At 45.4% G+C, this 57,671-nt stretch carries 52 protein-coding genes (2 of these 52 running past the window's edge); 22 read left to right on the top strand and 30 right to left on the bottom strand.

Annotated elements, in window-relative coordinates:
• From GVN20_RS12930 to GVN20_RS12915, 4 genes are all read left to right on the top strand, one after another.
• On the top strand, positions 1 to 959 hold the 3' portion of the coding sequence (locus GVN20_RS12930) for an NADH-quinone oxidoreductase subunit N (protein ID WP_166558716.1). 436 nt of this gene lie to the left of the window's left edge; only the last 959 of its 1,395 coding nucleotides appear in the window; the start codon falls outside the window, past its left edge; the stop codon is at positions 957 to 959.
• A gap of 189 nt (positions 960 to 1,148) precedes the next feature.
• Positions 1,149 to 1,328, top strand: coding sequence for a hypothetical protein (locus GVN20_RS12925; RefSeq protein ID WP_166558715.1), 180 nt, complete (start codon positions 1,149 to 1,151; stop codon positions 1,326 to 1,328).
• A 71-nt stretch (positions 1,329 to 1,399) separates the two neighbouring features.
• Positions 1,400 to 1,771 carry a helix-turn-helix domain-containing protein gene (locus GVN20_RS12920; RefSeq protein WP_166558714.1) on the top strand — a complete coding sequence of 124 codons (372 nt, stop codon included), beginning with the start codon at positions 1,400 to 1,402 and terminating at the stop codon, positions 1,769 to 1,771.
• 85 nt (positions 1,772 to 1,856) lie between these two features.
• Positions 1,857 to 3,815 (top strand): alpha-1,4-glucan--maltose-1-phosphate maltosyltransferase, encoded by a 1,959-nt coding sequence (locus GVN20_RS12915; RefSeq protein WP_166558713.1) that lies wholly within the window; start codon positions 1,857 to 1,859, stop codon positions 3,813 to 3,815.
• A gap of 52 nt (positions 3,816 to 3,867) precedes the next feature.
• Here GVN20_RS12915 and GVN20_RS12910 read toward each other — a convergent pair whose 3' ends face one another.
• Positions 3,868 to 4,209, bottom strand: a complete 342-nt coding sequence (locus tag GVN20_RS12910) for a DUF6249 domain-containing protein (RefSeq protein ID WP_166558712.1) — start codon at positions 4,207 to 4,209, stop codon at positions 3,868 to 3,870.
• Between the two features lie 148 nt (positions 4,210 to 4,357).
• Here GVN20_RS12910 and GVN20_RS12905 point away from each other — a divergent pair, with 148 nt between their 5' ends.
• Positions 4,358 to 4,924: an RNA polymerase sigma factor gene (locus GVN20_RS12905; RefSeq protein ID WP_166558711.1), complete on the top strand. Its 567-nt coding sequence runs from the start codon at positions 4,358 to 4,360 to the stop codon at positions 4,922 to 4,924.
• A 6-nt stretch (positions 4,925 to 4,930) separates the two neighbouring features.
• Positions 4,931 to 5,404, top strand: coding sequence for a hypothetical protein (locus GVN20_RS12900; protein ID WP_166558710.1), 474 nt, complete (start codon positions 4,931 to 4,933; stop codon positions 5,402 to 5,404).
• Between the two features lie 43 nt (positions 5,405 to 5,447).
• Here the strand turns inward: GVN20_RS12900 and GVN20_RS12895 are convergent, their stop codons facing one another.
• Together GVN20_RS12895 and GVN20_RS12890 are read right to left on the bottom strand one after the other, a co-directional pair.
• A complete protein-coding gene (locus GVN20_RS12895; protein WP_166558709.1) occupies positions 5,448 to 5,672 on the bottom strand; it encodes a hypothetical protein in 225 nt (74 codons plus the stop codon).
• Positions 5,673 to 5,744: 72 nt separating this feature from the next.
• Positions 5,745 to 6,647, bottom strand: coding sequence for a LysR family transcriptional regulator (locus GVN20_RS12890; RefSeq protein WP_166558708.1), 903 nt, complete (start codon positions 6,645 to 6,647; stop codon positions 5,745 to 5,747).
• A 101-nt stretch (positions 6,648 to 6,748) separates the two neighbouring features.
• Between GVN20_RS12890 and GVN20_RS12885 the strand changes: the two genes are divergently transcribed.
• Complete coding sequence (locus GVN20_RS12885) at positions 6,749 to 8,176, top strand: aminotransferase class I/II-fold pyridoxal phosphate-dependent enzyme (RefSeq protein ID WP_166558707.1); 1,428 nt, start codon at positions 6,749 to 6,751, stop codon at positions 8,174 to 8,176.
• A gap of 71 nt (positions 8,177 to 8,247) precedes the next feature.
• Here the strand turns inward: GVN20_RS12885 and GVN20_RS12880 are convergent, their stop codons facing one another.
• From GVN20_RS12880 to GVN20_RS12870, 3 genes are all read right to left on the bottom strand, one after another.
• Positions 8,248 to 10,353 (bottom strand): M3 family metallopeptidase, encoded by a 2,106-nt coding sequence (locus GVN20_RS12880; RefSeq protein ID WP_166558706.1) that lies wholly within the window; start codon positions 10,351 to 10,353, stop codon positions 8,248 to 8,250.
• Between the two features lie 130 nt (positions 10,354 to 10,483).
• Complete coding sequence (locus GVN20_RS12875) at positions 10,484 to 11,185, bottom strand: response regulator transcription factor (RefSeq protein WP_166558705.1); 702 nt, start codon at positions 11,183 to 11,185, stop codon at positions 10,484 to 10,486.
• A gap of 48 nt (positions 11,186 to 11,233) precedes the next feature.
• A complete protein-coding gene (locus GVN20_RS12870; RefSeq protein ID WP_166558704.1) occupies positions 11,234 to 11,845 on the bottom strand; it encodes a Uma2 family endonuclease in 612 nt (203 codons plus the stop codon).
• A gap of 84 nt (positions 11,846 to 11,929) precedes the next feature.
• Between GVN20_RS12870 and GVN20_RS12865 the strand changes: the two genes are divergently transcribed.
• Positions 11,930 to 12,775 carry an MBL fold metallo-hydrolase gene (locus GVN20_RS12865; protein WP_166558703.1) on the top strand — a complete coding sequence of 282 codons (846 nt, stop codon included), beginning with the start codon at positions 11,930 to 11,932 and terminating at the stop codon, positions 12,773 to 12,775.
• Between the two features lie 92 nt (positions 12,776 to 12,867).
• Here GVN20_RS12865 and GVN20_RS12860 read toward each other — a convergent pair whose 3' ends face one another.
• Complete coding sequence (locus GVN20_RS12860; protein ID WP_166558702.1) at positions 12,868 to 13,434, bottom strand: YceI family protein; 567 nt, start codon at positions 13,432 to 13,434, stop codon at positions 12,868 to 12,870.
• Between the two features lie 299 nt (positions 13,435 to 13,733).
• On the opposite strand from GVN20_RS12860, the gene GVN20_RS12855 reads away from it, so the two are divergent.
• Together GVN20_RS12855 and GVN20_RS12850 are read left to right on the top strand one after the other, a co-directional pair.
• Positions 13,734 to 14,777: a sensor histidine kinase gene (locus tag GVN20_RS12855; RefSeq protein ID WP_166558701.1), complete on the top strand. Its 1,044-nt coding sequence runs from the start codon at positions 13,734 to 13,736 to the stop codon at positions 14,775 to 14,777.
• Positions 14,774 to 15,499, top strand: coding sequence for a LytTR family DNA-binding domain-containing protein (locus GVN20_RS12850; protein ID WP_166558700.1), 726 nt, complete (start codon positions 14,774 to 14,776; stop codon positions 15,497 to 15,499). The genes GVN20_RS12855 and GVN20_RS12850 overlap by 4 nt, the downstream gene beginning before the upstream one ends.
• Here GVN20_RS12850 and hisF read toward each other — a convergent pair.
• The 3 genes from hisF to GVN20_RS12835 are packed head-to-tail and all read right to left on the bottom strand — an operon-like array spanning position 15,496 to position 17,494.
• Entirely contained in the window at positions 15,496 to 16,290 is a 795-nt protein-coding gene (hisF, locus tag GVN20_RS12845) for an imidazole glycerol phosphate synthase subunit HisF (protein ID WP_166558699.1), read from the bottom strand. The genes GVN20_RS12850 and hisF overlap by 4 nt on opposite strands.
• Positions 16,291 to 16,752, bottom strand: a complete 462-nt coding sequence (locus GVN20_RS12840; protein ID WP_166558698.1) for a GNAT family N-acetyltransferase — start codon at positions 16,750 to 16,752, stop codon at positions 16,291 to 16,293. It lies immediately after the preceding gene.
• Between the two features lie 55 nt (positions 16,753 to 16,807).
• Complete coding sequence (locus GVN20_RS12835; protein WP_166558697.1) at positions 16,808 to 17,494, bottom strand: CAP domain-containing protein; 687 nt, start codon at positions 17,492 to 17,494, stop codon at positions 16,808 to 16,810.
• 181 nt (positions 17,495 to 17,675) lie between these two features.
• On the opposite strand from GVN20_RS12835, the gene gltX reads away from it, so the two are divergent.
• Positions 17,676 to 19,193: a glutamate--tRNA ligase gene (gltX, locus tag GVN20_RS12830; protein WP_166558696.1), complete on the top strand. Its 1,518-nt coding sequence runs from the start codon at positions 17,676 to 17,678 to the stop codon at positions 19,191 to 19,193.
• A gap of 6 nt (positions 19,194 to 19,199) precedes the next feature.
• Complete coding sequence (locus tag GVN20_RS12825) at positions 19,200 to 20,024, top strand: histidinol-phosphatase (RefSeq protein WP_166558695.1); 825 nt, start codon at positions 19,200 to 19,202, stop codon at positions 20,022 to 20,024.
• Here the strand turns inward: GVN20_RS12825 and GVN20_RS12820 are convergent.
• The 4 genes from GVN20_RS12820 to GVN20_RS12805 form a co-directional block, all read right to left on the bottom strand.
• Positions 20,021 to 20,485 carry a hypothetical protein gene (locus tag GVN20_RS12820; RefSeq protein ID WP_166558694.1) on the bottom strand — a complete coding sequence of 155 codons (465 nt, stop codon included), beginning with the start codon at positions 20,483 to 20,485 and terminating at the stop codon, positions 20,021 to 20,023. The genes GVN20_RS12825 and GVN20_RS12820 overlap by 4 nt on opposite strands.
• Positions 20,486 to 20,686: 201 nt before the next feature.
• Positions 20,687 to 20,887 (bottom strand): helix-turn-helix transcriptional regulator, encoded by a 201-nt coding sequence (locus tag GVN20_RS12815; protein WP_013927914.1) that lies wholly within the window; start codon positions 20,885 to 20,887, stop codon positions 20,687 to 20,689.
• A complete protein-coding gene (locus GVN20_RS12810) occupies positions 20,884 to 21,384 on the bottom strand; it encodes a hypothetical protein (RefSeq protein ID WP_166558693.1) in 501 nt (166 codons plus the stop codon). Before GVN20_RS12810 ends, GVN20_RS12815 begins: the two co-directional genes overlap by 4 nt.
• A 169-nt stretch (positions 21,385 to 21,553) precedes the next feature.
• On the bottom strand, positions 21,554 to 22,096 hold the full coding sequence (locus tag GVN20_RS12805; RefSeq protein WP_166558692.1) for a ferritin: 543 nt from the start codon (positions 22,094 to 22,096) through the stop codon (positions 21,554 to 21,556).
• Positions 22,097 to 22,330: 234 nt separating this feature from the next.
• Between GVN20_RS12805 and GVN20_RS12800 the strand changes: the two genes are divergently transcribed.
• From GVN20_RS12800 to GVN20_RS12790, 3 genes are all read left to right on the top strand, one after another.
• Positions 22,331 to 24,910: a glycosyl hydrolase gene (locus GVN20_RS12800; protein ID WP_166558691.1), complete on the top strand. Its 2,580-nt coding sequence runs from the start codon at positions 22,331 to 22,333 to the stop codon at positions 24,908 to 24,910.
• Positions 24,911 to 25,197: 287 nt separating this feature from the next.
• Positions 25,198 to 26,316, top strand: coding sequence for an HNH endonuclease domain-containing protein (locus GVN20_RS12795; RefSeq protein ID WP_166558690.1), 1,119 nt, complete (start codon positions 25,198 to 25,200; stop codon positions 26,314 to 26,316).
• A complete protein-coding gene (locus GVN20_RS12790) occupies positions 26,298 to 27,146 on the top strand; it encodes an HIT family protein (RefSeq protein WP_166558689.1) in 849 nt (282 codons plus the stop codon). Before GVN20_RS12795 ends, GVN20_RS12790 begins: the two co-directional genes overlap by 19 nt.
• A 74-nt stretch (positions 27,147 to 27,220) precedes the next feature.
• Here GVN20_RS12790 and GVN20_RS12785 read toward each other — a convergent pair whose 3' ends face one another.
• Entirely contained in the window at positions 27,221 to 28,054 is an 834-nt protein-coding gene (locus GVN20_RS12785; RefSeq protein ID WP_166558688.1) for a hypothetical protein, read from the bottom strand.
• 168 nt (positions 28,055 to 28,222) lie between these two features.
• Here GVN20_RS12785 and recQ point away from each other — a divergent pair, with 168 nt between their 5' ends.
• Complete coding sequence (gene recQ, locus GVN20_RS12780; protein ID WP_166558687.1) at positions 28,223 to 30,370, top strand: DNA helicase RecQ; 2,148 nt, start codon at positions 28,223 to 28,225, stop codon at positions 30,368 to 30,370.
• A gap of 57 nt (positions 30,371 to 30,427) precedes the next feature.
• On the opposite strand, the gene GVN20_RS12775 is transcribed toward recQ, so the two are convergent.
• On the bottom strand, positions 30,428 to 32,503 hold the full coding sequence (locus GVN20_RS12775) for a S9 family peptidase (RefSeq protein WP_166558686.1): 2,076 nt from the start codon (positions 32,501 to 32,503) through the stop codon (positions 30,428 to 30,430).
• Positions 32,504 to 32,585: 82 nt separating this feature from the next.
• On the opposite strand from GVN20_RS12775, the gene GVN20_RS12770 reads away from it, so the two are divergent.
• Positions 32,586 to 33,167 (top strand): Uma2 family endonuclease, encoded by a 582-nt coding sequence (locus tag GVN20_RS12770; protein ID WP_166558685.1) that lies wholly within the window; start codon positions 32,586 to 32,588, stop codon positions 33,165 to 33,167.
• Here the strand turns inward: GVN20_RS12770 and GVN20_RS12765 are convergent.
• The gene (locus tag GVN20_RS12765; RefSeq protein WP_166558684.1) at positions 33,160 to 33,684 is read right to left on the bottom strand and encodes a gamma carbonic anhydrase family protein; all 525 of its coding nucleotides are present in this window, start codon (positions 33,682 to 33,684) and stop codon (positions 33,160 to 33,162) included. The two genes, GVN20_RS12770 and GVN20_RS12765, sit on opposite strands and share 8 nt — an antisense overlap.
• A gap of 204 nt (positions 33,685 to 33,888) precedes the next feature.
• On the opposite strand from GVN20_RS12765, the gene GVN20_RS12760 reads away from it, so the two are divergent.
• The 3 genes from GVN20_RS12760 (at position 33,889) to GVN20_RS12750 (ending at position 36,793) form a co-directional block, all read left to right on the top strand.
• Complete coding sequence (locus tag GVN20_RS12760; protein ID WP_229599053.1) at positions 33,889 to 34,920, top strand: sensor histidine kinase; 1,032 nt, start codon at positions 33,889 to 33,891, stop codon at positions 34,918 to 34,920.
• A gap of 99 nt (positions 34,921 to 35,019) precedes the next feature.
• A complete protein-coding gene (locus GVN20_RS12755) occupies positions 35,020 to 35,790 on the top strand; it encodes a LytTR family DNA-binding domain-containing protein (protein WP_166558683.1) in 771 nt (256 codons plus the stop codon).
• 61 nt (positions 35,791 to 35,851) lie between these two features.
• Positions 35,852 to 36,793: a GDP-L-fucose synthase gene (locus GVN20_RS12750; protein WP_166558682.1), complete on the top strand. Its 942-nt coding sequence runs from the start codon at positions 35,852 to 35,854 to the stop codon at positions 36,791 to 36,793.
• 80 nt (positions 36,794 to 36,873) lie between these two features.
• On the opposite strand, the gene GVN20_RS12745 is transcribed toward GVN20_RS12750, so the two are convergent.
• From GVN20_RS12745 to GVN20_RS12715, 7 genes are all read right to left on the bottom strand, one after another.
• Positions 36,874 to 38,100: a 4-hydroxy-3-methylbut-2-enyl diphosphate reductase gene (locus GVN20_RS12745; protein ID WP_166558681.1), complete on the bottom strand. Its 1,227-nt coding sequence runs from the start codon at positions 38,098 to 38,100 to the stop codon at positions 36,874 to 36,876.
• A 106-nt stretch (positions 38,101 to 38,206) separates the two neighbouring features.
• Positions 38,207 to 38,998, bottom strand: a complete 792-nt coding sequence (locus GVN20_RS12740; protein WP_166558680.1) for a metallophosphoesterase — start codon at positions 38,996 to 38,998, stop codon at positions 38,207 to 38,209.
• A gap of 16 nt (positions 38,999 to 39,014) precedes the next feature.
• Complete coding sequence (locus GVN20_RS12735) at positions 39,015 to 39,773, bottom strand: shikimate dehydrogenase (RefSeq protein WP_166558679.1); 759 nt, start codon at positions 39,771 to 39,773, stop codon at positions 39,015 to 39,017.
• Positions 39,773 to 43,600 (bottom strand): sialate O-acetylesterase, encoded by a 3,828-nt coding sequence (locus tag GVN20_RS12730; protein ID WP_166558678.1) that lies wholly within the window; start codon positions 43,598 to 43,600, stop codon positions 39,773 to 39,775. The genes GVN20_RS12735 and GVN20_RS12730 overlap by 1 nt, the downstream gene beginning before the upstream one ends.
• Positions 43,601 to 43,718: 118 nt before the next feature.
• The gene (obgE, locus tag GVN20_RS12725) at positions 43,719 to 44,711 is read right to left on the bottom strand and encodes a GTPase ObgE (protein ID WP_166558677.1); all 993 of its coding nucleotides are present in this window, start codon (positions 44,709 to 44,711) and stop codon (positions 43,719 to 43,721) included.
• 212 nt (positions 44,712 to 44,923) lie between these two features.
• Positions 44,924 to 45,493 (bottom strand): adenylate kinase, encoded by a 570-nt coding sequence (locus GVN20_RS12720; RefSeq protein WP_166558676.1) that lies wholly within the window; start codon positions 45,491 to 45,493, stop codon positions 44,924 to 44,926.
• Between the two features lie 267 nt (positions 45,494 to 45,760).
• Entirely contained in the window at positions 45,761 to 46,630 is an 870-nt protein-coding gene (locus GVN20_RS12715) for a T9SS type A sorting domain-containing protein (protein ID WP_166558675.1), read from the bottom strand.
• Between the two features lie 162 nt (positions 46,631 to 46,792).
• Here GVN20_RS12715 and GVN20_RS12710 point away from each other — a divergent pair, with 162 nt between their 5' ends.
• Together GVN20_RS12710 and GVN20_RS12705 are read left to right on the top strand one after the other, a co-directional pair.
• Positions 46,793 to 48,574 (top strand): sensor histidine kinase KdpD, encoded by a 1,782-nt coding sequence (locus tag GVN20_RS12710; protein WP_229599052.1) that lies wholly within the window; start codon positions 46,793 to 46,795, stop codon positions 48,572 to 48,574.
• Between the two features lie 13 nt (positions 48,575 to 48,587).
• Positions 48,588 to 49,298: a response regulator transcription factor gene (locus tag GVN20_RS12705; RefSeq protein WP_166558674.1), complete on the top strand. Its 711-nt coding sequence runs from the start codon at positions 48,588 to 48,590 to the stop codon at positions 49,296 to 49,298.
• A 1-nt stretch (position 49,299) separates the two neighbouring features.
• Here GVN20_RS12705 and GVN20_RS12700 read toward each other — a convergent pair whose 3' ends face one another.
• The 6 genes from GVN20_RS12700 to GVN20_RS12675 all read right to left on the bottom strand — a co-directional run.
• Positions 49,300 to 50,127 carry an FkbM family methyltransferase gene (locus GVN20_RS12700; protein WP_166558673.1) on the bottom strand — a complete coding sequence of 276 codons (828 nt, stop codon included), beginning with the start codon at positions 50,125 to 50,127 and terminating at the stop codon, positions 49,300 to 49,302.
• Between the two features lie 173 nt (positions 50,128 to 50,300).
• Positions 50,301 to 53,720: a family 16 glycoside hydrolase gene (locus tag GVN20_RS12695; RefSeq protein WP_166558672.1), complete on the bottom strand. Its 3,420-nt coding sequence runs from the start codon at positions 53,718 to 53,720 to the stop codon at positions 50,301 to 50,303.
• A 48-nt stretch (positions 53,721 to 53,768) separates the two neighbouring features.
• Positions 53,769 to 55,043: a Gfo/Idh/MocA family oxidoreductase gene (locus GVN20_RS12690; protein WP_166558671.1), complete on the bottom strand. Its 1,275-nt coding sequence runs from the start codon at positions 55,041 to 55,043 to the stop codon at positions 53,769 to 53,771.
• Positions 55,044 to 55,245: 202 nt separating this feature from the next.
• Positions 55,246 to 56,256, bottom strand: a complete 1,011-nt coding sequence (locus tag GVN20_RS12685; protein ID WP_166558670.1) for a dipeptide epimerase — start codon at positions 56,254 to 56,256, stop codon at positions 55,246 to 55,248.
• A 67-nt stretch (positions 56,257 to 56,323) separates the two neighbouring features.
• Complete coding sequence (locus tag GVN20_RS12680; protein ID WP_253528147.1) at positions 56,324 to 56,977, bottom strand: DUF6089 family protein; 654 nt, start codon at positions 56,975 to 56,977, stop codon at positions 56,324 to 56,326.
• Positions 56,978 to 57,048: 71 nt separating this feature from the next.
• Positions 57,049 to 57,671 carry the 3' portion of a hypothetical protein gene (locus GVN20_RS12675; RefSeq protein ID WP_166558668.1) on the bottom strand. The gene runs 361 nt beyond the window's last position, so the window shows 623 of its 984 coding nt (coding positions 362-984); its start codon lies beyond the right edge, outside the window; its stop codon occupies positions 57,049 to 57,051.

Genomic DNA, 57,671 nt, shown 5'->3' with positions numbered 1-57,671 from the left:
CACTCAAGTATTTTTTAATGGGGGCATTTGCCACGGGGATCATGCTCTTTGGAATGGCCTTATTGTACGGCGCAACGGGTTCGTTTAACCTTACCGCTATCAAAGTCTATGTAATGGTCAACAGTGCACCCTCCGCCATGCTTTATGTCGGGTTGTTGATGCTATTGATCGGAATGTTGTTTAAAGTATCTGCCGCACCGTTTCACTTCTGGACCCCTGACGTATACGATGGAGCTCCTACGATTTTCACGACGTATATGTCAACAATCGTCAAAACAGCAGGTTTTGCTGCCATTTATCGCTTATTATCGGGCTCTTTTTCGGGAATTTACAGTTTTTGGTGGATGACCCTCGCAGTTATTACCGTCTTGACCCTATTGGCAGGCAATATTACGGCGGTCTATCAAACAAGTTTCAAACGGATGATGGCCTACTCAAGTATCTCGCACGCAGGTTATTTGCTTTTGAGCTTAACCGCCCTCACCAGCCAGTCTCAAAGTGCCATTGTATTTTATTCACTGGCCTATTCTATCGCCACCATCAGCGCTTTTGGTGTACTCATGCTAGTATCCAAAGAAACAGGCGTTCATTCGTACGAAAATGCTGAGCGTTTTGAGGCTTTCAATGGCTTAGGCAAAAAGAATCCCTTATTGGCTTTTGTATTAACCGTATCTATGCTGTCGCTGGCAGGAATACCGCTAACGGCCGGTTTCTGGGGTAAGTTTTTTGTTTTTTCCAGCGCCGCCGACCGAGGCCTTACGTGGATGCTGGTCATTGCCATTTTGATGTCTACCGTGGGTATTTATTATTATTTCAAAGCCATCATTGCTTCCTACATGCGCGAAGGAGAGTTGAGCACCATCAAAGTGTCCCCTTTCTATCGTCTGATATTGATAGCCACCACAATCATTACGCTTGTGTTTGGGTTAATGCCTGATTTCTTGAAAGGATTAGTGTAAATTTTAAGTTTTTACCCGTGGCGCTCGGCAGAGAGTTGTAAAAAAAAGGGGTATTTGACAACATCTATTGAATTTTTTTAATAAAAAATTTTCTTTTTAAGTATTTTTTAATTTTTTTTTAAGAAAAGTATTGTTAATATTAAAAAAGGATTTACCTTTGTCAAGGAAACCTTAAAACATCACAAAATAATGAAAAAGGCATTTGCATTCTTGTTCGTAGCTGGTATGGTAACTCTTGCAGCTTGTGGCGGTAAAACTGAAGAAGCTGCTACTACAGATACTACAGCTGTTGCTGTTGATACTACTGTTACAGTTGATACTGCTGCTGTTGATACTACTGCTGCTGTTGATACTACTGCTGCGAAATAATTCGCCCCAACGAGTACGACAAATGAAAGCCACGCGAACCTTCGCGTGGCTTTTGTGGTTTTTAGGTCAAGATGAAAACTATTGCTGAAAAAATCCGTCTCTATCGCCTTGAACAGGGCCTCTCCCAAGAAAACATGGCCGATTCACTGGGCATTTCCACCACTGCTTACGGTGATATTGAACGAGGTAAAACTGATTTGACCCTTTCCCGATTTTATCAAATTGCGGAAGTGTTAAACATAAGTGTTGCGGTTTTAATGGGCCAAACTACCCCACTCCAGCAGGAATTACAACAACTCGAAGTTGAAAAACTCCAAATTGAAAACGATAAATTACGGCTTGAAAATCAATATCTACGCGAGAAAATAGCCGGAAGAATGATCATTGACCTCATACAGAAAGATGCTCCAACTACTTCTGAACGACAAAGAATAGGATTTTAGTTAAATAAAATAGCAATTGCTCTACCCCGACGCTTGTTCACGTCGGGGTATTTTTTTAGGTTTAAGGTTTAAAACCAAATAACCTATGATAAATCTCGCCGATATTCAAGGAAGAAACCGTGTAATAGTAGAGAGCGTTACTCCCGAATTGGAGGGTGGGCGCTTTTTTGTTAAATCGGTGCCCCAAGAAATCATTAAAGTCGAAGCTGATATCTACTGCGACGGGCACGATAAAATCGCCGCGCGCCTACTTTATAAACATGCTCTTGAAGATAAATGGAGCGAAGTTCCCATGCGATTTATTACCAATGACCGTTGGGGCGGCTCATTTGTGGTAGAAAAAGAAGGCTTTTATAGCTATACTATCCAAGCGTGGGTAGACAATTTGGCGTCGTGGGAGCACGAAATAAAACTCAAAATTCGTGACGCTCAACACGTAAACAGCGAACTTTTAGGAGGAGCTACCTTGCTCGAAAAAATAGTACCGCAAGCCTCCGACGAAGATAAGGTTGTTATTCTGGACACAATAAAGATTTTTAGAAATGAGCAGCAATATGATGAAGCCGTACTTTGGGCCATCAGTGAGACCCTCGTGGGGTGGATTGCGAAATATCCAGACCGTGAAAACGTTACGCACTACCATGAGTTGAAAATATGGGTAGACCGACCCAAAGCAGGCTTCTCTTCTTGGTACTCTTTGTTTCCTCGCTCAGCCTCAAAAGAACCCGGCAAACACGGAACTTTCCACGACGTGATTGACCTTTTGCCCCGCATCCAGCGTATGGGGTTTGATGTGCTGTACTTAACCCCTATTCATCCCATTGGCCATCAATTCAGAAAAGGGAAAAACAACAACGTAGTTTGCCAACCAGGTGAGCCTGGCGTTCCTTACGGGATAGGTTCAGAATTGGGCGGCCACGATGCCATTCACCCCGAACTCGGCACACTCGAAGACTTTAAAGCATTGGTAAAGGCCTGCAAAGCCCACGACATGGAGATTGCGATGGATTTGGCCATCCAATGTTCTCCCGACCATCCATGGGCCAAAAATCATCCCGAATGGTTTAAAATTCGCCCAGATGGCACCATTCAATACGCCGAAAATCCGCCCAAAAAATACCAAGATATTTATCCAATTAATTTCGAAACGGAAGCCTGGCCCAGCCTGTGGGAAGAACTTCGTCGGATTATATTTTTGTGGGCAGAATGGGGCGTTAGAATCATTCGGGTCGACAATCCACATACCAAAGCATTTGCCTTTTGGGAATGGATTATTGCCGAAACCAAGCAGAAATACCCCGATATGCTTTTTCTGGCGGAGGCATTTACGCGCCCTAAAGTCATGCAACAACTCGCTAAAGGAGGGTATTCGCAGTCGTATACGTATTATACCTGGCGAAATACCAAGCAGGAGCTCATTGAATACATGACGGAGTTGACCCAAACCGACTTACAATATTATTTTCGTCCAAATTTTTGGCCTAATACGCACGATATTAACCCACCGTTGTTACAACAAGGGCACGAGCCTAATTTCTTGATTCGCTATTTTATGGCGGCAACCTTGTCTTCCAACTATGGAATTTTCGGGCCCACCTTCGAATACATGGTCCACGAGGCATTTCCAGGCAAAGAAGAGTATTGGAACTCCGAAAAATACGAGATAAAACATTGGGATTGGGAGCTAACCAATAAGCTTACCTATGTCATTACGCTGGTCAATCGCGCTCGTAAAGAAAACCCTGCGTTGCAGTATACCAACAACATTACTTTTTGCGACATTAACGACGACCAACTGCTGGCCTATCTCAAAACCCACCCCGACGGCAATCGTATTTTGTGCGTAGTCAATTTAGACGGTTACAATCGACGAGCCAATATGGTGAAGATTCCACTCCAAAAAATCGGCAAAGCGGGTTGGGAAGATTTTATCGTGCATGACTTGATTACTGGTTCTAAATACGTGTGGAAAGGCGAATACAATTACATTGAGCTTGACCCGTATTTTCTGCCGTTCCATTTGTTCAGGATAGAAGATATCTAACATAAAAGCGGGTTGGCTCATCACCAACCCGCTTTTATAATATATCCTTTGATTACTCCTGAGCTTTCTTGTCATTCTTTATCTGAATTACATAAGAAAGCAACAAGCCTGCTCCACCAAAAATCATAACAAGCGCTACCTGAATACCTTCGCTTTGGGTATAAGGAGCTATAATAGCACCTATCAATAAACCTAGTCCCGCTCCTACAAGCAACAACCCAAATCGAAGGGTGTTGTCAGGACTGATACGGCTGCGTTTCAATGATTGATTATCAAAAGGATTTAGCCCTTTTTCAATCATCGACATTCGTTCCATATTTTGAAAATAACGGAGAAAAACAATCATAATCAGGCCAGCAATAACAGAGATAAGCGGAATAATAAGGGGATTCATAATGACTTATTTTTAAGTGTTGAACAAGTTTCTTTGGGCATAGGATGAAAAAGGTTGGCGGAAGGTTACGGTATACCTAAAAAACTTTTACCTGAAAAAATCCGAACCTAGCCGTAACCTTATTCGACCTTTTAGCATCCAATCCGTTGTGAATGAAAATCTGAAAGATATACAACTCATTGAGCGAATTTTGGCGGGCGAGACCTCGGCCTACCAGGCCTTGGTACAACGCCACAAAGATTTTGCTTTTACGATAGCGTATCGGATTCTCAATCACCGCGAAGAAGCCGAAGAAGCTGCCCAGGATGCCTTTTTACAGGCTTTTGGGGCGTTGAAAGAATTTAACCAAACCGCTAAATTTACGACTTGGTTTTACAGAATCGTTTTCAACGCCGCTTTGGGCGCCAAACGACGACAAAAACCGACGGAAAGAATCACCGAAATCAATGCCTTGGCGTATGCCGTGACAGATACCCCCCAAAACCTTCATAAGAAGGAGCGTATCAAAAATATTCAGCAGGCGATGAAGCAACTTTCGGCCGACGATGTAACCATGATTACGCTATTTTATTTGCGTGAACAATCGTTGGAAGAAATTGCGGAGATAACGGGAATATCGGCCGAAACGATAAAAGTAAAATTGCACCGCGCACGCAAACGTTTGGCCGACACCTTACGGAAGCAATTGGGAGAAGAAGTAAACAATTTGTACTAAAAACTCATGCAAAAACCCAACGACGACGAACTTTTTGAGGTACTCGATGGAACTGTAACCGAAGAATTGCGGCAACGGCACCAGTATTGGCTCAAAACAGATACCGCGTACTGCGAGTACTTTATCGAATTGTCGCAACTGCATAATGATTTAGAAACGATGCACCTTGAAAGTCCTTCGATGGCTTTTGAGAATAATGTGATACGCCAATGGGCATCCGAGAAATCTCGCTCTACACGCACCATGTTGGCCAAATGGGTACCTTTCGTATTTATTTCAATAATGCTTATACTCACATTGATTGGGGTGTCCATTTTAGGAGAAATACAATCCACAAGTTTATGGACTGAGCAATTACAAAGTTGGGACCAAACACTTAATCCCACCCTTGTACAACAGGTGCTCCTCCCCTTTAACGCCGTTTTGTTCCTATTGATTGCCGAACGAATTCTCAGAAAACGATTAAATCGACAACCCTAGGACATTCTTTATCAGAATATTATGTCTTTATTATAGCCGCGATTTACCATCCAAAAATCTCTACTCCTGCGTAGAGGACCATGATAATACCGATGCTGGTGAGCGTATACATCACGCCATTGAAGGAATGTCCCTGCATGTATAGAATGTATTGAATAAGAAATCCAAGGCCCAATATGGCCCCGCCAATGGCCCCGACGATAAGTCCGCGTTGGCGGCGTTTGGCATAATAGCTTTCTTTCTCAGCCGCAGAATTAAACTGTTTCATTCACATAAAGGTTTAGTAAAGTCAAAATAAATCTTTCAATAATACAAAAAAAATGATTTTAGTCAAATGATCTTATTCTATGTCAAATAAGGAATCAAAAACACTACTTTCGACGAGTTGTAATATTGACTTTAATTCTTCCGACCTTTCCTCCAACCACAGCATTTTCATATCCGCTTTTTGGGCAATGTCCGACAATTCCACCGACTTAATTTGGAGATTTTGACCACGAAGCGTGGATTTTGGCTCGATTGAGATACCAATCCCCGCTTCTACCAATCGAAGCACCGACGCAGAATAGGCCGACTCATGGACGATTTTGGGAATAAAACCCCCATAATCACGGCAAATCTGATGGATGGTTTCTACATAACCCATTCCGAGCCACAACGGCGGGATGATAAAATCTTCGTCCTTTAAAACCGACAAATCCGTAAAATGTTCTGGGTCAATTGCATGATTTTTGGGCAAAATAAGCACAAAATTTTCCTGATACACCAAACGCTGCGCAATACCCGAAGGGGGCAATATATTGGGCGCAAAGCCCAAATCCAAACGGTGGTTTTGAATTTCTTCAACCAAAAATAAATTGGCAGTTTCGGTTAAAACCGTGTGTAAATCGGGCATTTGGTGTCGCAAAATCACCAAAATTTGCGGCAAAATCGACTGCATCGCCGAGCTTGCGTGCCCAATCCTTACTTCCCCAGCTTCGCCTCGGTGAATCTGGGCGGTTTTTCGACAAGCCTCTTCCCACAAAAAAACAATTCGTTCTACTTCCTTTTGAAAGAATAACCCTGCGGGGGTCGGGCGTACATTACGCTTGTCGCGGTCAAAAAGCACCGCTCCAATCGTCTCTTCCAACTGTTGAATTTGCCGGCTTAAGGCAGGTTGAGCAATAAACACCTCTTCGGAAGTTTTACGAAAATTCAGGTTTTGGGTTAATCTCAGGTAATTTTTAAGGGTACGAATATCCATAACTGATACGTATTCAGCATTAATTAGTAAAAATTAAGTATTTTTTAGTATCAAATATAGTGATTTGTTTTGTAGCCAGAACCGCAACACGTACCCTCAACATGAATCTTACACAAGCCTATTCGCCTGAACATTTTCGCCAAGAAGCCCACCAATTGGTGGATATGCTGGCGGACTATCTTTCCAACGCCCAAAATCAGGCCCTAGAAACGGTGATTCCGTACCGTTTACCAGAAGAGAATCTGGAAGTTTGGCAACAAGACTTTGAGGAAGGAAAGGGCAATCCATTGACATTTTTTGAGAAAGTAATTCAGCAATCCACGCATTTGCATCATCCCCGCTACATGGGTCATCAAGTATCACCTCCCTTGCCCATTGCGGCATTGACGGGGCTTTTGACTGGAATGCTCAACAACGGCATGGCGGTTTATGAAATGGGACTGGTCTCCAACCCATTAGAACGAATTTTGGGTGATTTATTGGCCAATAAAATCGGCTTTACTACACACGCCTCTGGCTTGTTAACCTCTGGTGGTACCTTAGCCAACCTGACGGCTTTGTTGGCAGCCCGTGCGGCTAAAGCCCCCACCGATGTGTGGGAAGAAGGCCACAGCGGGCGCTTGGCCGTGATGGTTTCGGAAGAAGCCCACTACTGCATCGACAGGGCGGCACGCATCATGGGAATGGGCAGCGAAGGCATCATCAAAATTCCGACAAACGAGCGTTTTCAACTACGCACCGAACTCTTGGAGGAATATTACCAACAAGCGTCCAACGAGGGTTTAAGCGTTATTGCAGTTATCGGAAGCGCGTGCTCAACTTCCACTGGCTCGTACGACGATTTGAAGGCCATCGGCAAATTTTGCGCTCAACACAACCTTTGGTTTCACGTCGACGGGGCGCACGGCGGCGCGGTGGTATTCTCCGAAAAATACAAATCATTGGTCGCAGGCATCAACCTTGCCGATTCAGTCGTGATTGATTGGCACAAAATGCTCATGACACCTGCGCTAGCCACGGCGCTTATTTTCAAAAACGGAGACGATGCATTTAAAACCTTTCACCAAAAAGCGCAGTATTTGTGGGCTAATCAGGGCTCACAAGAATGGTTTAACTCGGGCAAACGCACCTTTGAATGTACCAAACTGATGATGAGCGTCAAAGTATATTCCATTTTGAAAGCCTACGGCGAAGAAATCTTTGCCGAAAATGTAGACACACTTCACGGCTTAGCGCATGATTTCGTCGAAATACTACAAGCAAATCCACGTTTTGAATTAGGCGTCGAGCCACAAAGCAATATCGTTTGTTTTCGGTTTGTGGGAGAGCGTCAAAACCCAGAAGCGTACAATTCAGTCAATACGGTCATTAGGCAACGATTATTGGAAAAGGGCAATTTTTACATTGTTCAAACCACCCTGCGCGAAAAATTATATTTACGGGTATCGTTGATGAATCCCCTCACAACAAAGGAAGATTTAGTAGCACTTTTGGCAGAGATTGAGAAAATCGCGACAACCATTGGGTAGTAAAATAAAACCCATAAATACAAAAAAGGCAGGCTTTTAGAAAACCTGCCTTTTTGCTGTATTTTAAGGAGTTACAAAGTCAAACCAGCGCGCTTTAGCATTGCTTCGGGTCTAGGTTCACGGCCACGGAAGCGCTTATAAAGCACCATTGGCTTTTCGCTGCCGCCTTTTGAGAGTACATTATCACGGAAAGATTGCGCCACTTCTTGATTGAAAATGCCTTTTTCTTTGAACAACTCAAACGCATCGGCATCCAATACTTCAGACCATTTGTAGCTATAATAACCAGACGAATAGCCCCCCGCAAAAATGTGACTAAATGCGGTGCTGACGCTCGTTCCTTCGGTTTTGGGGTATAGTTTAGCGCCCACGTCGGCCTTTTCTTCGATTTGAACTACGGTCTCACCGTTAGGAACGGTACTGTGCCAAGCCATATCAATCATGCCCAAACCTACCTGACGCATATTGGCGAGGCCCGCCATAAAATTAGAGCTGGCGCGAATTTTGTCGATGTATTCCTGCGGAATCACTTCGCCAGTTTGATAATGTCTTGCAAAAATCCGTAATACTTCTGGCTCTTCGGCAAAGTTTTCCATGATTTGACTCGGCAACTCTACAAAGTCCCAAGCCACGCTGGTACCAGAGGTAGTTTGGTATTTTCCGTTGGCCAGCATAGCGTGCAAGGCGTGTCCAAATTCATGGAAAAGCGTTGTTACTTCACTGAAAGACAACAAGGAAGGCTTGCTATCGGTTGGTCGCGAGAAGTTACACACATTGACCACGTGTGGCCTAAACTCTTTGCCATTTTCAACCCACTGGTCCTGAATGCTGTTATTCCACGCGCCAGCACGTTTGCCAGGACGGGGGAAATAATCTCCGTACCAAACCGCCAAAAATTTACCGTCTTTATCAAACACCTCATACGTTTTCACTTCTGGGTGCCAACCCGCGATTTCTTTATTTTCTTTGAATGTGATGCCGTACAGTTTATTGGTCAACGTAAAAATGCCATCCAATACGTTTTCGAGTTTGAAATAAGGCTTCAACAATTCGTCGTTGATGGCATATTTTTCTTTCTTCAGTTTTTCAGAATAAAACGACACGTCCCAACGCTGAAGTTTGTCTTCCGTAAAACCGTTTTTCTTCGCGTAGGCCGTCAATTCAGCCAATTCTTTGGCAGCGGCGGGTTCGGCGTATTTCTTCACGTCGTTCAGGAAGTCCGTAACAATTTGCTTGCTGTTGGCCATGCGCTCTTCCAACATATAGTCGGCCCAAGTTGCGTATCCCAGCAACTTGGCCTTGTCATAACGAAGTTTGACAATTTGGGCGATATTGGCTTGGTTGTCGTTTTTATCTCCGCCAAATCCGCGCGCGTTGAACGCCAAAAAGAGTTTTTTACGAAGGTCGCGATTTTCGGCGTATTGCATAAACGGCCCATAACTCGGGGCTTGCAACGTAAAGACCCAGCCTTCTTTATTCATTTTTTTAGCCGCCGCTTTGGCTCCTTCTTTCACAAAATCAGGCAAACCGGCCAAGTCTTTTTCGTCGTTGACCGTGAGAGCGTATTCGTTGGTTTCGGCCAAGTTATTTTCGGCAAATTTGATGGACAACTGCGACAGTTCTTTGTTGATTCCACGAAGTTTTTCTTTGTCGGCGTCGTTCAAATTGGCCCCGTTACGTGAAAAGCTTTTGTAGGTTTTTTCAAGCAGCATCGCGCTTTCAGTATCCAATTTTAGCTTATCGCGTTGGTCCCAAACGGCTTTAACCCGCGCAAAAAGCTTGTCATTGAGCGTAATGTCATTGCCATATTCGGTCAACATCGGCGAGGCTTCCCGAATGGTTTTCTGGATTTCGGGATTGGTTTCGGCACCGTTAAGGTGAAACAAAATACTGCTTACTTTCCCCACATTTCCGCCGCCCTGCTCAAGCGCGAGAATGGTGTTTTCGAAAGTAGGCTGGGCGGGGTTGTTGATAAGCGCATCGATTTCTTTGCGCCCTTCTGCCATGGATTCTTTGAGCGCTGGCAAAAAATGCTCGGGCTTAATTTTGTCATAGGGGGCCGTTTGGTGGGGGGTATTAAACGGCTGCAACAGAGGATTTGAACTCATACTACTCGGGTTTTGTGCAAAAGCAATGCTACTAAAGAGCAGGCTTGCCGCTAAAATATAGGTTTTCATGTGATGAACGATTGGTTTGATGCAAAAGTGCGGCAATTTAACGGTAAAGCAGGAGAAACAACTCCCCCAAAACAGGTGATTACACAGAAGGCATCATTGCGTGAGTACTGGTTACCTTCTCAGTCTTTTTTTACGAATCTTCTTTTAAAACGTACCCCATTCCAGATTTGGTATGAATCAGCTTTGTATCAAAATCACGGTCTATTTTCTTACGTAGAAAATTAATGTACACTTCCACTACGTTGGTTCCGCTGTCAAAATTCATGTCCCAAACCTTTTCGGCAATATCGGTTTTGGAAACAACGCGTCCTTTGTTGCGCACCAAATACTCCAAAAGCGCCAATTCTTTGGGGGTAAGGTCGATGGCGTGATTGGCCCGAACCACGATTTTGGTATCCGTATTTATTTCAAGGTCGGCCACGCGCAAAATATTACCGCCCGTGTTGTCGGCGTCTGATTGTGAGCGTTTGAGAAATACGTTAACTCGCGCCAACAACTCCCGAAAATCAAACGGCTTGACGATATAATCATCGGCTCCCACGTTAAAGCCTTCGATTTTATCGTCGGGCTCGCCAAGGGCCGTGAGCATCAAAACGGGCACATTGGGGTCACGTTGGCGAATGAGTTTACACACTTCGTAGCCGTTCATAGACGGCAAATTGATGTCTAAAATGACCAAATCAAAATGATGGGCGGTAGCTATTTTACTACCAATGAGTCCATCATACGCAATCTCCGTTTCAAAACCTTTTTCACGAAGTCCTTTACTTATATTTTGGGCAATACGGGAGTCATCTTCTACGATGAGGATTTTTTTTGCGTCGTGGGTCATCAATCAAGCTCTCAGGTTTGTGTATAAAAGTGGACGAAATTTCGGTACTTAAAGCAGCAGCTTTAGTGAAAACTCAAATTCGGGTAAGACATTTTCTCCAGATAGTTTATTATCAAAATCAACTACTTTACTAATCGTTCCGTCTATTCGATAAATAAACACGGTTTGACTGCTTGGTTGAATAAGCCAAGCCAGTTGCACCCCGTTTTCGATGTATTCGTGCATTTTTTCCTGGGCTTTTTTCAGGATATCACTTGCCGACATCAGTTCCACCACAAAATCTGGGGCAATGGGAGGAAAGCGCTCCTGTTCGTCCTCATTCAGGCTGTTCCAACGCTCGTCGCTAATCCACGCGGCATCTGGTGAGCGAGTCGCAAAATTGGGAAGTTTGAAAGCTGTTGAAGAGTCGAAAACAACTCCCTTTTTGTGTTGACGATTCCATAAAACCAATTCAAAATTGATTTCAGAATTTCTTTTTCCTGTTTTTCCTCCTGTATGAGGCATAATTAAAATGGTCCCGTCGGGATTGCGTTCAAAACGAAGGTGGTCATTCCGGCGGCAAAATTTGTAGAATGCTTTGTCGTCCATTTCATCGGCCAATTCCAACGTAAAGGGTTCTGTGCCCCCATTCATCCACTCATTGACAAGTACGGCAGTCATCAGTTTTTAATTTTTATACAGTAAATATAACAAGTTTTGATAGAATTTAGTTGTTTTAGGCCAATTACGCAATCACTCACTATCATGCAACTACACGTTATTGATGCCGGACATTTCAAACTCGACGGAGGCGCGATGTTTGGTGTTGTGCCCAAAACAATCTGGAATCGGATAATTCCTGCCGACGAAAACAACCTATGCTCCTGGGACATGCGCTGTTTGCTCGTCGAAGAAGGCAATCGACTGATGCTCATTGATACGGGAATGGGTGATAAACAAGACCCCAAATGGCAGTCGTACTATTACCGCCACGGCGAAGGAGATTTGGTTAAATCCATCGAAAAAGCAGGTTTTGGCGCGCACGAAATCACGGATGTCATTTTTTCACACCTTCATTTTGACCATTGCGGCGGCGGGGTCAAATGGAATTCTGACCGTAGCGGCTACGAACTGACGTTTCCGAAGGCCCATTATTGGACACATTCGGAGCATTGGCAAACGGCCAATTTCCCCAACGCCCGCGAAAAAGCGACGTTTTTTAAGGAAAACATTTTACCTATTCAGGAAGCAGGACAATTGTATTTTTCGGATAAAACGCAGAATCCCTTCGGGGCAAATGTGCAGCCCCTTTATGTGGATGGGCACACCGAAAAAATGACCATGTTGAAGATAGCCTACAAGGGCCAAACCGTGGTTTTTATGGCCGATACGATTCCTTCGCACGCGCATTTGCCAGTACCGTACGTGATGGGCTACGATGTGCGCCCGCTCGAAACCATGAAGGAAAAAGAAGCGCTGCTCAAAGAAGCATTGGACAATAATTATATTCTGTTTTTTGACCACGACCCACTGCACGATTGCTGTACGGTAGAAATGACGGAAAAAGGCATTCGGGTGAAAAACAAAGGCCTGCTCAGTGATTTTATCTAACTCTCCACAAACCACTGAATAGGCTAAAAGTAAAAGCGTCCGACGGTTTGGAACCGTCAGACGCCTTTATTACTTATTTTTAAGCGCAATACTTACATCTGCTCAAACTCACCAACAGCGCGCAGCTCTACATCTTCACCCACTACGGCAGCTGGCATACTACCTACCCCAAAATCAGTGCGTTTGATGACACCCGTGATTTTAAAACCTGCTTTGGGCTTTTTGGTACGGCCATTCATGCCCGTTCCAGTCAATGCTAAATCAAGCGTGATCGGTTTTGTTACGCCTTTAAGCGTTAAGTCGCCCGTTAATTTGTATTTTTTGTCGGCTACTTTAGAGATTGAAGTGCTCTTGAAAGTAAACTTTGGAAATTTTGCCGCGTCAAAATGCTTTTCGCTTTTGAGGTCATTATCACGCATCTCATTGTCGGTATCGATGCTGTTTATATCGGCCGAAACTTCAAAAACCGCATCCGAAAAATCTTCTTTTGAGGAGGTAATGGTAGCATCAAATGCTTTGAAATTACCATCTACTTCCGACATCAATAAGTGGGTTACGGTAAAACCTACTTTTGCGTGCGCTTTGTCAACTTTCCATGTTTGAGCAAAAGTGGCGAATGACATCAGAAGGGCCGTGGCTACTAGCGTGATTTTTTTCATTGTTGTTTTGGTTGTAATGATTTAGCAAATAGTTTAATGAGCACAAATCAAAAATAAAGTTTTAAACTTCTCCGCACCTTTTCGACCATTGACTCCACTAAATCGGCCATACGGTAGATTATTCGACCAATCAGTAAAGCAGAACCATTCAGCTGAATAGTCGACTAAAATACCAAGAATGCCGAAAAAAAGCGCAGAAATCCCCCATTAAATCACAGAAATTAGCACAATACCTTTCTTTTCCCGAAATTTAGCCGCTTTAGCGAATCTTACTTTACGCCTTGCGCCTGCCTGCTATCATGCAAGTATTCATCAAACGACACCGAATTTTACTTTTACACCTTTCCTTTTGGTGCGTTTATTTCTCTTTTTTCTTTTACCAAATTCGCTTTCCCATTCGAGGGCAGGAAGTCAGTTTTTGGGATGCGTTTAAGAATACTTCGTTTGAAGTCCTCTTCATGGCGTTGGTAGTGTATCTCAATTATTTTTTCTTTCTTCCCCGATTTCTCAAACACAAAAGTTTGGTGCGTTATGTTGTAGAATTTTCTATCCCGTTTGCGGTGTTGGTACGGGCGTTTATTCTGCTAAAACGGTATTTGATTGATGGCAATACCCAGAAAATCTGTTATTTCTACGAAGATAAATTTACCGTTAATGTCGTATTGAGTACACTCTTTATTGTGATTTTTGTAGGAATGCTCAAATTTGCCGAGGGCTGGTTTGAACTAGAAGCCAAAAAGAAAGAAATTGAGAATGAGAAACTTACGTCCGAACTTCGCTTTTTAAAAGCCCAAATCAACCCACATTTTTTGTTTAATACCCTCAATAACCTGTATTATTTGGCCTTTACCAATTCCCCCAATACCACAGAAGTGATTGCCAAACTGTCGCAGATGATGCGGTACATGATTTACGACTCCAACCACGCCAAAGTACCGTTGATTAAGGAAATCGAGTACATGAAAAATTATATCAGTCTCGAAAAACTCCGCCTCAATGAGCCCATTCCCATTAATTTTGAAGTGGCTGGCAATACCAGCGGCGTACTGATTGTACCTTTGATTTTTATTAGTTTTCTCGAAAATGCCTTTAAACATGGCGTCAGCAACAATTTTTCAGGGGCTTGGATTACCGCTGATATTTTATTGGAAGGAACGGCCTGCATTTATACGGTTGCCAACAGCAAGTTACCCCAAAGTCTGGTAAATCAGGAAGAACAATCTGGAATTGGCCTAAAAAACGTCAAGAGACGTTTAGAATTGAGTTATCCCGATAACTTTGAACTCGAAATCGAAGACAACGCTGATGAATATCGCGTACGGCTTAAATTAAATTTGGTATGACCCTGACCTGCGTAGTGGTGGAAGACGAGCCGCTGGCCCGAAACTTATTGGAGCAATACATCCTGAAAGTTAGCCACTTACAGCTGGTCAAATCGTTTGCTAATCCATTGGCCGCTTTGGAATATTTACGTAACAACTCCGTTGATATTCTTTTCTCTGACATTCAAATGCCCGAAATCACGGGCATATCGCTACTGAAAATACTGCCCAAAAAGCCGTTGGTCATTCTTACCACCGCCTACTCAGAGTACGCCATTGAAGGCTATGAACTGGATGTGTTAGATTATTTATTAAAACCCATTACGCTGGAGCGATTTTTAAAATCTGTCGAAAAAGCCACGCAACGGCTTTCCACCGCACCCCCGCCGCCTGCTCTCGAAACCGTCGCTCCCATTGACCAAACACAAGCCTCCATTTTTGTCAAAGATGGCACCAAATTGGTCAAAATCCGGCTCAACGAAATCCTTTATATCGAAGGTCTAAAAGACTACGTCACGATTCATACCAAAGAAAAAAAGGTGGTGACCCTGCAAACGTTGAAGTCCTTGGAAGCACAGCTCACCCCTCATCACTTTATCCGCGTGCATCATTCTTTTCTAGTATCATTTGACGCGATTGACACCATCGAAAAAGAAAAAATACAAATCGGAAAAGTATGGATTCCAATCAGCGATACGTACCGAAAAAGCGTAAAAGAGTTTATTGAACGCAAACAAAGTTAGCGCGACATCCGCATCGGAATCCCCCGCTCGTGCAAATACTGTTTCAACGCCGGAATCTCGATTTCTTTGAAGTGAAAAATACTCGCCGCCAAACCCGCGTCAGCGTAGCCAGTGGTAAATACTTCATAAAAATGCTCCATCGTACCCGCCCCGCCCGAAGCAATCACGGGAATATTGGCGTTGCGCGATATGGTAGAAGTTAGTTCCAACGCAAAGCCATTTTTGGTACCATCTGTGTCCATCGAGGTCAGCAAAATCTCCCCCGCGCCGCGCTCTTCTACTTCCTTGGCCCATTCCAACGTACGCAGTTCGGTCGGCTTACGCCCGCCATGGGTATGAACAAAATTAGAAGCGGCCGCCTCTGCGGTCAGAAGTTTATCTGACCTCTCAACCTGTCGGGTATCAATCGCTACCACGATGCACTGGCTACCAAACTCCAGTGCCAACTCATTGATTAAGTCGGGATTACGGACCGCCGCTGAATTGATAGAAACCTTATCAGCACCCGCGTTGAGCAGCGCCGAAACATCCGCTTTGGATGAGATTCCCCCACCAACGGTAAAAGGAATATTGATGGTATGCGCTACGCGACGTACCAGTTCTAGGAGTGTTCCGCGCCCTTCGACGGTGGCCGTTATATCCAAAAACACCAGCTCATCAGCTCCCTGCTCGGCATATACGGCGGCGAGTTCGACGGCATCGCCAGCGTCGCGGAGATTTACAAAATTAACTCCTTTTACAGTTCGCCCGTCTTTCACATCGAGGCAAGGTATGATACGTTTTGTGAGCATTTAACTATATTTCTTAAAGTTAACTTTTTCCATCATGCGTTCGGGACGCGCCAACGTCGTAAATCCAAATTGTTCATACAAGCCGTGCGCGTCGGCCGTTCCCAATGACCATTTACGAAACCCCTGCAATTCAGGAATTTGATTAAATATACATTCCATCAACCATTTTGACAGCCCCTGGCCACGGTAAGTTTCGACAATAAACACATCTGCTAAGTAGCCATACGTGGCAAAATCCGTGGTTACGCGGGCAAATCCTATTTGTTTTTCGTGGTGATACACGCCAAAGCTCAGCGAATTTTGAATGGACCGCTCCACAATGTCGCGGGGGATGTTCTCGGCCCAATACGAATGCTTTGACAGATAATCGTGAATCAAATCAAGGTCTAATTTTGACTTTTGGGTAGAAATCAAAAAAGCTTCTTTCTGGAATTCGTGAACAACAGTATCGAGCAATGACATGGCTACTGACAATTATTAGCCCACAAAGAACCGAAAAAAAGGCGATTTTTCTGCGTTATTGTTTGGCGACTTCTGGTTTAATCACGCCAAAATTCTGCACAAAACGACCAAATGGCGCGCTGCAAGTGCCGTAAGGGTCTTTGGAAATTCGGACGGCCGTACCCAGATGCGTGTAGGTAGAGTCTAAAAGATTTCGGCGGTGCCCCGGTGATTTCATCCATTCATCCACGGCATACTGGGCAAAATCCTCGTAAGTATATGAGTGATAAACCGTTTTGCTCTCGCAATCAAAATACTCAAAAGTACCGTCCCGTTTTTTGCGACAACAGTACTCTGGTGCAGTATCAATGAGCTGATACTGGCCTATATTTTCTCCTATTTTGAGAAAAGCCCACGTATGCACTTTTACCCGCTGGGCCAGCGTGGTCAGCGACGGGCTATAAGGGTGATTGTGTCCATAAAAACCCATCTGAATCATATCGGTCGCGTAGCCCTGCGCCGTTTGATGAAGCCCTGAATCGTATTCAAGTAATTTTATACCAAATTGGCTACGGGTTTGGTTGGTCAGGTGAAAAATAGCCGCATCCAACAGTGCATAATTGGGACGGCGAGCATCCACCGCACTTTTCAATTCGGGGAGTTGAACAAAACGCTCCAATGGAAACGCATAATAATCAGGCGACTCGGTTCGGAATGAACCAGCGAGCAGTAGCAAAACCAAGAACCGAAGCACCCGTTTCATCAGAACACAAGGTTGGCGTTTAGAGATTAAAAATAGTAACTTATTGAGTAAGTTGTACATAATTGCCCGATTGAACTTCTTTTTGTGGTAACTTTGCCCGCTCAAAAAAATTAAAAGTTAGGGTTAGCCATTCCTGTAATTAGGATTGACAGCGGCTAACGATTAAATAATCACGATTACTATGTCCGTAAGAGTTCGTTTTGCTCCCAGTCCTACGGGACCGCTTCACATTGGCGGTGTTCGTACGGCTTTGTATAACTATTTATTTGCCCGTAAAAACGGCGGAAAAATGCTCCTTCGCATCGAAGACACCGACCAAAATCGCTACGTGCCGGGAGCCGAAAACTATATTTTGGAAGCGCTGAAGTGGGTAGGTATTGAGATAGATGAAGGTCAGGGGGTTGGGGGTCCACACGCACCGTACCGTCAGTCAGAACGCAAAGATATGTATCGCACCTACGCCGAACAACTCATTGCGGCGGGCAAAGCCTACTACGCGTTTGACACCGCCGAAGAAATTGAAGCCATGCGCAAACGCCTCGAAGAAGCAGGTGCCGACGCAGCTCAATACAACGCAATCACGCGTTTGCAAATGACCAACTCGCTGACTTTGTCGGCCGAAGAAGTTCAACAACGTATCGCCAACGGCGACCCGTACGTAGTTCGCATCAAAATTGATCCAAAACAAGACATCCGTTTCAAAGACATCGTTCGAGAATGGGTAGCGGTCCACGCTTCTACACTCGACGACAAAGTCCTGCTCAAATCTGACGGAATGCCCACGTATCACTTAGCCAACATCGTCGATGACCATTTGATGGGCATCACGCACGTGATTCGCGGTGAGGAGTGGCTTCCTTCGGCGCCGTTGCACGTATTGATGTACCAATATTTTGGCTGGGCCGCCCCCCAATTTGCGCACTTACCATTGTTGCTCAAACCAGAAGGCAACGGCAAGCTCTCGAAGCGTGATGCCGATTTGGGCGGCTTCCCGATATTCCCGTTGCAGTGGCAAGACCCCACTACGGAGACCATCGCACGCGGTTTTCGCGAGGATGGTTATTTGCAAGAAACCATCGTCAACTTTTTAGCTTTTTTGGGCTGGAATCCAGGCACCGAGCAAGAACTGTTTACAATGGACGAACTTATCGAAGCTTTTTCGCTGGAGCGCATCCACAAAGCAGGGGCGCGTTTTGACATTACGAAAGCGAAGTGGTTCAATCAGCAGTATTTGAAAGGAAAGTCTGACAAAGAACTAGCCGCTATTTTGGAAGCAAGCCACAACGCGCCAGCGGTAAGTCACGATACGTTACTAAAGGTTTGTCATCTGATGAAAGAGCGGGTGACTTTTCCGCAGGAGATTTTGAGCGAAACGGCTTTCCTTTTTGAAACACCAACGGAGTACGAAGAAGCCATTGTAGCCAGCAAATGGAACGCCGACGCCATCAAAGCCATCACTGCCTACGTGGAGGACTTAAAAATCTACGAAGGTGATTTTCTGGCCGATTCGGCCAAGGCCATTTGGGCCGCTGCCGCTGAGCGAGTGGGCATCAAAATGGGGAAAGTAATGCAGGCCCTGCGCCTCGCCGTCACGGGGGCAGGCCACGGCCCCGACTTGATGCTTACCATGGAGATTTTGGGGAAAGATGAAGTAATCAGTCGTTTAGAAAAAGCAATCAGTACGTTACCGCAAGTATAATACACTATGCTCACCAACTACCACAGCCACAGCCACTTTTGCGATGGCAAAGGCTCCCCAGAGCAACAGGTACAAGGCGCGCTGGCCCAAGGGCTGCGCGCCTTTGGCTTTTCATCGCACTGCCCCGTTTCGTTTGAAAATCAATGGAGCATGAAGGCCGAGCGCTTAGACGAATACCTGACCGAAACCCGCGCCCTACAAGCCAAATACGAAGGTCAAATTGAGCTTTACGTGGGTTTGGAAGTAGATTTTATTCCTGAAATGGTGGGGCCTAGTGATTTTCCTATGCTCGATTACTGCGTCGGCTCGGTGCATTATGTTGGGCTAAATCAATTCGGACAACCGTGGGAAATTGACGGTAGTTCGGTGGAGTTTCTGGAATGTTTGGACACGGTTTACGGCGGAGATATACAGGCGGTTATTCAAAAATACTACGGTATTATTCGGCAAATGGTCGAGACCGACCCGCCGCAGGTGGTGGGGCATTTGGATAAAATCAAGATGCACAATGCCGCCCGTCATTTGTTTGATGAGTCAGAAAGTTGGTACGTTGCAGAAGTAGAACAAACCCTGCAGGCCATTGCCAAAGCAGGAATCACGACCGAAATCAATACGCGGGGCAACTACAAACGCGGTTTAGAACTGTATCCTTCTCCGTGGATTATCCACCGCTTAAGGGAATTAAACATCCCGATTTGCATCAATTCCGACAGCCACCGTCCCGAAGAAATCACGGCGTCGTTTCCGTTGGCATATCAAGTAGCCAAAGCAGCAGGATACGAGCAAGTAAGAATATTATTGGGTGGAAAATGGCAGGATGTGGCCATTTAGCGCGTAAAAGAATAGTTAAACGTATAAGTTTTACCTTTTTCTTGGTAAACCTCCACTACTTTTAGGGATGTGGCGGTGAGTTCCTGTATTTCCCACATTTGTTCACCCAGCGCACTATCGTTTATCTTAACGACTTTTTCAGAAGCGTCAAATTGCCACGTGCCTTGCGCATAAATTTGGGGGTCGGCTACATTACATTTGGTAGCCCCCTCCTCATGCGTGAATTTTCCCGCCGTCGTAAACACCCGAATATCGTCCTGCCAACATTTGGGCGCTTGGCTCCAATACTCCCCATTGTTGAGATTGCCGTTGCTGAAAACATCAAACGCGGGCGTTACCGCTCCCCCAATCCATTTCCACGGCTTGCCCGTAAGCAATTCGGTTCTGGTAGGCGCAGGCGTTTCTTCTTTACAAGAAAAACAAATCAATAGAAGAAGGCTGGCGCGCAAAAAAGTGTTCATTAATAGAGATTTAGGATTGAAGAGCAAAATACAAAATACAATCCTGAAGAACTAATAAATACCGACCGCACAGCCTTTTTTATCGACGCATCAATAAATAAATCTGCGTCGGCTCAATTCTTTAGCGGCTTCCGAATATTATAAAATAACGGTCGGACGGTACTGAACCGTCTGACCGTTATGAAACTTTGGCAATGCTCGCTAATCTTCCTCTCCTAATTCAAAAATGGCTTCGACGGGCTTTTCAAAATAGTTGGCAATTTTCATGGCCAACACCACCGAAGGCACGTACTTGGCCGCTTCGAGGGCGTTGATGGTTTGACGCGATACGCCCACGGCCGCAGCCAAATCGGCCTGCGTGATACGTCGGATGGCGCGCTCTACGTGAATGGTGTTTTTCATACCGTCGCTCTCCTTTCTTCCAAATATGGTTTTACGTAAACAATCCAGTGAAACCGCGCCAGAAATACCAACGGGGCTGTGAGCATATTCCACGATAACACAGCGTAGAAAGCCAAACTGTAGGAAAACCAAACGGACAATAAAAAGGCCCCTAAATGTACATAAAACGCCCACAATAGAGATTCGAGCCGAACCTTCATAATCCATTCGTCGTCGGTACGCTCGCGAGAAAAGGCTACGAAAAAGAAGCCAATGGCCGTAAGTGTCATCAAAATTTCACCGGCAAGGTCATTGGATGTTTCATCAAAAAGGGCTTCCAAAGTCCCTTTTTCAGGCACTTTAATCGTTGTCCATTGGGATAAAATGTGTTCACCATCAAAAAAGCTGAGGGCAGGAGTTAGTTGGAGAATACTCAAAATAGTGAGAATTAAACAGGGCACAAAGATAATCCAACCGAGACGCTTGTAGCGATTGGGCAAAAGTAACTTGGTTTCCATAGCTGTTAATAGGTAATTGGTTAAAAATTTATTTTCGATTCAAATGTAAAATAAACTTTACATTTAAGCAAATATTTTTTACATAAAGACAAAAATAAAAGCGCGTCACAAATTTTGCGACGCGCTTTTAAAATGTTGAGATTCCTTCGGAATGACAAATATCGTCTTTTTACTCCGCTTCGGCGGCAGCTCCGGGATAGGTGACTTTGGGGATTTCCATGTCAATAGTAAAGCGGCCAATGCCTTCTTCGCCGATAACGTCAAACAATTCTACCTGACGGCGGGCGATGTATTCTTCTTCGATTTGCTCTTTCACAAACCACTGAATAAAATTCTCAGTGGCATAATCATCATTGCGGCGGCTGATGCCCACAATGCGATTGATGGATTGAGACACGGCAATTTCTTGCTCCAACGCCGTTTCGAATACACTCCGAAACGTGGGGTATTCTTGCGGAATATTAGTTACTTCGGGCGTAATGGCTACCCCGCCCATATCGCCAATGTACTTGAAGATTTTGAGCATATGCGCACGCTCTTCTTCGGCTTGCGTAAAGAAAAAATCCGCGCTGTTGGAATAGCCGTTGCGGTCGCACCACGCTGCCATTGCCAAGTATTTTGACGAAGACTCCGCTTCCATCTTCACTTGGGCATTGAGGGCAATTTGCAACTCTTCTTTGAGGGAGGTCCGAAGACGCATCAAATCTTTCATATTGGTTATGCGAGGTTATAATTCTTGAGTTTCTTTGTTACAATACTACAACCAAGTCGTTGAAATTGTTCGATTTCCAACATTTTTGCGTAAAATTTGGAATCAGTCTGAATTTGCTTATTGCATTCATCTTCAACATTTCCGCAAAAAAACAGGTAGATAGCTTCGCAAAAAAACATTTATACGTATCAATTCCCCTTGCCACAAAGTAATGATGTATTAACCCCATAGAAAGTGAAAAAAATCATCTCCCTTTGCCTTTTAATTACCTTGGCAGCGGGGCCATCTATCACGGCCCAGACCAACACCCCACAGCCCCTCTCCAATACCGCCAAACCCTGGACGTACTGGTGGTGGATGGGCAGCACCGTTACGGCGAGCGACATCACTTGGCAACTCGAAAACTTCGCGAAGGCGGGGCTAGGAGGTGTTCATATTATTCCGATTTACGGCGTTAAAGGTCTTGAAAAAGAGGCCATTTCTTACCTGAGTCCACGATGGATGCAGATGCTGACGCACACCGTGCGCGAAGGAAAGCGCCTCGGACTCGGCGTAGACATGACCACCGGAACGGGCTGGCCCTTCGGTGGCCCGAATGTGACGCCCGATATGGCGGCAAAAAAATGGCAGTACACCAACGGCCAAATCCAAAGTGTTTTGACCAAGCAGGCCGTCAAACGTGCCGCCCCCGGCGGCGCTGGATTGGTGCTCGACCCATTTGCGGTAGATGCCATTCCGAAGTACGTGCAGCGTTTTGATTCGGCGTTTGCCACCATCAAAGACCTTCCTCGTGCCATGTACAACGATTCCTACGAAGTATATGGTGCCAACTGGACGGATGATTTTCTGAATGAATTCAAAAAAAGACGCGGCTACGACCTCCACAGCCAGTGGAACGCTTTTACGGATACCACCACTGCCTTGGTCAAAATAGATTATCACCAAACGTTGGCGGAGCTATTGGCGGAAAATTACGCCAAAAAATGGACCGATTGGTCTAGGAAAAAAGGCTTTGTAACCCGCTATCAAGCCCACGGCTCCCCCGGCAATCTGTTGGATTTGTACGCACTGTCGGATATTCCCGAAACCGAATCCTTCGGCAGCAGCCGTTTTCCCATCAAAGGCCTGCGCGTAGATGACCAATACGAAGTGGACCGCTACGGCACGCCCAATCCGCTGGCGATGAAGTTTGCTAGCTCAGCGGCGCACCTGACGGGCAAAAAACTGGTCAGCTCAGAATCCACGACTTGGCTCGCCAACCACTTTAAAGTGTCGCTATCGCAAATCAAACCCCAGCTTGATGAGCTGTTTACGGCGGGTATCAACCATATTTTTTACCACGGCACCACCTACTCGCCCAAAAATGCCGACTATCCGGGTTGGCTGTTTTATGCCTCCACCAACTACGGCATCAATTCGCACTTTTGGAAACATTATCCACTGATGAATCAATACGTAGAGCGCTGTCAGACGATTTTGCAGAACAGTCAGCCCGACAACGACCTGCTGGTGTACTTTCCCATTCACGACTTGTGGGCCACCCAAGCCCGAGCCAGCGGCGGCATCCATCTGTTGGAAGTCCATCACGTAGACAAATGGCTGCTAAAACTGCCTTTTGGGCAGTTGGGCGAATGGCTTTGGAACAATGGTTTTGCGTTTGATTTTATTTCGGACCATCAACTTCAACAGTTCAAACCTGACGCTTCGGGCAAGTACAAAACATTGCTCGTTCCCGCCACTACTTACCTTCCCAAAACCACGCTAACGCGATTGGGAGAGTTGACAAAAATGGGTGTTAAAGTGATTTTTATGGAACATTTACCCAAACAACCCACGGGTTTTCAGGAGCACAAAGAACGAAATGAAGCCTTTCAAAAAATGCTTCAAACATGGACGGGCCAAAGCTTCCCAAGCCTTCAAGGACTTGAAATTCTGCTGACCTCCGCCAATCTTCGTCAGGAAACTTGGGCCAAAGAGGGGCTGAAATACATTCGTAAAACGCAAAATGGCAAAGGGGTTTACTTCATTGCCAACCAAGACCAAAAATTCAGCGAGGGCTGGATTACTCTGTCCACTCCGGCCAAAAAAGTAGCCCTTTATCAACCCCTGACGGGCAACACCACGCTGTTGCCCATGAAGATAGAAGGCGGAAAAACGCAGGTGTACTTAAAACTTCGTTCGGGTGAATCCTGCTTTTTGATGCTGGACACCAACGTCGGCGAGGGCTCGGCCGCACCGGCGTACCGGCCTGCCGTTTCAAACGCCAAACCAGTCCGCGGGCGCGGGCCAGTTCTTGCCAACGTTAAAACCGCACCGCTCCAAGGCACTTGGAAATTAGAATTTATTGAAGGCAAACCCTATTTGCCCCAAGCCACCACCCTTACTCAACTCGGTTCTTGGGCTTCACTTTCAGACTCTGCAAGTTATTTTTCGGGCACGGCACGCTATTCACTCACTTTTGATTTGCCCAAGGGTTTTAGCCCGACCCAAAAGATAACACTGGATCTGGGCGACGTCCGCGAAGTGGCTGATGTGACCCTCAATGGCAAAAAAATCGGTACAGCATGGAGTCTGCCTTTTCAACTGGACATTCCTGCCAATACCCTGAAAAACAAACAAAATCGTATTGTGATTGAGGTGACCAACCTTTCGGCCAACTACATGCGCCTGCGCGACACGCAGCAGCCCGAATGGAAGAAGTTTCAGGAAATCAACATGGTAGATATTCAGTACAAACCGTTTAACGCCGCCCAATGGACACCCATGCCTTCGGGCTTGTTGGGTAATGTGACTTTGGAAGCGGCAAAAAATTAATGGGTCTCGGCTGCAACGGCCGCCCATCGACTGGCGTATTGGATAACAGATTATGGTTACAACATTAATCGTATTCGTTTTTATGGCTGTTAGAGAGATAAATCCCCGCTGGTCCTGCCGGCGGGGATTTTTTTTATTTTTTGTCTCCTTCGCACCCTTCTTTTGATACGTTATAGCTTTAAGTGGTTCATTTACTATTGATTATACATCTTGAGGTCTCTTAGGTAGGAGTATAATTAAGTCATATCAACTTTTTGAGTAATTTGTGGTTCAAAATATTTATTTCTATGAATTACGAAATATTTAAAAACATTAATAAAATTATTGAAAGAGATAGTAAAACAACTACCTATAAATTTGCTCTCCTTCGAGGTACAATTGATATTATTCAAGAGAACTCACCTTTTATTAATTCAAAGGATGATAAGATTTATATCCCTTTGTGGCTATTAGTAGAAAAATGGCTTGTCTATTATTATCCAATTTTCGAAGCAAATATTTCATTTGCACAAATACAAGGTAATGTCCAATTGGCTTTTGAACGGCCATTTAAAGAACTTACAGATAGATATCAACCATATGGAGGATTTTCAGCATTCTATAATGATTTAAAGTATAAAGGAATCCCGCAAGATATACAACCTGTCTTTGTTGAACTCATCAAAAAGCTCCGTAATACAATTGTCACTATGCCTATGCGATACATTGGGCGTTCAATATCAAATGAAGAATATAGCATTTATAAATTTAATCTTGTCAAGGCGAGTTTACGGTCAGTTAAAATTGATAAAGAATATTTAATCCAATCATTTGGCTCCTTCTGGATTTCCAAAGAGTACTATGAAGCATTCAAGCTTTTAGGCAGTTTTATTACAGGACAAGACTCTCTTCTCGTTAAATGGGCTGAATTTTCTGTTAGTGCTTCAAATAAATTATTATCAACACAAATGGTTTTACAGGAAGTTTTAAAAAGTCCTGTGACAGAAAGAGATGTAAAGGAGTCTAAAGTGAAATATAAGGAGTTGCTGAAAAGTGAAGGTGCTGTTTTTTGTGTTTGGACAGGTGACAAAATCAGTAATTATGATATTGACCATGTCATTCCTTTTTCAGTGTTGAAAAATAATGATTTATGGAATTTACTGCCAGCGAAACCAAGTATTAATAACCTTAAAAGAGACAAATTGCCATCAGTAAATTTAATTGAGCGTCAAAAAAACCTGATTTTGTATTATTGGGAACTTTTACATAATACTAATCCTACAAGGTTTGATAAGGAGATAAAAATATCACTTTTAGGGGACTCTTCTTTTGAAAATTGGCAAACAGATGCAATTCAGCAATTACAAAAAACGTGTGATTATTTAACAACAATTAGAGGGTTTGAAGAATGGAATATCAAAAACTAAATTGCTTCAACCATCTTACAGCAATCCCAAGAGACAAGCCATCTTTTCCGATTCGTAAACTCCTAGAAAAAAATGTATTATTAGGTAAAATTCTGGATTTTGGTTGCGGATTTGGCAAGGACGTTGATTTTTTGCACCAAAAAGGGTTTGATGCTCAGGGGTTTGACCCGTACTATTTTCCACAATATCCTTCTGAAACGTTTGATACCATTCTCTGTTTTTATGTATTAAATGTGCTCTTTCCCGAAGAGCAAAATCAGGTATTAATGCAAATTTCAAGTTTGCTCAAACCAACGGGCAAAGCCTATTTCGCCGTTCGGCGCGATATTCAAAAAGACGGATTTCGTACGCATCAGGTGCATGGAAAACCTACCTATCAGTGTTTTGTAAAATTGCCATATACTTCCATTTTTCTGAACGAAAATACCGAGTTTTATGAATATCGACCTATCAATCAAATAGCTGATAATCAGTCAAAGTGTCCTTTTTGTAAGCCTGCCGAACGATTGCAATTACTGGCAGAAACGCCGCTGAGTTACGCGGTGTTGGACGGTTATCCTGTTGCCAAAGGTCATACGTTGATCATTCCAAAACGCCACGTTGCCGATTATTTTGAGCTGACGTTTGAAGAACAAAAAGACTTGGTGCAACTCTCCACTTTTGTGCAAAAACGCATCAAAGCCGACTTTCAACCTGATGGCTTCACCACCGGCATGAACATCGGCAAAAGCGCTGGGCAAAAATTCCCCCACGCCAGCCTGCACCTCATCCCGCGCTTTAACGGCGATTGCAAAAACCCAAGCGGCGGCATTCGAGCTATTTTAAAGTAAAAACACTTAATATCCTGTAAATTATAGCATTACCTTACAAGCTATATACCTTTATGATCTGCGCGACAATTTGTTTACGGCAATTCAATATCTTTCAGGCTAAACGGCACAGACTTAACAGAAGCAGGGGTTTCGATGAGGATTTTGAGCTTCCATTTGGGGTTTGGTTTCTCATCATAGCTGTAGGTGTGCAGGTGTTCGCCTGAGATAAAGCGGCCGCTTCGCCGTACTTCTTTGCCCGTTTCATCCTCCATTTTGATGTCTACGAGTTTGCCGATATCGCCGTTTACGTAAAACGAAAGTTCATTCTCTCCGGCCATGCCCGACCCAAATCCCTCCACCAAGGCCATGAGTCCAGCGGCGATTTCGCGCGTGGCGGGGTCGAGCTGTTTCATCTTGGCTTCGCGTTCGGCTTTTTGTTCTTTAGCCATTTTTTCGACCGACTCTTTGGTGAAAAAAACAATGGATAGCGGCGCTTTTTTAGGCAATAAATTGACGTTGGGCTTTGCCTGAAAATTGGCCACTTTTACAATCGCGCCGTTGGCTTCGGTAGGATTATACAAATCCAACGTCCCCGAAACTTCTTTGATAGAGGTCGCTTTACGCAGCGGATTTTTAAGCTCAATTTTAAGTTTTTCGTCGCCAATTTCGGCATAGTCGGCCCGATCTTGCTTATCAGTAAGAAGCTCAACACCTTCACTATCAATCGCCTTGGTGAGATTTTTAATTCTGACGTATTTGTATTTACGTACTTCGTCGCCAGTCGTTTTAATTTCAATTTCACAACGGTTTCCGAAGTAAGAATTACTAAGAGAACGGCGGTCTTCTAGGCTTACAAGAGCCACTTTTTGAGCAAGTGCGGTACACCCCCACAACAGCGTTGTAAGGGCCATCAAATAGGTTTTCATCTTAAGTAAAGAGATAAAGGTTTTGGAATAATTACCCAATTTTAGGCAACTTTTCCCTTACTTGCTGTACCATAAAATAAGTAATCGCGTCTAACCTGCAAGAGCGCCTGAAACGAGGGATATGAGAAGGAATTAGAACCGCATAAACCACAAAAAGTAGATAGTCTGATGTTGCTCAGTAAAGAACAGATTTTAAAACAATACTTTGGATACGATACCTTTAGACCGTTACAATCCGAAATCATTGATTGGATAGCGGCAGGCAACGACTGCATGGTGCTGATGCCTACAGGCGGTGGCAAATCTGTGTGTTTTCAAGTCCCTGCCTTAATGAAAGAGGGCATCACACTCGTGATATCGCCGTTGATTGCGCTCATGAAAGACCAAGTCCAAGCCCTCCGCGCCAACGGCATTGAGGCCGCTTTTCTAAACAGTACGCAGAGTACAGCGGAGCAATACGCCATCGAAAAACAATGCCACGCGGGCGAGCTAAAACTGCTCTATATTGCGCCAGAGAAGCTTTTTGCCTCTGGCTCACTGGACTTTATTAGGTCACTGAAAATCAATCTATTTGCCGTAGACGAATCTCACTGTGTATCAGTGTGGGGGCACGATTTTCGTCCAGAATACACGCAGTTGCACATTCTAAAAGCGGCTTTTCCGCACGTACCCATGGTGGCCCTAACGGCCACCGCCGACCGCGTAACGCGGCGCGACGTGCTCAAACAATTGGGCATTCCCGAAGCGCGGGTGTTTGAGGCGTCGTTTGACCGCCCCAACCTTTCGCTCAATGTGCTGCCGGGGCGCAACCGAATCAGGGTCATTGAGCAATTTATCAATGACCACCCCAATCAGTCGGGCATCATCTACTGTCTGGCCCGCAAAACCACCGAAGACATTGCCCAAAAACTACGCGCAAAGGGCATCAATGCACGGCATTATCATGCCAAACTCCCTCCCGAAGAACGCTCCAAAGTGCAGGATGATTTTCTGCGCGACGATATACAAATCATGGTCGCCACCATCGCTTTTGGAATGGGGATTGATAAATCGAACGTACGCTGGATTATGCACTACAACATGCCCAGCAACGTCGAAAGTTTTTACCAAGAAATTGGCCGCGCAGGCCGCGACGGACTTAAATCCGACACGATGCTGTTTTATAGTTTTGCCGATTGGATGATGCGCCGCGACATGATTGCAAGTTCGGAATTGCCCCAACACCTCAAAGACATTCAATTTGCAAAACTCGACCGCATGAAGCAATACGCCGAAGCAGACCACTGTCGGCGGCGCATTTTGTTGAGTTATTTCAACGAAGCCGTCGACCGCGATTGCGGCAACTGTGATGTATGCCGCAATCCCCGCTCCAAATTTGACGCAACACTCCCCGCCCAAAAGGCCCTATCGGCCATTGCGCGTACGGACCAGAGAATTGCGATGGGTTTGTTGGTTGACGTACTGCGCGGCTCCCACAACCGCAACGTAACCGAGCGCGGCTACGACCGCATCAAGACTTTTGGCGCAGGCCGCGAGCTGCGCGCTGAAGAATGGGCCGACTACCTCACCCAAATGCTCAACTCGGGCGTGATGGATGTAGCCTACGACGAAGCACATTCACTCAAGCTTAACGATACCTCGTGGCAAGTACTGCGCGGAGAGCGCAAGGTGCAATTGGTGCGGTTTGAATCGTACGAAGAAAAGCGGAAGCGTCAGGAAGAAACCGCCGAACCCGTGAAGACCAAGAAGGAGGTCATTCGCGATGAACTGTTTGAGCGACTACGCAAGGTGCGGAAGCAGTTGGCCGATGACCTGAACGTGCCGCCGTTTGTGGTGTTTTCGGATGCTACCTTATCAGACATGGCCGAAAAACGCCCTATAAACCGTTTTCAGATGTTGCAGGTGTCGGGCGTGGGTGAAACGAAGTTTTCGCATTACGGCGAAGCGTTTATCAACGAGATTCTGGAATACGCCCGTTCCAAAACCCAGCCAGGTACGCGAATCGTTAATGGCATGACTTACATCGAAACTCACGATTTGTACAAACAGGGATTGACGCCAAGCCAGATTGCCCAACGCCGAAACTTGAACGAACTGACGGTATACTCGCACTTGGCCAAGCTGTACGAAGATGGCTACGAAGTAGACGTATGGCAGTACCTGACCAAAAATGAATACCGCACCATCACCGAAGCCGCCGACCTACTCCAAGTAACGCCCGGCGCAGCGCTAAAACCATTGTTTGAGCAACTGGAAGGCCAATATGAATACTATAAACTGCGCATAGCGCTAGCGATTTGGGGGAAAGGGAAATAACGCGTATAAAATTTTGACCGATGTTGCGCCTCCGAGAGGCGTAACATCGGTAGGATTTTACGCCCTTATCCCCAGCAAATTCAACATAAAGGCGTATTCCAATGCAATGTCTTTCAAGCGCTTAAACCGCCCAGATGCACCGCCGTGGCCCGCTTCCATGTCGCAGTGAAGCAGTAGTTGATGTTCATCGGTTTTGAGTTCGCGCAACTTTGCAATCCACTTGGCGGGCTCCCAATACTGCACCTGAGAGTCGTGTAAACCCGTTGTTACCAACATATTTGGATAATCCTGCGCTACTACATTGTCGTAAGGGCTGTAGGATTTCATGTAGTCGTAATAGATTTTCTCATTGGGATTACCCCATTCTTCGTATTCACCCGTGGTGAGTGGGATGGTTTCGTCGAGCATAGTCGTGACCACGTCCACAAAAGGTACCTGCGCCACCACCCCTTTGTACAATTGCGGAGCCATGTTGACCACCGCCCCCATCAGTAGTCCACCTGCACTGCCGCCCATGGCAAAAAGCCCTTCGGGCGACGTCCATTTTGTTTGAATTAAGTATTCAGAGCAATCAATGAAATCGGTAAAAGTATTTTTCTTTTGGAGCATTTTACCGCTTTCGTACCACGCCCGGCCCATTTCATGCCCGCCGCGAATGTGCGCAATGGCAAACGCAAATCCTCGGTTCAACAAACTCAAACGCCCCGCGCTGAACGTCGGGTCCATAGAATAGCCATAGGAGCCGTAGGAATATTGCAAGAGCGGCGCTTTCCCGTCTTTTTGAAAGCCTTTTTTATACACAATTGACATCGGAATCAGCGCTCCGTCGCGAGCGGTAGCAAAAAGCCGTTCGGTTTGGTAATCTTCTGTGTTAAAATCACCCAACACTTCCTGCTGTTTGAGCAGAACACGCGCTTGAGAGTCCATGTCGTAGTCAAACGTACTGTTGGGGGTCGTGAGCGACGTGTATCCGTAGCGTAACACGGTGGTATTAAAATCGGGATTATTGCTCAAATAGGCCGTATAAGCAGGCTCTCCAAAGTTTAGATAATGCTCGGCCTGTGTTTTTTGGTTGATGATGCGAATTTTCAACAACCCTTCGCCCCTTTCCTGCAATACCAAATGATGCTGAAAAGCCTCTAGCCCTTCCAGATACACATCGGGCCGGTGCGCGATGAGCTCACGCCATTGTGTTAAATCTCCATGGTGAGTTTCTGACACCGACATCAGCTTAAAATTGGTGGCCCCACCGAGGTTGGTACGGACATAAAAGGCATCGTCTAAATGCTCAATAAAATATTCGTGCCCGCGTTGGCGCGGCAAAAATGAAACGCACTCACCCGTAGGTTCGGCAGCTTTTAAGAGTTGATACTCAGTCGAAACCCCATTTTGATCCGATACAATAGCAATGTACTTTTTAGATTTCATCCGGAACAGTCCTAGATAAAACTGGTCGTCCGACTCTTCATACACCAATACATCTTCACTCACATCGGTACCGAGCCGGTGCCGCCAAACCTGAAATCCCAGAAGCGTAGCGGTGTGTTTTCTAATATAAAAAATCGTTTGATTATCGGCCGCCCACGCGTAGTTTCCTCCTTCAGTATCGGGTACCGCATCGGGATATATCTCACCCGTAGTCAGGTTTTTAAATTTCAACGTGTATAGCCTACGGCTGACGGTATCTTCGCCAAAAGCCGCAATTTCTTCATTATCAGCTATCTCGGGAAAGGTGGCGTTATAGTACGAATAGCCTTGGGCCAATTCGTTGATATTGAGCATAACCTCTTCTGCGGCGGCCAACGATTCTCGCTTACGGCAATACACGGGGTATTCGCCACCGTGTTCATAGCGATAATAATAATAGTAATTCCCAACTTTATACGGCACCGATTCATCTTCTTCTTTGATACGGGCCTTCATTTCCAAAAACAATTTCTCCCTCAGCTCACTGACGGGCGCCAAAACGGCTTCCGTGTAAGCATTTTCAGCATTTAGGTAGTCGATTACCTGCGCGCTTTCACGCTCCCGAAGCCAATAATAATCGTCGGTTCTGACATCATTGTGTAATTCAAATCGGTGCGGAATCTTGGGGGCTTTAGGCGGTTGAAAGGAAGTCTGACTTTGGGACATAGCGATTAAGAAGGAGTGTTTTTAACGCTGAAAATTACAATATCTTCCTGGAAATACGGTAATTTTGTTAAAAACTAACGCAATGATTACTGACATCCATTCGCTTGACCCAAACGGCACATATACCTACGCTGATTACCTGAAATGGCGATTTGATGAGCAGGTAGAGATTATCAAAGGGAAACTCTACCGAATGTCGCCAGCTCCAAAAATGGCTCATCAATGGGTATCAAATAAGCTATCTTTCCTGCTGAATAAGCATTGTGAGGGAAAATTGTGCACCATCTTTGAAGCGCCGTTCGATGTACGTTTACCCATTGGAAATGATCATTTCCCAGAGAAAATCTATACCGTAGTGCAGCCTGATATTTGTGTGATTCGTGATGAATCCAAATTAGATGAAGACGGTTGTCTAGGTGCTCCCGATTTAATCGTTGAAATCACTTCGACATCAACGTATAAAAAAGACTTCAACGAAAAGTTTAACTGGTACGAAAAAACAGGGGTACGTGAATACTGGATTGCCATCCCGAGCGAAAAAGCGATACAGGTCTATCATCTCGAAAACGGTCAATACCAATTGGGTGGAATTTACGACAAATCTCCGGCTCAATCGGTGATTTTCGAGGGATTTGAAGCGGCGTTGGAGAAAGTTTTCAGATAGTACCTTCCTCCTTAAACCACCCCGCGTACATCACATAATTGTTGGCGGTGCGCATAAACACCTCGCCCAAGTCGGGCGTTACGTCTTTGAGGTATTTGGCAGGATTACCCGCCCAAATCGTACCCGGCGGAATCGTTTTCCCTTGGGTTACCACCGCCCCAGCGGCAATGATTGAGCCTGTTCCAACGTGTACACCATCCATCACGATGGCCCCCATCCCAATCAGCACTTTATCTTCGATGGTACAACCGTGAACAATGGCATTGTGAGCAATAGAAACGTGGTTGCCGATGATGGTTTTGGTTTTTTGATAGGTACAATGAATCACGGCGCCGTCCTGAATGTTGACGTAATCACCCATTTGAATGGTATTTACATCGCCGCGCACCACGGCATTGAACCAAACTGTGCAATAATCCCCCATGATAACTTCACCCACAACGGTGGCGTTATCGGCAAACCAACAATTTGGGCCGTATTGGGGAGTTGCGCCGCGCACAGATTTTATGAGAGCCATTTTTCCAGTGTCGATTTGTGGTTATTAATTTTCGATTTGCTTTTTCTTCTCGTTCCTTTTTCTCCGTTTTTCTTTCTCCAACATTCAACGCAAAGATAGCAGTCAATCGGTTTTATTTCCGTTTCTTATTGGTTTTTGACGGTTTCAAACATTAAAAATTGGACAATCCTGTTTCACTATCTTTCTTTGATAAAAAATCAAAGTATGTCAAATCCGCTTGCATCCAAAACGCGAATCTTCATCGTTGTCATCACATTTCTGATTGTATGCGCCTTTTTGATGCGGTGGTATGTTTTTAAAATCCCGTGGCAGGCCAACCTCTTTCTCGCCCTTATCTCGGGCTCGGTCATGGTTATTTCGTGGTTTTTTTTCAGTAAACTCCACCATTTTTTCGACTCCTTTTTCCCCTACGAAAACGGTATCATCATGCGCATGATTCCGCAGGTATTACTCACCTTCGTTTTTGTTTTGGTAGTATCGGGAGTTACTGTCTCATGGGTGATGTCTCTTTTCCCTTTTAGTTCACTGATTGCCCAACAATACACCGATTTGGCCAAAATAGCGGGGTATTTCGCCCAATTTTTGGTTGTCTTGCTCATCAACGTACTGCACCTTTCCGATTATTTATTCCATAAGTGGCGCGAAAATGCCACGCGGGCCATTCACCTCGAAAAAGAAAAATCACAAGTACAATTTGATAATTTAAAAAACCAGCTGAATCCTCATTTTCTGTTCAACAGCCTGACCTCATTGGACAGCCTGATTCAAGAAAACCCCGACTTAGCGCGGCAGTTTTTACAGCAGCTTTCGAAGGTATTTAGGTATGTTTTACAACATAAAGACAAAGGATTAGTACCGCTTTATACCGAGATTGATTTCATAAAAAACTACGTTTTTTTGCTTCAAACACGTTTTGAAACCTCTCTGACGATTGATTTTCAGATTTCGAACGAAAGTCTTGAAAAAAAAATAACACCCGTTACACTCCAAATTTTGATTGAAAATGCACTCAAACATAATATCGTTAGTGCAGCTCACCCGCTCACCATCCGAATTTGTTCGGATGAACAGTATTTAAAAGTTGAAAATAATATTCAACCCAAAAAACAGGTGGAAACCTCCAATGGTCAGGGACTACAAAACCTCAAAAATTTGTATAAATTCCTGACCGATACGCCTTTTGAGACCATCATCCACAACGGAAAATTTGTAGCTTACATACCTTTGATCGCCTGAGTGAACACAAGAGATGAAAAGTAAGAGGTAGGGGTGAATTTCATACTTCATACTTCGTACTTCCTACTTCTTTTTTAAAACTCCCTTAAAACCCGAAGTATGCAAATATTAATGCTTGAAGATGAGCCGTTGGTGGCCAAAAATCTGGAAAAACTAGTCCGAGAACTCCTGCCACAGGCAACCCTCTTGGGACCGCTAGTCAGTGTAGAGGCAGCATTGAATTGGTTTAAACAAAACGCCGAACCTGACCTTATTTTGGCCGACATTCAATTGGCCGACGGCGTTAGCTTTGATATTTTTCATGAATTGAAGGTATCCTGCCCTATTATATTTACCACCGCTTATGACGAATACGCCATTCGGGCTTTTAAGGTCAACAGCATTGATTATCTACTAAAACCCATTGATAAAGAAGACCTTAAGTCTGCTTTTGAAAAATTTAGCCGCTGGCAAAACGCGCCTGATAAAGACGTTTTCTCTCATCAATTACGGGATTTACTTCATGATTTAGAACATCGAGCCGCAAAGCAATACAAACATCGCTTTACGGCTCATTATCAGCGAGCGGTGGTTGCCGTCCCCGAAACGCGGGTGGCTTATTTTGTGCGGGAAGAAGTCATTTGGCTCGTCACCACCGATAATCAGCGCCTGATTACGGATTATCAATCGCTCGATGAAATCGAAGACCTGCTCGACCCTACCCAATTTATACGGGCCAACCGGCAATACATCGTCAGAAAAGGAGCGCTAGAAAGCTATCGAACGCATTATTCGGGCAAAATAGAATTGTCGCTTACCGTACCCGTCAAAGAAGAAATTATTATCAGCAAAGACAAAGCGGCGCAGTTTCGGATTTGGTTTGAGCTATAAAGGGGTGTCATTTTTTAGGCGATCACCTCTATTTTTTACCAAAATGGTTTAACTTTGTGGAATGGAGAGCACTGCTAAAATATATGTCGCTGGTCACCGAGGAATGGTAGGCTCGGCGCTTGTACGACGCTTGCAAGCCGAACGTTATGAAAATATAGTAGTTCGCACCTCACGTGAACTGGATTTACGTAATCAACAAGCTGTAAGTGAATTTTTTGAGACCGAACGTCCCGACTACGTCTTTTTGGCGGCGGCAAAGGTAGGTGGCATCATGGCCAACAACGTCTATCGTGCGGAGTTTTTGTACGATAATTTACAGATTCAAAATAACATCATCCACAATTCATACCTTACGGGGGTGAAAAAACTGATGTTTTTGGGTTCGTCGTGTATTTATCCTAAAATGGCTCCCCAACCCCTCAAAGAGGATTACTTGTTGACTGGGCCGCTTGAATACACCAATGAGCCCTATGCCATCGCGAAGATTACGGGCATCAAGATGTGCGAGAGCTATCGCAAACAGTACGGCTGTAATTTTATTTCGGCCATGCCAACAAACCTCTACGGGCCCAACGACAACTACGACCTCAACAACTCGCACGTGCTGCCCGCCATGATTCGGAAGTTTCACGAAGCCAAGGTAGAAGGCAAGCCTTTTGTTGAATTGTGGGGAACAGGCTCGCCGCTTCGGGAGTTTTTACACGCCGATGATTTGGCCGACGCCTGCGTCTACCTCATGAAAACCTACGATGGTGAGCAGTTTGTAAACATCGGTGTAGGTGAAGATATTACCATCAAAAACCTCGCCGAGCTTATCAAAGAAACCGTAGGCTACGAAGGTGCATTGCACTGGAATACCGACAAACCCGACGGCACCCCCCGCAAACTCATGGATGTAGGCCGATTACACAGTATGGGTTGGAAACATAAATACAACCTCGAAGAAGGAATCCGAATTACGTATCAGGATTTCTTATCCAAAGTTGAAGAATATGCTGTATAACAAAATTGCCCCGCCAGAAAAGCGGGGCAATTTTGTTTATATCTTTTATCGAATCTGAAGGTATTTTTCACCTACCATCATCATGCCAACTCCCCCACTACCTCTTCGATGGGCTTCGCTTCGGGGAAGAACGACACTATTCTAGTTAAAACACCTTCGATAATCGCATCTGGACACGAAGCGCCGCAGGTAAGCATCACCGTAACTTGCTCCTTTTGAGGGATAAAATTTTCGGTCACTTCCTCCTTTTTTTTATGGAGATTATAGTGCTTGATGAGGGTGTTACTGAGTATTTTATTATCTGACTCAATAAAGTAAGTCGGCAGTTTTTGTTCGCACAACTCTACAATGTGCGAGGTGTTGGAGCTGTTGTAACCGCCTGCTACCAGCACGAAATCAGCTTCGTGTTGCAGTAAAGCGTAGGTTGCGTCTTGGTTATCATTGGTTGCGTAGCAGAGTGTGTCACGGGTATTGGCAAAATGCTCCTCCACTTGCTGCGGTGCCAGTTGATAGTGCTGTATCATTACCCCTTTTAGATAATCCGCAATACCCTGTGTATCAGAGGCCAACATCGTGGTTTGATTAACCACACCTATCCGTTGCAAATCCTGCTCTGGATCAAAGCCCACCGAATATTGCCCCCTAAATTCTTCGAAAAAATCTTCTTTTGACCCCTCTCCCGTAATGTATCGCGCCAATCGCTCGGCCTGTTTCAGGTTTTTAAGCACCACTGTCGGTGCATTTTCTTTACTGTGCGAAAAGGTCGCCCGGGTTTCTTCGTGCAGTGGCTTTCCGTGTACAACAATGGTATAGTTTTTCTGACCGATTTGGGTGGCACGATTCCACACTTTTTCTACAAAGGGGCAAGTAGTGTCGTATTGATAAGCATCAATTCCCAACAGTCTCAACCGATTTTGTATTTCGACGGTGGTTCCAAACGCTGGCACAATTACAATATCATCGGGGCGTAGTGCCTCCCACGGGATAATCTGCCGCCCAGTGGTTTCCATTAGGAATCTAACTCCTCTTTCCAACAAGTCCCGGTTTACGTCGGGATTGTGAATCATTTCGCTCAACAAAAAAATGCGCTTGCCTGGATTGTCAGCAATCGCTTTATAAGCGATTTCGATGGCATTTTCGACACCATAACAAAACCCAAAGTGCCGTGCAATCAGAAACTTTACAGGGCCAAAATCAAGCACCGTTGGCGAAAAATCGCGTTTAAGCTTATCGTTTTTTCGACGCAGCTCTTTGATGGGCGTAATGATGCGACTACGGTAAAAATCAGGTATGTGGAAGGTCTTCATGCTGTTGGAGCAGAATTACGCGTTCGTTGAAAATAATCGTTTCGTTGCAAAATTACAACGAACGTATATATAACACGCTACATTTCTGCTTTGTTTCAACCTTTCCTCAAAATACCTGCTCATTTACTTTGATTTGAGCCTCAGGGTTGAACTGGTACGTGTAGCATTTGTTGTCGGCTTGGGTCTCCACAATTCGATAGCCACGGTACGATACGCCCCAATTTCCACCATAATGACCGTCGAAAAACGCGGGCTTTGAAGTGGTTTTCCCCATATCAATGGCATGGTCGTGCCCGTGAAACATGGCTTTCAAATTTGAGTACTTCCCAAGCATTTTTTCCAATTCGGGGCATTCGGTGCCGTGTTCAGACCACATTTTAGCGGGAATGTGCATAAACAAAAACACATTTTCCTTCTTGGTAAACCCCGCCAACTGCTTGTCTATCCACGGAATATCGGGGCAAAGGTATTCGCCTTTGATGTTAGAAGTGTCGGCCAAAATAATGGCGTTTTTCCCTATTTCAACCGCATGATTGAGATCGTAGCCCCAAGTAGCGCGCCATTGCTCAGGTGTTACGTGGTCGTGGTTGCCGCGCGTCACGTAATAAGGAAGCCCAAGACTGTCAAAAACTTTCTTTACGTCGGGCAAAAACGCTACGTTGTCGTGAAATAAATCTCCGTTAAAAACCACAAAATCGAGCCGTCTTTCGGCATGTTCTTTTTGCAGGTTCTTGATAATGTTTTCGTGGTAAAGCTTAAAATCTGTATTTGGCTGCCCATAATGCCCGTCGGATGCAACCGCGAAACGTAGATTTTTGGCGGATTTGGCCGCAGGTTTTTGGCATCCAAAGGCCAGTAATCCAACCGAAAGTTGGAGAAATTCTCGACGACGAAGCATAGTGTTTCTAGTTTTTTTAGCTATTCCAGATTTCCCAAGCTTTTTCAGCCTGTAATTGAAGCATTGGCAGACCGTTATGTATTTGGGTCCCCTGCTCTTTGCCTTTTTTCAAGAAAAGCGTTTCGGCTGGATTGTATACTAGGTCGTACAATAAATGATTTGCCCCCAGCAGTTCATACGGGACAGCGGGACACTCCTCAGTCTTGGGATAGGTGCCAACGGGAGAGGTATTGATAATCAGCAGGTGCTGAGCAATGACATCCGCTGTTAGATCATGGTAAGAAATAGCGGCAGACTGATGTTCTGGTTGTCGGGAAACAATGGTGTACTCAATCTGAAGGTCTTTCAACGCGGCCAAGACGGCTTTTGCCGCCCCACCATTGCCCAACACCAAGGATTTCAAGTGATTGGGAACGATTTTTAAATTCTCCAGCCATTGTTCCAACGAAATTCGGAATCCGTAATAATCAGTATTATAGCCTTTTAATTTACCATCAGGAAGGAATTTTATCGTATTGACCGCGCCGATTCGCGCTGCCGAGGCCGCGTCGAGTTCATCCAAAAAAGGGATGATGTTTTGCTTGTGCGGGATAGTGACATTCAATCCCGACAGGTCAGGATTTGCCTTAATCAATTCGGGGAAATTATGGTGATCGGGGAGTTCAAGCAACTCATAACGGCTGTTTTCAACCCCTTCTTTTTCGAATTTTTCAGTAAAATATTTTTTAGAAAAAGAATGGGTCAATGGGTAACCAATCAAACCAAATACTCTCATTATTGAACAATTATCAGTTTTTTATTTCTTCTAAAACCTTGGCTTTCAACGCGTATTACATAAACACCTACTGGCAAAGCGCTAAAATCAAATAGCTTTTGATTATCAAAAGACGGTACATTAATGGTTTGAATCGGTCTTCCCATCAAGTCGTATACTATTAAGGTGGCATTTTTGAGAATCTCCTGTGTTTCGACTATTACTTTTCCATCCGACGAAGGGTTTGGATACACTGCTATGCCATTATTATCGGCCTCCAGAATAAAATCAAATACAGAAGACGTTTTTGAAACGCACGTCAACGTTGAGCTGTGTTGTACAGATGCACTCACGGTAAACATTCCTGATTGATTTACCCTTATCACTGATTTTGTCTCCCCCAAGGCTTGATTACCTGATTTCCAAGCATATACCGCAGAAGCGGTTGGATTGGAGACCTGGAGGGTATAAACCCCTATTTTTTCAATGACTGGAGTCAGCGGCAGGGCTTTTACATCAACCCTTGTCGGTCCCGTAAACGGAGATAAACAACCGATGCCGTCCCGGACGCGTGCGGCATAATTGCCAGATTTAGTCGCAACAATTCGCTTACCTGATTCTCCCGTGTTCCAGAATACATCATAATTTGTTTCTACTCTAAGGCCGACCTGGTCACCGTCGCAAAAGGTTAAACGTCCTTCAGAAATAACGGATGGAACGGGCGGTAGTTGATTTACTCGCACATTGACGGGTTCTGAAGCGGGAGAAGAACAGCCAAATTGATTCCGGATTATCAAGGTATAATTTCCCGCTAAATTGACGGCTACACTTTTGGTATTAGCGTTGTTTGACCATTGGTAGGCGCTTGCATCGGGTGCGGTCAAGGTTACACTTTGGTCCGCACAAATGGTTGTAGGCCCTCCCACCGAAATGGTAGGCCGCCCTGGATTTGGATTAACCACAATTTGAATAGGTACCGACGCAGGAGAAGTACATCCCGTAGAAGGCTCAAAAACCGTGGCCGAAATACTTCCTGCACTATACACTCTGATGCTTCTTCCTCTATCGCCATTGCTCCATTCAAAAATATTACCACCCGATGTAATTGTCAACACCGTATTGTCGGTGGCGCAAAAAGTGGTAGGTCGCTCATTGACCACCGTTGGCGCGGCAGGCAGGGGGTTGACCTTGACCGGAAACGCATCCGAAACCGAGCGGCAACCATTTTTATCTACGTAACTCACATTATAATTTCCCCCAGTAGTTGCCGTAATTGTTTGGCTATTTTGGAAATTATTCCAAGTAATGCCAGTGCTGTAATTAGTGGTTAAAGATACTTGCCCACCCTGGCAAAAAGTGGTTGGTCCAAGAGCGGTAATAATTGGTTTAGCTGGCAATGCATTGACCGTTATCGAAATATTGTTGGACGAAGGCGACTGGCACCTGTTGGCGTCAACCGTCCTGACCGAGTATCGCCCTGGAAGGTTGACAATTACGCTTTTCGTACTTTGCCCGTTGCTCCAAATGTATCCTGTTTGGTCAGACGAGGTAAGGGTAACTACTTCATTTTCACAAATGGTGGTGCTGCGGTCAGCAGTGATGGTCGGTGGAGCTGGCAAAGGATTGACTTTTACGGTCACCACCTCCGAACCTGGCGAGGTACAGCCGTTGGCGTCGGTAACGGTCAATGAAAAATTACCCGCTTTTAGAATGTTGATACGACGACCGCGTGCGCCGTTGCTCCAGTTGTACTGAGCAGAACTGCTTGAAGTTAAAATGGTACTGTCGCCGTCGCAAAAAACCACGGGCCTTTCGGGTGTAATGGTGGGCGCGGGTGGCAATGGATTGACCGTTACTGTGATATTATTTGATATTCCGTCGCAGCCATTTGCATCCCGAAAGCGAACATTATAGGTCCCTGAGGTTGTTACTTCAATGTTTTTTGCTTGTTGACCTGAGCTCCAAATATTACCAGATTCATAATTGGAAGATAGCGTTACGCGCCCTCCCTGGCAAAACGACGTGTTTCCAGAGGCACTGATGGTAGGGGCCGCTGGAGGCGCATTGACCTGTACATTTACGCTTGTCGGCTCAGACGTACAGCCCTTGTCATCTAGCACTCGCACCTCGTACTTGCCGCTGCTGCGAGCCGTTACGACCTGTCCTCTGTCGCCTGTCGACCAACGATATTCTGCGGCCGAGGTAGCCGTCAGATTAACCGACTCCCCCTGACAAAAAGTAAGTGGCCCCGAAGCAGCAATGGTTGGCTTTGAGGGCAAAGGAGAAGAAAAGGACGTAACATTGATACTAGCGGAGCCTTTGCAACCGTATAAGTTTTGGGTCGAAACGGAATAAGTGCCCGATGCCGACACTTCTATACGTTGATTTGTCGAACCAGTATTCCACTGATTTCCAGTCGCTCCACTCGAAATAAGCCCCACGGTGCTCCCTTGGCACAGTGGCAATTTTCCGTCTACTGAAATCGTAATTGGAGCGCTTTGCAGGTCATTAGGAACGATGATGTTTGGGGTATAATAGACATTTCCAGCACCGTCTCTTACGGTGGCTTGATAATTTCCTGGCCCGAAGTTAACCGATGAGCCATTGGCACCGTTATTCCATTGAACCGATGAAAAAGGACCTTGTACATTAATATTCAACTGGTTTCCACCAGCACAGCTAACCGAAAAACTCGGAAATGTTCCAGTTTGAGGAAAACAGGAATTAAAAAAGTTGTCGTCCAAGGCTGCATTCCAAGCACCTGCTGCGTCTGACAATCCGCCGTTTTGAAAATGGAAACCGTCAGGACGTGGCGTTTGAATATTGTCAGTAGAAGGCCCAAAAAATACTGAATTGCCCCCCAAAACGACCTGATTTTGCCCATTAATAATCTCCTGATTGCTTCCTTTGGAGTTATAATAGGAGACCCTTGAAATCACCCATCCTACGTTTTTACCAAAATGTTGGCGGGATTTTTCAATGATTCTGCGCAAATTGGATTCGTACGTTCCAGCAGAATTATTGAGCAAGTTGTCGGCTTCGCCTTGGTGCCAAAGTACCGCTCTGATTCCCGTAACACTCGCGTAATAATTGAGGGCCATCCTCAAATTCCCGTAGGGCTGCCCTGGAGGGTAAGTATCATTGATATAAATACTATTGGTAATGCCACCATCCACGGTTTCACTCCAGTTTTTGGAGGCAGTTCCTTCCCATGCGGCATTATAAAATAACACAGGTACATTGAGACGATTGGCAATCATGTCACCCAAACGCCCCCAACACCAGGAAGAAAGCCCTCGGGGGCCCACATTCCCATTGTCGCTCATTCGAACAAAATCAGGCTTAGGAAAGGAGTTATTCTGATTATCGTTATTTCGATAATTAACGCAGTTGACGCGGTCATCTCCTGGGCCAGGCGCACCATAGTTAAAAAATCCCTGTGCGTTGGATTGGCCAGCCACTAAAAACACCTCCCCCACTCCCACGCGTTGTAATTCGGCTGTACTGATGACATTGCCGTTTACCATACCTCTGACCTGAAGTTCGTACCATCCGCCTCGCACCTGAATAGTACCCGAATAAAATCCTCCCTGCGGGTTATCTTTAAGAAGGCGCCAATCCGTTTGCTCCCCTTGTCCGGGACTCATGGGTACCACCCTCACCTCCACTCGGTCAATATTCTGGGAGTATTGACCAGTGACGTGGATGATACCATTCCCAAAATTGTCACGTTGAAATACGATTCGACTGGTAGGAAATGTGATGTTTATCTGTGCGAAAATGGTCAAAGGAAATAGAATACACGCAAAGCTTTGCCAGAGATTCCTCAGGTAAAAGTTCAATTTCATTTGTTCAGCATTTGGTGGAATATATACTTTCTAAACTTACTTAAACGCCACTAACTTTTCAATCCTTTGGAGCCTCAATTCATCCTGCCTACCTACCACACGCCTTTCAACGGCACACCTAAGGATTTAAAGTTTTCCAGATTAAATCTTTTAATTCACTGATTCCTTCTTGGGTCACTGATGATATATATACGTGGGGAATATCACTAGGGACCGTTTTCATTATTTCTTGTTTTGTTTCCTCGTCAATCAGGTCGCCTTTTGTAATGGCCAACAATCGTTCTTTCTCTACCAACGACGGATCATACAATTCCAACTCATTCAACAATGTCCGGTATTCGTCACCGATATTGTCGCTGGTAGCAGGGACCATAAATAGCAAAATAGAGTTTCGCTCAATATGCCTTAAAAACCTCAAACCCAACCCTTTACCTTGCGACGCCCCTTCGATAATCCCTGGAATATCGGCCATTACAAACGACTTATAATCCCGGTATCCTACCACCCCCAAATTTGGGACCAAAGTAGTAAATGGATAGTCAGCAATCTCGGGCCGCGCCGCCGATACCGTTGAAAGCAACGTTGATTTACCCGCGTTCGGAAACCCAACCAGGCCCACATCGGCCAACAGTTTCAATTCCAACACAATCCACTCCTCTTGCGACGGCTCTCCGGGTTGGAAGTGCTCGGGCGTTTGGTTGGTGGCGGTTTTGAAATGGTGGTTTCCCAATCCACCCCGACCGCCTTTGAGCAAAATCACCTCCTGCCCATCCTCGGTTACTTCCGCCAAAATCTCCCCTGTTTCGGGGTTTTTGGCGATGGTACCAAGCGGTACTTCTACTATGACGTCATCTCCTTGCTTTCCGTTGCAACGGGCCCCGCTTCCAGCCTCTCCGTTTTCGGCCCGGATATGTCTTTTATACTTCAAGTGGAGCAGGGTCCAGTGCTGAGAATTGGCCTTCAGAATCACGTGCCCGCCCCGGCCTCCATCGCCACCGTCTGGACCGCCTTTATCAACGAATTTTTCTCTCCTGAAATGCCGTGAGCCAGCTCCTCCTGCTCCTGAGCGGCAGCTAATTTTAACGTAATCTATAAAGTTTGAACTTGCCATTTTGACGTGTTTATCTTCCGAAAGTATCGGAAAAATTATCTTTTAGTGAATTTAGTACTTACTATTACCTAACTCCTAATAGACAACAATGATTCTTTGATTGCTTATTTTACAACAAAAAAACTCGTATGGAATGCCTCTAGGCACAGCCACACGAGTTACAAATTTGGGAAAGAAACGGCAGAGTCTATGTGTATGGACCCCTAAAATTATTATTCGGTATCGATGGCCGAACACAAATTATTAAAAATTTCCTCGATTTGACCGATTCCATTTACCACGGTCAGCTTGCCTTGCGCTTGGTAATACGGCAATACATGGACGGTCTTGTTAAAATATTCGTCAATTCTTTTGACCAATTTATCTTCGTCGTCATCGGCACGACCACTCACTTTTTTGCGCTCGGCAATGCGGCGTTTGAGTTCGGCCTCATCCACATCCAACTGGAGTACCGCTTTGATATCACTGTTTTTTGACGCCAAAAAAGCATCCAAGGCCTCAGCTTGAGGCACCGTACGCGGAAAACCATCAAAAATAATGCCCTTCGCGTCGGGATTTTTTTGAACTTCTTCTTCCAACATATCAATCGTGACCGAATCTGGCACCAAAATCCCGTTGTCAAGCAGGTCTTTTACGCGTTTTCCCAACTCGGTTTGTTCTTTGATGTGCATCCGAAACAAATCACCGGTTGAGATATGGACCAACTGATATTTTTCGATGAGTTTTGCAGCTTGGGTGCCTTTGCCCGCACCCGGAGGGCCAAAAAGTACAATATTAAGCATCTGACTGAAAGGGCTTTTGGTGGAGGTAGAGCTATGTTTTTGAGGTTTGACTACGCAAATTTACAATTTCATCACACTACTCAACGGTTTTCGGGCATAAATTAAAAAAGGATTTTGCTAAAATGAGGTAGTTTGAGGAGAAAGACTCCGAATAATTCAAATAAAAAGCGATTACTTTTCAAATTTTAAACACAATATCGCAATCAGCAAAAAGAGGCTACCTTGCGTAAGGCAGCCTCCTCTAGGTACACTTAATTAAGTTTAAGATTACTCAATCACAATGCGTTTTACGGCACCGTCTTCGTTCTGAACTACGTTGACAAAATACGTTCCTTTGGCATTTTTGCCCAGTTCAAGTTGCCCTACATAATCGCCCGAAAAATCTTTCACTTCTTTGCGGCTTACCTGCTTTCCTTTGGTGTCGGTCACGGTGATGGTCACGTCGCCTTTGTTGGGGGCGTAGAAGCGGAGGTTGAGTTCGTTTTTGTCGGGGTTGTTGGGGAATGCCTCCAAACCGCGAATCGACGCAGGCTTACCTGAGCCCCCGAGATTGATGTCGCTGTGCCAAAACTCACGAAATTTGGGTTCAAAATCGCGGCTCCAGTCTTCCATGTTGCGCTCCAGCTTCCGCATTTGAGGCTCAATTCTTTTTTCAACGCGCTTCATACGATCGGCAAATGCCTCTTCGTCAAAGTCAAACCTAAAATTATGATTGTAGTTGTAATTATCCTGACGGTCTTTTGGGTTGGACTTGTAAATTTTTACGCGCTCCTTTTCTTCTTTTTGCTTCCGCACAATTCGGTCATCGTCATACCGACGGTCATGGTCTAGGTGGCGGCTTTCTCCTTCTTCAATCTCGATGCTCAATCGGCGGTTGGCGGCGTCTTTACTAGTACCTTTCAATGAATCCACGATGGCCTTCACTTTGGCTTCTCGCTCGGCTTCCGAAAGATTATTGTAGGTATACGAGCGTTCAACGATTTCGGTTTTTCCGTCTTTTTCCTCGCTCATACGTACGCGAACAGTTACTTTGTCTTTGGCAGAATCTCTCGCTTCTTTCTTTTCCTCCTGCGACAGCGCCGTTGTGGCTACTCCCAGCCCAGCGACCAATGCGATTAATGCAAATTTTGTTTTCATGCGTTTGTTGTTTTGAGGCTCAAAAGTGTTTAAAATTTAAAAAGTCGCGGTGTTAAATTTTCTTAAATTGTGTTAAAGGATTGGTTGAATTACGTTATTTTGAACGGTAACAAATCAAAAGTCACGTTTTAGGGAAAGAACGTTGCATGGAGTTGAAAAAAAATGATGACCACCCAAAAAATACGGTTGTTGATTACGCTCATGGGCCTCGCGGCGTTGGGGTTGATGGGATTTCAGTGGCATTGGATTACAAGTGCTCTGACGCTACGCAATGAGCAATTTGACCTGAAAGTGTCGGATGCGTTGCAGGATGTAGTTCGTAAATTAGAAAAGCAGGAAATCATTTATTTGATTCGTCAACGCGAACAAATCGAACAACAACAGCGCAAATTGGAAGCATTGAATAAAAATCGCCTGGCAAAGTCGAGCCAGTCGCCCAAACACTCTTTGCCCAGCGAATATGCTTCCAATCGCGACGACAAACTGACTGGCTCTAATCCCACCGACGCCCTTACCCCGCGCAACCGCTCCATGACGGATTTTCAGGCCAACCTTATTAATGAATTTTTGCGCCAACGCAACAGCGAATTACCTCATATCGAGCGTTTTTTGCGCATTCATGCCGAACAAGAACGAATATTTGACGCGTGGTTTAACCAAATGGACCACGCATTTTGGCCTACCGATAGCACCTCCAATGGCTCAGTGTTGATGACGGTGCGGTCGTCGGTGCAAAAGGCGCGTCAAAACGCTGAAAATGAGCCGCCGACCTACCTGCCCAATCGCGCTAAGACCAAAGAAAAACTGCTTAAGGTAGCTTCTGCATCGCAGAGTGATTTATTGAAAGATGTGTTTAAAGATTTGCTTTTCAGCAAACGTCCGGTGGAGCAGCGCGTCAATCGCATTATGCTTGATTCACTGCTGCGAAAGTCGTTGCAGGAGCGGGGCATCGGAATTGCGTATGAGTTTGCTATTCAGAACAACGTACATCAAAACATCATCTTTTCAACGGCATCTTACCGCCCCGATAGCACTGATTCAGAACTATTTAAGGCAAGTTTATTCCCCAATGAGCTCAATACCATGCCAAGTAAGCTGTTGGTGTATTTTCCCGAACGGCAGGCGTTTATTTTGGAAAACATGGGCTTTACCCTCGTCAGTTCGGCCTTGTTGTTGCTTGTTATTTTGGGTTGTTTTTACGTAGCAGTGGCAACCATTTTGAAACAGAAAAAACTCTCGGACGTCAAAAATGACTTTATCAATAACATGACGCACGAGTTCAAAACGCCCATTTCGACCATTTCGTTGGCCGTAGGCATGGCGCGCGAACAAGTAGAAACGCAGGGCGAACCCCTCAAAATCAAACGCTATTTGGGCATTGTGCAGGACGAGATTCAACGTTTGGGTGGGCACGTAGAAAAAGTATTGCAAATGGCGTTGCTCGACCGTGGCGAAATAAAACTTCGGCCCACCACGCTCAATATTCACGACGTCATTGAAAAAGTCTTGAACAATCTGAGCGTACAGCTAGAACAGCGGCAAGGAGAAGTGGAACTGAGTTTTGAGGCCGAGCAAGAAATCATTCAGGCCGATGAGCTGCATTTGACCAATATCCTCACCAATTTGATTGATAATGCCAACAAATACTCCCTTGACGCGCCGCCGCAGATTATGGTAAGCACCGAAAGTGATGCCGAAAACGTATATATCCGCGTCACAGACCACGGTTTGGGCATGAACAAAGAACAGCAAACCAAGATTTTTGAGCCGTTTTACCGCGTTCCGACGGGCAATGTTCACGACGTAAAAGGGTTTGGATTGGGGTTGAGTTACGTCAAAAAAATGATTGAAGCCCACGGCGGCCGCATCGACGTCAAAAGCAAGCCCAGTGAAGGCAGTACCTTTACGATTCAGTTGCCGTTACAAAAAGAGACTTTGAACTAATAACCCAAACAGCATGACGACCAAACTACCGCCTACGAAAATCCTCCTGGCCGAAGATGACCCTAATCTGGGGCAATTGTTACAGGAATACCTCACCAACAAAGGCTACAAAACGGATTTGGCCGTGGATGGCAATGCGGGTTTGAAGCGGTTTCTGGAAGGTTCGTTCGATTTGTGCCTGCTAGATGTGATGATGCCAAAAAAAGATGGCTTTTCGTTAGCCAAAGAAATTCGCCTCACCGACAAAGAAGTTCCCATCATTTTTCTGACGGCCAAAAGCATGAAGGAAGACACTATTCAGGGTTTTAAAGCAGGTGCCGACGACTACATCACAAAGCCGTTCAGCATGGAAGAACTATTGCTACGTATACAAGCTGTATTGCGCCGTTATCAAAAAACAGCCCCAATGCATGAACCACAATTGAGTGTATTTCAACTCGGGAAATACACCTTCGATTTTGCGCACCAAGTCCTTACCCAAAACGACACCCCACAAAAACTGACAAGCAAAGAAGCGGCATTGCTCAAATTGTTTTGCGAAAACAAAAACCAACCTATTAACCGAAGTTTTGCGTTGAAGCTCATTTGGGGCGACGATTCCTACTTCAACGCCCGCAGCATGGATGTCTACATTACGAAGCTCCGCAAGCACCTCAAAGACGATGCATCTCTCCAAATTATCAACCTCCACGGCGAAGGTTTTAAGTTATTGGTTGATGAATGAGCTAGCGCGGCAGGGCATAGATATTGATGTTTATATGCCATTTAGTTATGTCTTCTTTGGTAGGAATAGAAACAACTTTGGCGGTGGTATCAAACTCTTCAAAGTAAAAAATATCGTAACCGTGTTTGGCAATGGTTTCAAACAGCTCCATTTTATCGGCAGGGCTGTTGTGCTCAAAACTTTCCGCCACAATAACGGGCTTATATTGGGCAATTAAGTCCGAGATAGATTTGAGAATTTCCTTATCGTAACCTTCAGTATCCACTTTGATGAACGATAGTTTGGGGAGCCAATCTCCGTAATTCGCCTCCAAAAAACGCATCAATGGAATACCCTTTATTTTCGCGGGATAAACGAATTTCCCATGACGGCTTTCTTTGGTTGGAGAAATTCCGCCGTTTACAAAGGAGGCCTCTGAAGAGATAAAAAAGAATTCTTCTTCCTCTACCGAAATTGCAAACGGTAGGGCATGAATGGATAGTTTGTTTTGGTTGAGGGTGGCGTTTTCCTTCAGTATTTTAAACACGTACGGATTGGGGTCAAAGCCCAGCGCCAAGCCTGATTTTCCCGCTGCCAGCCCCATCGGTACGGTGGTATCGCCAATGTTGGCGCCAATGTCAATGACCAAATCTCCTTCTTTGATGAATTTTCGAAAAAAATCGACAGTTTCCTGCTTCAAGCCCAACCGCGTAGCCAAAGGATTGGCCCATTCTGCAAAATCGATTTGCCCGTCTTTCTCCAATTGGTAATGATTGATGAGAGAAGGATACTCTTTGGTATATCTTCTGGCTATTTTTCGACGGAAAGAGTCTCTGAAGTACTTGAACATCTATGATTGAGGTTTGGATTATAAGGCAATATTGTCGATAATTTCTTCATATTTTGCCTAACAGAAGGAATTGTTGGGTAAAACGAAAAAAGAGCCAAATAAACCCCTCAAATAGGATAAAAAAAGGTGGAAACCCTTTAGAAGCCTCCACCTTTTTTAACTTTTTACTACTTCTATTTTTTACGTTTCTTTTTCTTCTCAATTACTTTTTCGGGTTCTACGGGCGGCGGTGGCGGCGGAATGCTCAAGTCTTTGACTCGGATATTCCGGAACCTCACCACATCACCGTGGCCAAGAAATCCAATGTACCCCGACGTGCGGCTAAGCCCCGGATGGTCGCGGTGGTCGGCAGTGCCGTTTTTGGACGCTTCGGCCAAATCACCATCTAAAATCACGGTGCCATTAAGCGTTACTTTAACTTTAGAGCCTTTGACAACCACCTCCTGATAATTCCACTCACCCACAGGTTTGAGGTAGCCACGCTTGGCAGCAATGATGCCGTAGGCCGAGCCGTGATACTGATATGGTTGCAGATTCTTATAGATTTCGGCCTCATTGTCCAGAATCTGCAATTCCGTACCCACATAGGCGGCATCGCCCTGCAACGGCGCGCGAATACCCAGGCCATTGTTGGAGCCGGGCGTCAATTGGAATTCAAAACGGAATTCAAAATCGCTGTATTCGTCTTTGGTATATAGGTTGCCTTTGCCACCACGGTTGGGATAAATCACCATTGCACCATCTTCCATGACATAATCGGTGGTGTTGCCCATCCACTCAAACATATTTGTGCCGTCAAACAACATTTTAAAGTTATCCTGTTTTTCCTGCTCGCTCAATACAAACGGCTTTGTTTGGGGCAATTCGCGAACGTAAATGTCACGGTAGGCCACGAGTGTACCATGCGCCTGAAGTTCTAACTGCTCCATCGGAAATATGGGTTGTTTTCGGTCCCAATAGTTTTCCAGAATAACATTATCTACTACCAATTCACCATTGAGACGCACCGTCACGCGGTCGCCTTTCATTTGGATGTAGAACGTGTTCCAATCGCCAATGGCGTTGTCGGCCAATTTAAGCGGCTTGCTTGGGTTCTTTTGGTTATTGTACAAACCGCCCGAGCCTACCTGCGCACCTACTTCTACGCGTGAGGTGTCCCACACCTGAACCTGCGGCGAACCGCGCAGATAGATGCCAGCATCACCTTTAGGTTCAATGCGCCAATCGACGTACATTTCAAAATCTCCGTATTTTTTAACCGTACAGAGATTATCACCGTGACCCGTGAAGATGAGTTCGCCATCTTTGACAACCCACCCTTTCCGCATCACTTCGTCGGCTTTTGCCTGTTTGGCAGCGAGCGTATCGGGGTGCATTTTGGCCCGGGCAATGGGGTTGGCGACCAAACCTTTCCAGCCTGTCAGGTCTTTTCCGTTAAACAACGAAACAAAACCTTCGCCCGCTGGCATTTCAGCCAAATGCTTCCGAACGGCCTCTTTTTGCTCGTTGTTGGCAAAATTCAGGGCCTTATTTAACAATTGACGTACGGTATTTCCCTGAAAATCTTTATTGGCCAGTGCACTATTGATGACCACTTGCGCGGCAGTTTGCTGCAATTGAGTATCATCCAAATAATTGCCCGCTAAAATCAACGCATTGAAGGTGCGATTGCGAACGAGTTCTTTCAGAATACTTTCTTTTTGGGCGGCTGTTTTAGACATATCCATTGCTTTACGCAACATCAATACTTTTTGCGTGGGCGTTTGATTCAGCCGATTAGCCGCTTTGATATAGCCACTCACCGCTTGGTCAAGGTAGCCCGCATCGGCGGTGTTTTTCCCAATTTTATACAGTTCTGAAGCAGCACTGGCATCTTTCCAATTGGAAAGGGCATTCAGGGCCGCGTTTTGTGTAGCGGCATCGCCATTTTGGAAGGCTGCCGCCACGGTTGACAATGCTTTTTTGCCACCGATATTGGCCAAAATGAGCAAATAATTGGGTTTCTTATCCGTCGGTGCTGCATTCATCTGTTCCAATACTGTGTTGGTTTGTTGCAATGCATCGCCTGTTTTCTTTACCACGGCCGTTATTGCTTCCTGCGTTGAAAGCACCTCTTGCGGAGTCGAAACACTATTCAATAGCCCCACTAAGGTAGGCAGGTCTTTTGACACAGAAACGCTCTTAAGTGCCGCAAAAGCCGCGGCTTTTACATTGGCATCGTTGTTTTTTAACTGTGCCAAAACCACCTCTATTTTGCTGTCGGCCGCACGCGCCGCCAATACTTCGAGCAATGCGGGCTGTGCACTTGCAGGCATGGAAGGAAGCGCGGTCGCGATTTGGTCTACCACTTTATCGCCTTTCATGACGAGCAACGCATTTTTAACGGCAGTTACTTCATCTGGTGTGCCTTTTTTCAGGACACCCAATAAATTAGGCAAAACACCTTCATGCCCAATTCTTCCAGCAGCCTTGATTGCCGCCAATTTTACACCACTTTCTTTATTGGCCAGATTTTTAAGGATAACTGGCAATGCCGATTTCGCTCCCGTTTCTCCCAATACCCCAATCACCTCGGCTTGCGCAATGGGCTTCAAAGTAGGCATGGCTGCCAAAAACAGACCAGTCGTAGCAGGAGTGATGTATTTCTGCGCGTATTTCAGCGCCACTACCCGGTAGTTGATATCAGTGCTTTGCAACGCTTTGAGCAATACAGGTATGCTGACTGCCCCCTGTGCGTCGGACAATAATTTCAATGCCGCCGAGCGCGTGGGCGTTTGGGTGGCGTTTTTCAACAATGCTGTGGCTGCTTTTACCGTCAGGGCTTTGTTCCCATTCTCGGTCAATCGCCCCAAATAAGTAAGGTAAGATGATGTAGCGTTGGCTTCATCATACCCGTAAGAAGCCTTGGCCGCCGCACTCATCAGAATACTTTCTGACGACGGAGCACCCATCATTGCCAACGCATAAAGCGCTACTTTTTTGCTTTTTAGGTCACTACTTGAAGCTAATTTTTCAATGGCGGGCGCGGCTTCCGCAAAGCGACTGTCGCCCAAGGCTTCTACAATGGAAATCTGAGCCTCTCCAGAAGCACCATTAAGTGCTTTCAATAAGGCCTGACTCGCCGCTGAAGAGCCTATTCTTGCCAAAGCCCTAGCGGCAGGACCACTTAATCTTTCATCGTTTAGATAAGTAGACAAGGTGCCGACACTTTCCTCTTTGCCCACCTGTTGAAGTTGAAAAATAAGAAAGGCTTGGTTGTCTTTATCGGTCACTCTACCTAAAGCTTCGGCGTAGGCTTCAGCGGCCATTTTCCGCCATTCTTCCTTGCCAGGCTGCATGACAAAGGATGAAAATCCACCAAGTGCGTATTGAACTTTGGCGTTATTTCCTTTAGCCGAAGGCACCAACCCCGAGGCCAATTGGACAATACCCGACTTACCCAAAGCGGCCATATCGTCCATGTTTTTTTGCAATTGTTTGGCATTTTGGGCAGGAAACTGGCCCAATAGCGCGGTGATTCGGTTGTCAACCTGCGCCGTGGCCATCGACCCGCTCACCAAAAGAGCAATCAGTATATATTGTATTTTTTTCATAAATGCAGGAAAAGAATTGATTCAATCATTTTGCACAGTTACGCATTGTTACATGGTCCAAGGGCCGCGCATGGGCTGGTCTATGAGGCGATTGGCCCCTTCATCGTCCACGAATAACTGCTTAACAGGGTCAAATTTCAAAGAGCGTCCCAAACGCAATGCCGTCAATCCCATGTTGACAATGGTACATGAACGGTGTCCATTTTCTTCATTCAGCGCAAATTTCTGACGCTTTTTCACGGCTTCCACAAAATCCGTTACTTGGGGCTCCGAATCGGGAAACGCCGCGAGTTTTTTCTCTAAATCAGGAATATCAGAGCGGAAATTGGGGTATAGTTTCCCTTTAGGCCCTTCGATGTAAGGAACACTTTCGTCCTTACCTTCTCCATCCAAAATGATTTTACAGCCATCGGCGTAGGTATATTCAATGCGACGCCACGTACCCACGGCATCGGTGTGTTGCTGCGGCGCGTCAATTTCTACGCTGATGGGGCTGGTATCGTCTTTGCCCAAAAAGTACTGAATAGGGTCTAAATAATGCTGTCCCATGTCGCCCAAACCACCGCCGTCGTAGTCCCAATAGCCACGGAATGTACCGTGTACGCGATGCTCGCTGTAGGGTTTGTATTGTGCGGGTCCGAGCCACATGTCATAGTCCAATTCAGCGGGGATGGGTTCGGGTTGAAGATTTGTTTTTCCGACCCAATAAAATTTCCAATCAAAACCCGTATGACGACTTACCGTCACTTTGAGCGGCCAACCGAGCAAGCCACTTTCCACGAGTTTTTTAATGGGTTTTACGGTGGTATTCATGCCATAAAAATTCGATTCAAAACGGAACCAAGTATTTAAGCGAAAAATACGACCGTGCTGCTGTACGGCTTCCACGAGGCGTTTGCCTTCACCGATGGTGCGTGTCATGGGTTTTTCACACCACACGTCTTTGCCCGCACGGGCGGCATCGGCGGCGATGATTCCGTGCCAATGCGGCGGAGTAGCTACGTGTACAATATCCACTTCGGGCAGTTGAATCAATTCACGATAGTCAGAAAAGGTTTTTACACCCGGTTCCAACTGGTCAAGCGCTAGTTTAAGGTGGCGTTTGTCTACGTCACAAATAGCCACTACTTTGGTGCCAGCGTAAGGGATGTGCCCACGGCCCATGCCGCCTACGCCCACTATGGCTTTGGTCAATTGGTCACTGGGGGCTAAATAGCCTTTGCCCAATACGTGACGCGGTACAATCGAAAAGGCCGCCAACGTAGCGAGTGAGCCTTTGATAAATTTTCTTCGGGAGCCAGAAACAGGGATATTTTCTTTCATAAGACAGCGTTATGCGTATTTTTTCCTTAATAACAGTAAGATGATTAAAAGCCTTCATTACTCATTTTTTTTAAAAATAAGCTACGATTTTGCCAAAATAATTACAAATGAGGGGAGAAATACACTTCTTTAGGAAGAGTACTGATTTAATCACAAAATGTACTAAGCAGTTCTTTTAGAAAGCAATAACAAACCATTGATTTTAAAGGAGCGCCGCGCCAGTGCCGTTTTCAGGGGCAAAAATCACCTTACCATAATCAAAAGTTACGCCTGAGGTGGGGTCGTTGGAAATGAGCAAAGTGCCGTCCATGTCAACGTAATCTAGTAACGGTAGAAGATGGGCAATGGCAGAAATTCCCACGCTCGTTTCGTTCATGCATCCCACCATGGTTTTCATGCCCAAGGCTTTGGCTTCGGCAATCATTCTACGGGCAGGCGTGAGGCCACCGCATTTGGTAAGTTTGACATTCACCCCGTGAAAATACCCTTGACATTTAGCCACATCTGCCTCTACGATGCAGCTTTCGTCGGCAATGCAGGGAAGGACGCTTTGGTCAAAAACGCGCTTCATGCCTTTCCAATCGTCAGCTTTGAGGGGTTGTTCTATGAATTCAACCCCTAAGGCTTTCAATTCATAGCTGTACTGAATGGCTTGGTCGGCCGTCCATGCGCAGTTGGCATCTACCCGAAAAATGGCATCGGTGTGTTTTCTAAGCTCTTTAATGATGGCTAAATCGTCGGCAGTGCCAAGCTTGATTTTATAAATCGGCCAAGGCAATTCTTTCATCTTGGCGACCATTTTTTCCACGGTATCAATACCGATAGTGTAGTTAGTCATCGGGATATCCTCGGCAGAAAGCCCCCATGCTTCGTACAACTTTTGGTGCTTTTTTTTGGCCCAAAGATCATTAGCGGCCTCATCTAATGCACATTGGGCAAAGGGATTATTTAGAAGAAAAGGGTGAACAGATGCCCAAAAAGCTTCTGGAGACTTGAGGTCGTAGCTTTCGATGCGTTCGCGGATATTTTCCAGCGCTTCCACCATGCCTTCAATGGTAATGCCGTAGTATTTATTGGAAGTCGCTTCACCAAATCCACTTATAGTACCGTCGCGTAGTTCTACCACGAGCGTTGGCTGAACATCCCGCGAATCGTGCGCAATGGTAAATGTATGACGAAGGCGTAAATCAAAGCGATGGAAAAAGAGTTGCATAGGGCCGAAAGCAGACGTTTATATCGGTAAATATACACGTCAAACGGGTACCATCGCCCAAGTTTGTTTAATAATCTGTAGAAAAACCAGGCGGGCAAATAATTGAGTAAAAGGTATAACTGAGCGTAATTGAGGTATAATAATACATATCTTTGGTGGTAGGATTGCCCAGTTGAATCTTTTGAGTAATAGGGACATTATCGCCCAAATCATCCAGATAATCGGTGAATAACTTACGCGTACCAAATTCAAATTCAAGGCTCCAAGGGCGTTTAAACTCCCATTTTACGCCCGCGCCAAATGGGATATTTATTTGGGTAGTTTTGTAATCTGCTGTTTTGTTGCGTGGATTAAACTTATAAAACCCTAATCCTCCAAAAAGATAAGGCGTCCAGTTTTTCGCTTTTCGCTTTTGTGAATAGTTCAAAAAATTATATTCGGTGATTAAACTTCCTTCCAAAATCGAAGACCTAAAAGACGCATTGCGGGCTTGGTTGAGCGGGTCGGCAGAGCGGCTGTCTTTTGCCCCTACCAAACCAAAAGTACCGCCCGCCCGGAGCGAAACCGAAGGACTGATATTATAACGAAACAAGGCATGGCCTGCTGGGAGATAATTGCGAGGATTAAAGGCGGGCGACAAGTCACCCTTATAATTTAATCCTCCCAGTCCAGCGCCGATATTGATGCGTTGGGCGTTGACCTGTAAACAAAAGGCTCCCACAAGGAAGCCAATTAAAAGATAAGAGTTTTTGTTGCTCACAATCGCTTTCTTAACGTTAAACCTCTCAAGTATTAACGGATGGGAGGACACTTAATTTTGGATGGTAATACATAACTTACCGTAATATTGGTCAATAGGTAGTTGTCACTGCGTCCACCTCCTCGAAAATCTCCCTGTCCCCAACCCGATAGGGGGCTTGTTGCAAACGGATCAATAGAGGGCTCATTTGGATACACAATTTGTCTTACAATATCGGTACGATCTCTTCCAGTACGAGCCGCGATCGGTTCATTGGTACGGTTAGACATGGCGCGAGCCAAATCATTTTTCAACACTGCGGGGTCAGGAAAAAGTCCACCCACATCATCCAAGTGGTCCGAGCCCGAAATACGGATCCCTCCTTCAATTCCAACGTTCCATTGGTTGTTTACACGCCAAGTAAAACCCATTCCGAAGGGAATTGAATACGTAACCAATGAGTACGGCTTAGCATAGCCTGGCTGGCCCTGCCCTTCGGTGCCGAGCGGCTGAAGTGCTACCCAATTATTGTCGTATCCTGGTGCTTGCGGGGTTTTAGCTTTGGGGTTATGGGCCAAAACCGCAATACCCGCAAACAGATACGGGCTAAATGCTACTCTTCGGTTAGGGCTTCGGCCATCACCCCGTAGTTTATAGATGCCGACTAAACTGAATT

The sequence above is a fragment of the Runella sp. CRIBMP genome (assembly GCF_009905605.1).
Lineage (GTDB): Bacteria > Bacteroidota > Bacteroidia > Cytophagales > Spirosomataceae > Runella.
The sequence above is the reverse complement of the archived record's forward strand: the minus strand, read 5'-3'. Positions and strand labels throughout refer to the sequence as shown.

Excerpts from the sequence above, each read along its gene's own strand:
- GVN20_RS12810 (WP_166558693.1), bottom strand. The coding sequence starts at position 21,384 with ATGGAAACCAAGTTACTTTTGCCCAATCGCTACAAGCGTCTCGGTTGG.
- GVN20_RS12915 (WP_166558713.1), top strand. The coding sequence starts at position 1,857 with ATGATAAATCTCGCCGATATTCAAGGAAGAAACCGTGTAATAGTAGAG.
- GVN20_RS12850 (WP_166558700.1), top strand. The coding sequence starts at position 14,774 with ATGACCCTGACCTGCGTAGTGGTGGAAGACGAGCCGCTGGCCCGAAAC.
- GVN20_RS12760 (WP_229599053.1), top strand. The coding sequence starts at position 33,889 with ATGTCAAATCCGCTTGCATCCAAAACGCGAATCTTCATCGTTGTCATC.
- GVN20_RS12840 (WP_166558698.1), bottom strand. The coding sequence starts at position 16,752 with ATGTCATTGCTCGATACTGTTGTTCACGAATTCCAGAAAGAAGCTTTT.
- GVN20_RS12795 (WP_166558690.1), top strand. The coding sequence starts at position 25,198 with ATGAATTACGAAATATTTAAAAACATTAATAAAATTATTGAAAGAGAT.
- GVN20_RS12835 (WP_166558697.1), bottom strand. The coding sequence starts at position 17,494 with ATGAAACGGGTGCTTCGGTTCTTGGTTTTGCTACTGCTCGCTGGTTCA.
- GVN20_RS12765 (WP_166558684.1), bottom strand. The coding sequence starts at position 33,684 with ATGGCTCTCATAAAATCTGTGCGCGGCGCAACTCCCCAATACGGCCCA.
- GVN20_RS12920 (WP_166558714.1), top strand. The coding sequence starts at position 1,400 with ATGAAAACTATTGCTGAAAAAATCCGTCTCTATCGCCTTGAACAGGGC.
- GVN20_RS12730 (WP_166558678.1), bottom strand. The coding sequence starts at position 43,600 with ATGAAATTGAACTTTTACCTGAGGAATCTCTGGCAAAGCTTTGCGTGT.
- recQ (WP_166558687.1), top strand. The coding sequence starts at position 28,223 with ATGTTGCTCAGTAAAGAACAGATTTTAAAACAATACTTTGGATACGAT.
- GVN20_RS12885 (WP_166558707.1), top strand. The coding sequence starts at position 6,749 with ATGAATCTTACACAAGCCTATTCGCCTGAACATTTTCGCCAAGAAGCC.
- GVN20_RS12745 (WP_166558681.1), bottom strand. The coding sequence starts at position 38,100 with ATGAAGACCTTCCACATACCTGATTTTTACCGTAGTCGCATCATTACG.
- GVN20_RS12735 (WP_166558679.1), bottom strand. The coding sequence starts at position 39,773 with ATGAGAGTATTTGGTTTGATTGGTTACCCATTGACCCATTCTTTTTCT.
- GVN20_RS12740 (WP_166558680.1), bottom strand. The coding sequence starts at position 38,998 with ATGCTTCGTCGTCGAGAATTTCTCCAACTTTCGGTTGGATTACTGGCC.
- GVN20_RS12875 (WP_166558705.1), bottom strand. The coding sequence starts at position 11,185 with ATGACCCACGACGCAAAAAAAATCCTCATCGTAGAAGATGACTCCCGT.
- GVN20_RS12710 (WP_229599052.1), top strand. The coding sequence starts at position 46,793 with ATGATGACCACCCAAAAAATACGGTTGTTGATTACGCTCATGGGCCTC.
- GVN20_RS12870 (WP_166558704.1), bottom strand. The coding sequence starts at position 11,845 with ATGACTGCCGTACTTGTCAATGAGTGGATGAATGGGGGCACAGAACCC.
- GVN20_RS12720 (WP_166558676.1), bottom strand. The coding sequence starts at position 45,493 with ATGCTTAATATTGTACTTTTTGGCCCTCCGGGTGCGGGCAAAGGCACC.
- GVN20_RS12900 (WP_166558710.1), top strand. The coding sequence starts at position 4,931 with ATGCAAAAACCCAACGACGACGAACTTTTTGAGGTACTCGATGGAACT.
- GVN20_RS12825 (WP_166558695.1), top strand. The coding sequence starts at position 19,200 with ATGCTCACCAACTACCACAGCCACAGCCACTTTTGCGATGGCAAAGGC.
- GVN20_RS12790 (WP_166558689.1), top strand. The coding sequence starts at position 26,298 with ATGGAATATCAAAAACTAAATTGCTTCAACCATCTTACAGCAATCCCA.
- GVN20_RS12775 (WP_166558686.1), bottom strand. The coding sequence starts at position 32,503 with ATGTCCCAAAGTCAGACTTCCTTTCAACCGCCTAAAGCCCCCAAGATT.
- GVN20_RS12855 (WP_166558701.1), top strand. The coding sequence starts at position 13,734 with ATGCAAGTATTCATCAAACGACACCGAATTTTACTTTTACACCTTTCC.
- GVN20_RS12805 (WP_166558692.1), bottom strand. The coding sequence starts at position 22,096 with ATGAAAGATTTGATGCGTCTTCGGACCTCCCTCAAAGAAGAGTTGCAA.
- GVN20_RS12715 (WP_166558675.1), bottom strand. The coding sequence starts at position 46,630 with ATGAAAACAAAATTTGCATTAATCGCATTGGTCGCTGGGCTGGGAGTA.
- hisF (WP_166558699.1), bottom strand. The coding sequence starts at position 16,290 with ATGCTCACAAAACGTATCATACCTTGCCTCGATGTGAAAGACGGGCGA.
- GVN20_RS12880 (WP_166558706.1), bottom strand. The coding sequence starts at position 10,353 with ATGAAAACCTATATTTTAGCGGCAAGCCTGCTCTTTAGTAGCATTGCT.
- GVN20_RS12705 (WP_166558674.1), top strand. The coding sequence starts at position 48,588 with ATGACGACCAAACTACCGCCTACGAAAATCCTCCTGGCCGAAGATGAC.
- GVN20_RS12910 (WP_166558712.1), bottom strand. The coding sequence starts at position 4,209 with ATGAATCCCCTTATTATTCCGCTTATCTCTGTTATTGCTGGCCTGATT.
- gltX (WP_166558696.1), top strand. The coding sequence starts at position 17,676 with ATGTCCGTAAGAGTTCGTTTTGCTCCCAGTCCTACGGGACCGCTTCAC.
- GVN20_RS12785 (WP_166558688.1), bottom strand. The coding sequence starts at position 28,054 with ATGAAAACCTATTTGATGGCCCTTACAACGCTGTTGTGGGGGTGTACC.
- GVN20_RS12700 (WP_166558673.1), bottom strand. The coding sequence starts at position 50,127 with ATGTTCAAGTACTTCAGAGACTCTTTCCGTCGAAAAATAGCCAGAAGA.
- GVN20_RS12770 (WP_166558685.1), top strand. The coding sequence starts at position 32,586 with ATGATTACTGACATCCATTCGCTTGACCCAAACGGCACATATACCTAC.
- GVN20_RS12690 (WP_166558671.1), bottom strand. The coding sequence starts at position 55,043 with ATGAAAGAAAATATCCCTGTTTCTGGCTCCCGAAGAAAATTTATCAAA.
- GVN20_RS12750 (WP_166558682.1), top strand. The coding sequence starts at position 35,852 with ATGGAGAGCACTGCTAAAATATATGTCGCTGGTCACCGAGGAATGGTA.
- GVN20_RS12695 (WP_166558672.1), bottom strand. The coding sequence starts at position 53,720 with ATGAAAAAAATACAATATATACTGATTGCTCTTTTGGTGAGCGGGTCG.
- GVN20_RS12755 (WP_166558683.1), top strand. The coding sequence starts at position 35,020 with ATGCAAATATTAATGCTTGAAGATGAGCCGTTGGTGGCCAAAAATCTG.
- GVN20_RS12820 (WP_166558694.1), bottom strand. The coding sequence starts at position 20,485 with ATGAACACTTTTTTGCGCGCCAGCCTTCTTCTATTGATTTGTTTTTCT.
- GVN20_RS12685 (WP_166558670.1), bottom strand. The coding sequence starts at position 56,256 with ATGCAACTCTTTTTCCATCGCTTTGATTTACGCCTTCGTCATACATTT.
- GVN20_RS12865 (WP_166558703.1), top strand. The coding sequence starts at position 11,930 with ATGCAACTACACGTTATTGATGCCGGACATTTCAAACTCGACGGAGGC.
- GVN20_RS12815 (WP_013927914.1), bottom strand. The coding sequence starts at position 20,887 with ATGAAAAACACCATTCACGTAGAGCGCGCCATCCGACGTATCACGCAG.
- obgE (WP_166558677.1), bottom strand. The coding sequence starts at position 44,711 with ATGGCAAGTTCAAACTTTATAGATTACGTTAAAATTAGCTGCCGCTCA.
- GVN20_RS12895 (WP_166558709.1), bottom strand. The coding sequence starts at position 5,672 with ATGAAACAGTTTAATTCTGCGGCTGAGAAAGAAAGCTATTATGCCAAA.
- GVN20_RS12925 (WP_166558715.1), top strand. The coding sequence starts at position 1,149 with ATGAAAAAGGCATTTGCATTCTTGTTCGTAGCTGGTATGGTAACTCTT.
- GVN20_RS12890 (WP_166558708.1), bottom strand. The coding sequence starts at position 6,647 with ATGGATATTCGTACCCTTAAAAATTACCTGAGATTAACCCAAAACCTG.
- GVN20_RS12860 (WP_166558702.1), bottom strand. The coding sequence starts at position 13,434 with ATGAAAAAAATCACGCTAGTAGCCACGGCCCTTCTGATGTCATTCGCC.